A 53018-nucleotide genomic window follows, 5' to 3' on the forward strand; every position below is an offset into this window, starting at 1 on the left:
CCCGCCCACGGCACCCACCGCAGCCCCCGCGACCGCGCCACCGGTCGCGCCCGCCCCCGTGCCGACGGGGTGGGCACCGGGCTCGCCGGTGATCGGGTCCAGGTTCAGGTCGCCGCGGTCCGCGAGGTTCTTGGTCTGTGTCATGTCGAATTCCTTCAAGTGAAGATGTGGATGAACGACGGCCTTTGTCCGGCGCTGGCACCATGTTCATCTCCACCTGCTTCGACGCGGTCGGCGGGCCGCCCGGCCCGCTGTAGTCGATTCGCACGATCGGTGCGTGCGTCAGCGCCTCAACCCGGAATGTCGGGCTCGACCAGTTGGGCCAGCGCCACGAGCGACTCCTGCCAACCCAGGTAGCACATCTCGGTCGGGATCATGGCGGGAATGCCTTCCTGCACCACGGACATCTCGGTGCCGCACGACACCGGGGTCAGCGTCACGGTGGTCTTCATGGTGCCCGGAAGATGCGGGTCGTCGAAGCTCGCGTCGTAGGCGATGCGCTGGCCCGGCACCAGCTCCAGGTACTTCCCGCCGAACGCGTGGCCGTTGCCGGTGCCGAAGTTGGTGAACGACATGCGCCAGGCGCCCCCGACCACGGGCTCCATCGCATGGACCTTGCCGACGAAGCCGAAAGGCGGCAGCCAGCGCTCGAACGCACCGGGCTCGACGAATGCACGGTAGATCCGCTCCGGCGGCGCGCGCAGCACGCGGTGCAGGCGGACGGTGTTGGTGGTAGCCATGGTTGTTTCTCCTGAAGTGCAGAGGAAGACCCTCTATGGATACGTCGAACGAGCCTGCGGGGAATCGACATGATGCGATCTCGGGGGAAACCCGGGGGCAGGCGCTGCGCCCGGCTTGCGTCCCTTGGGCGTTCACCCCATCATCGGCTTCAAGATGCTCACCGTTGTCTTTCTCTGGGCCATTGCGGTCGCATGGCTCGTCTCGAATGGGCTGTATGCCGAAAAAAGATCCTTCCTACACCGCAGACAACGCACTGTGTGGAGCGCGGCATTCATCGGTGGCTGCGCGGGGTCGCTTGCCGGCCTGCTCGCAAGCAGGCTCTCGCTGCCCGGTGCCATCGTCGCATCGGTTGCCGCTTGCCTGATCGCCCGCGCGCTCCTGCCGCGGTGACGCAGCACGCACGGCTGACCAGCCCCGAGTCGGGCCGCCTGCCGAAGGCGACGTTACTACTTCGGCGTCAGCCGATACAACCCGCCCTCGCGGTCATCCTCGATCAACCACAGCGCGCCATCCGGCGCCTGCTCAACGGCGCGAACACGGAAGCCAACCGCCCAGTGCTCGGCCGGTGTCGCGGTCGCGCCATGCACCTCGATCCGGTGCAAGGCACGGCTGACGAGCCCGGTCGCGAACGCCGAGCCTTCCACTTCGGAAACATCGCGCCGCTGTAGAACATCAGGTTGCCGGGCGCGAGGACCGGCGTCCAGTAGATCACGGGCTTGGCGAGGTCGGGGCGCGTGTCGGGGCTTGCAATGGGCACGCCGTCGTAGTTCACCGCATAGGAGACGAGCGGCCAGCCGTAGTTCTTGCCCGGCTCGATCAGGTTGAGTTCGTCGCCGCCGCGCGGCCCGTGCTCGAGTTCCCACAGGCGACCATCGGGCGCGAACGCCAGGCCGTAGGGCGTGCGATGGCCCGAGGTCCATGTCTCGGACGGCGTCAGGTTCGGTCCGTCGAAAACATGGGTGCGCACCACCGGCGCGGTCTTGGCGGCCTCGGTATCTCTCGCCGGATCGATCACCGGCACCGACGGTGCGCCGGTCTTGCCCTCCATGGGGTTGCCGGGCGCGGGCTTGCCGTCCAGGGTCAATCGCAGGATCTTGCCGGCCGGCTGGTTCGGGTCCTGGGCGGGGGTGAAGCGCTGCCGGTCGCCGGCCGTGAGAAACAAGAACTTCTGGTCCGGCGAAAAGGCCACGGCGGCACCGACCTGGCCGCCCTTGCCCTTGATCGGGTCGTGCCAGATGACCTTCAGGTTCTCCAGCGAGGCGGTGTCGGTGCCGATCTTGAGCGTCGCGCGGGCAAGCGCCAGGGCCGAGGTGCCGCGCTCCTGTCCGGGCTCCGAGTAGGTCAGGTAGATCGCGCCATCGCTCGCATAGGACGGCGCCAGGTAGACGCCGAGCAGGCCGTTCTGGCTTTCGTAGAACACCGGCGGCACGCCGGCGACTTCGAGCTTCTGCCCCGTCTGAGTCGCAAGGAAGAGCTTGCCGATCTTCTCGGTGATCAGCATGCGCCCGTCCGGCAGGAAGGCCATGCGCCATGGCAGATTGAACTGCGCGACCTTCGTGAGCTTGAACGGGGGCGACGCGGTGGCGGGCAACGCTCCTGCATTGATCTGGGCAACCACGGGCGCTGCGCCCAGGAGCAACCAGGGAATGAATCCGAACTTCGGGAATTGCATGCTTCGCTCGCAAGTTACTGGTGCGAAGAGTATCCGGTGCGCGTGAAAGCCGTACCGGCACCGGGTCTTCGACGCGACGAACGCCGAGCCTCGCCTCGGCGTGCTCACCCTGTCGCCGGAAGAAGCGGCCACGCAGCGATTTTCTCGATGCCAAATTGACGCGAGCATCGAATCTTGCGATGCTCGCCGCCGTGATCAGCGAGCTCAAAACATTCATCACGGTCTGCAAGCACGGCACCTTCGCCGCGGCCGGCGACCGCATCGGCCTCACCCAGTCCGCCGTCAGCAGCCAGATCAAGCGACTCGAAGAAACGCTCGGGTTCCAGCTGTTCGACCGCACCGGCCGCTCCGCCACGCTGAACGCGGCGGGCCAGGCGACCTTGCCGCGCGCCGAAGAAATCTGCGCGCTGTTCTCCAAGCTCGGCGAGCTTCCCGACGAACGCGCGACCAGCGGGCTGCTGCGCGTGGGCTCGATCGCCTCGGCACAGCCCACGCTGCTGGCGCGCGCCCTCGAAAGGCTGCGCGGCGCGTTTCCGCTGGTGCGCGTTCATGTCTCGCCGGGCGTGTCGATGCACCTGATGGACGACCTGGACGCCGGCAAGATCGATGCGGCGGTCATCATCCGCCCGCCCTTCGGCATGCCGCCCGACCTCACTTGGCAGGCGTTGCTGCACGAGCCTATGTGCTCGTCGCGCCCAGGGCGCTTCCCGCGACCCGAAACTGGCGCGCGCTGCTCCAGCAACAGCCGTTTCTGCGCTACGACAGGGCCTCGTTCGGCGGCCGGCTGGTCGAAGGGTTCCTGCGGCGCGAGGGGCTGGCGGTCAACGACGCCATCGAGCTGGACGAGATCTCGGGGCTGATCCACCTGGCCTCCAAGGGGCTGGGCGTTGCGCTCGTGCCGCTGGTCGAGGCGCACCTGCCCTTGCCCGACAGCGTTCGTGTCGTCCCGCTGGGCGAGCACACCTTCTACCGCGAGATCGGCCTGCTCCAGCGCAAGCCGCGCGCCAGCCCGCCGATCGTCGCTCACTTCGCGCAGCACCTGCGCGAGGCTGCCGAGGCGGTGCCCAGGAAGACCGGGCCCGCAGCGGCCTCCGGCAAGCCGCGGCGCCCCGTGCGTCAGCGCGCCTCGTAGGCCTCCAGCGGCTTGTCGGTCGGCGTGGCCCAGGCGGCCTTGGTCATCGCGTTCGCCTGCAGCCCCACCTTCGAGCCGCTGGGCGGAATCGGCTGCAGAAACCACTTGTCGTAGATGCGCGCAACGTCGCCGCTCCTTGCAAGCGCCAGCACGCTGTCGTCGACCAGCTTCTTGAACGCCGGGTCGCCCTTGCGCATCATGATCGCGATCGGCTCCACGGCGAGCACCTGGTCGAGCAGCCTGAACTTCTCGGGCTCCTTGCTCTTGGAGATCAGCGTCGCCAGGATCTGGCCGTCGGCCACGAAGCCTTCGGCGCGGCCCGTTTCCAGCAGCAGGAAGCCTTCGCTGTTGTCCTTGGCCAGCACGTCGGAGATGTCCGCGATGCCGTCGCGCTTGAGCTTGCGCAGCGCCGGCACCGATGTGCTGCCGGTGGTGGCCGCCACCGTCTTGCCGGCCAGTTGCGCGGGCGTCGCAATGCCCGAGCCCGTCTTCACGGCGATGCGGATGCCCTCGACATACAGCGTCGGCGCGAACGCCACGTCCTTCTGGCGCGCCGCGTTGTTGGTGGTGGTGCCGCACTCGATGTCCACGGTGCCGTTCTGCACCAGCGCAATGCGGTTCTGCGGCGTCACCAGCTGGTACTTCACGTCGAGCTTGTCGAGCTGCAGGTTCTTCTTGATGTCGCCGACGATGCGCTCGCAGATCTCGACATGAAAGCCCGTGTACTTTCCGGGGCCGAGCGTGAACGACATCGCGCCCGACGCATCGCGCACGCCCATGGTGACCGCGCCCGATTCCTTGATCTTGCCCAGCGTGTCCGGCTGCGCCGCGGCCGGGGTGCACACGGCCATCGCGGCCATGGCAGCCATCGCCGCAAGCGCGGCGGCGCTTGTGTTGCTCCTGTTCATGATGGCGCTTCCTCAGCGCGCGAACAGGGAGCTCAGGTCCGCGAAGGACTTCATCTCGATCGCATTGCCCGACGGGTCCAGGAAGAACATCGTCGCCTGCTCGCCGGGCTCGCCCTTGAAGCGGATGTAGGGCTCGATCACGAACTCGGTCTTGCGCGCCACGAGCTTGTCGGCCATGGCCTGCCATTGGTCCATGGGCACGATCGCGCCGAAGTGCCGCACGGGCACGTTGTGGCCGTCGACGGCACTGCTCTGGTGGTGGCCGCATTCATCGGGCGCCAGGTGCGCCACGATCTGGTGGCCGTAGAAATCGAAGTCGACCCACTCGGGCGCGCTGCGGCCCTCGGGGCAGCCCAGCAGTTCGCCGTAGAACGCGCGGGCCTCCGCGATGTCGCGGACCGGAAATGCGAGGTGGAAAGGAATGCGGGGGGTGGCGGTGCTCATGGGCGCTGTCCGTGGTTGGTGTGGGGATGCACGCAACTTTAAGCAGCACGTTTATCGATCGAAAGCGATATGTTTTTGATCTGAGCAACGAGATTTTCGATCAGTCGTTTTCGAACCGTCGAGCCTCCATCGCGCTCCGGCGGTACGCCTGCGGCTCGCGCGCCATGTAGTTGCCCGGCGTCACGCCGAAGCAGCGGCGGAACCAGCGCGAGAAATGCGCCTGGTCGGTGAAGCCGCATTGCGCCGCCACGTCGGCCTGTGAATGGCCTTCGCGCAGCAGTGCCTTGGCGCGGCCGATGCGAGCCAGCCGCGCATAGTGTGTCGGCGTCATGCCCACCGCAATGCGGAACAGCCGGTGAAAGTGCTCGCGCGACACGCCGAGCCGCAAGGCAAGCGCACCGGGGTCGATGCGACAGGCGTCTTCGGTTTCCAGCGCGGCGCACACGGCCTCGACCCGCGCGTCGCCCTTGCGCGCCCGATCGGCACCAGCTCGCGGCCGGTCTGTGCGCGCAGCAGCTGTTCGAGCAACTGCCGACCCGCGCGCCGTCTTCGCGGCGCGCGGCGGCGGCCAGCGCATGGGCCGTTGCCGCGTCTTGCCACACGCCGCGCAGCAGTTCGCCGCGCAGCCCCGGCGGCCATGCCAGGCGCGCCTCGACCCACGCGTGCGGCACGTACAGCATCACCATGCGAAAGCCATGCGCGCTCACGCCGGCCGTGTGCAGCATGAAGGGCGCCATCAGCACCAGGTCGCCGGCTTCGGCCACGCGCCGTTCGCCGGCGCAGGTGAACTCGCAGCGCCCCTCGAGGATGGCGCCCACGCTCCACTCGGCGTGCCAGTGCAGTTCGAAATGCGCCTTGGGGTCGACCGAGAACATGGCTTCGACTTGCGCGCCGCCCTCCATCGGCAGGCCGATGACATGCGACACGGGGGCGGGCGGCGGGTTCATCGCCCGAAGCGTAGCGCCATCGGCGTGCTCAGGCCTGCAGCGCACCGCGCACCGTGATGCCGGTCCAGCCCGCGGTGGCCGCCGTCGCCGCCACGGGTCCGAGCAAGGCGAGCTCTTCGACCGGGTGTTCATGAAAGCGCAGCGTGGCGCTGCCGCTCATCCAGCCCGACTCGACGCGATCGACGATATCGGCGCGCAGATAGCGCGGCTGTGCCCCCTCGCCCGGGCGCGTGAGGTCGGGCCAACCGACGGCGCCCACCGTCGGCGCCGACAGAAAGCCCAACCGACGCTCGGCCTTCTCGCCCGACAGCGTGACCGAGGCATCGACCAGCCGCCGCTCCTTCACGCTCAGGCTCGCGCCGAGCTTGCTGCCGGCGCTCATCGGCGCGGCCGCCGGGTGGATCAACGGCAGGCTGCGCGTGAGCCAGGTGCTGCCGATCTTCTTGGGCCAGCCCTGCAGCCAGCCGCGCAGCAGCGAGATGTCCTGGTCGACGTAGATCAGCGGACAGTAGAAACGCGCGCCGCCATCGCCCTGCTTCGCGGCGATCTCGAGCACGACGATGGTCTCGCGGTACTGCGCGTAGACGGGGTCGAGCAGTTCGTGCCCGTCGTCGCCGCACGACTGCCAGTCGGCGAAATGCACGCAGCCCCTGCCGGTGGCCGTGCCGAGCGCCGCGGGCACCAGCGCGGCGCCCAGGGCGCTGTCGAATTCGAAAGCGACGTTGACCAGCCAGCCGGCGTAGTGCCAGGGCGGCGCCTGCACGAGCGCGCTACGGCCGGAAGAAGTGAAGGGAGGCGTGAAAGAAGGTGGCATGGGATGCGTGCGTGCGAGTTCAAGACCGCCCCACGATAGGCCGCGCACACGGCCCCGTCTTGTACGCCAGTGATCCCGCGCCGCGCTGCTACATCACCGCCGCCAGCGTGTCCGTCAGCTGCTCGACCGTGTAGGGCTTGCGCAGCCACACCGTGCCCTGCATCGCCGTGGCCGGCTCGGCCTGCCCCGTCACGAAAATCACGGGCACGCGGTGGTCGCGCAGCAGCCGCTCGGCCAGGTCGCGGCCCGACAGCGCGGGCAGGCCGATGTCCACCATCACCACGTCGAACGCGCCGTCGAAGAAACGTGCGATGGCAGCTTCGGCGCTTTTGACGCCCGTGGCCCAGTGCCCCAGGGCTTCGAGCAGCTTCAGCGTGGTGGCGAGCGTGTCGGCGTCGTCCTCGACCAGGAGCACCCGGAGCTTTTGTTGTTGTGGTGTCGGCAGCGGTTCTGTTGTCATTGCGTTGCATTTTTCCAGACAAACCGCTGCTCTGCAGCACTCGGACACCCTTGGGCGCAGGGATCTACGACAGATGGCGGCATTGTCTGACTCGACGCCCGGTCTCGAACGAGACAATCACCGCCTCGGCCGAGACAAGCGACCATAAACACAAGCACCGACAAGCACCGAGCGCGCACGATGACCCGCATCTACCTGATAGAAGACAACCCCCTGATCGCCACCACCCTGACCGACGGGCTGCAAGAATTTTCCGAGTGCGCCGTGATCGGCACCGCCACCACCTCCGACGACGCGATCGACTGGTTCAGGGACAACCCCGAAGGCTGGGACGCCGCGGTCATCGACATCTTCCTGGCCGAAGGCAACGGGCTCACGGTGGCCAACTTCCTGAAGGCACGCAAGTCGCCCGCGCAGCGCACCGTGGTGCTCATGAACTATGCGACCTCCGAAGTGCGCGAAGGTGCGCTCTCGGCGGGCGTGGACGCGGTGTTCGACAAGTCGCTGCAGCTCGAGGCCTTCTACGACTTCTGCAAGACGCTGAATATTTCACCTCGGCGCTGAAGGGGACGGGGCCGGTGCGATACAACCGGTGCATGGCTACCCCGAATTCCACAGACTCCCCGATGCTCGACGCCGCCGCGCTGCGGCAACTCGCCAACACATCCGCCCCCGGCAACTCGCCCTGCGCCTGCCGCCTGCAGGACGCAGCCGCCTGGGAAAGCATCACCGAAGAACGCTGGCCCGACGCGCTCATGCAGCAGGTCGGCACGCTGCGCGACGCCGAACTGCACGAGCCGACCTTTGAAGAATGGCACCCCGCCGGCACGCGCTACGACTCGCCCGACGCGCCGATCTCGGCCGCGCACTTTCCGTTCAATCGCAGCGACGTGTACCGCTGCAGCGCCTGCTCGCTGCTGGTGCTGCGCTACACCGAGTTCGGCGGCTACTACATCGACCACCGCGTGCGGCGCGTCGATGCGGCGTTGATCGTCGGCTGACGACTCACTGCACTAGGCACCTGACCCGGCGCGGCACAATCGTCCGCGTGCATTTCCTCAGACATTGCCTGCCCGCCGTTCTCGCGCTGGGCTTCGCCGTCGCGGCGACCGCCGCGCGTGCCGCCGACCCGGTGCTGCTCGTCACCGCGCCCGCCGCGCTGCAGGCCGCCGAAAAATCCGGCGCCGGCTTCGCCCGCTGGTTCGATGCGGCCACGCCGACGCCCGATGACGGCATCGCCAGCAACGAGACACTGGCGCGCTCCGCCGCGTGGCGCGCCATCGCCGGCCCGCTGGGCGACAGCCTCGCAGGCATCCAACGCCGCGACAAGCAGGCCGCGTCGGCATCTCGCGCTACCCGCACCGCCTGTTCGACGCGCGCTGGCTCACCAGCCCCGATGCGTTCTTCGAGCTGGTCGGCGTGGCCAACCGCATGGACCGCCGGCCGTTCCAGGACGGCGCCTGCGGCGAGACGCGGCTCGTGTACCGGCTGGCCTACCGCACAGCGGCAATGCAGTCGCGCCTGCCGATGACCGTCAACGTCGAGCTGCGCGGCGACGCGCCCGACGCCAGCGGCAGTTGCGCGAATGCCGCCCGCCTCTGGCAGCCGCCGCAGACCGCGACGACCGACCAAGCACTCGGCCGCTGGCTGGTGTCGGCCGACGGCCCGCTGGCGCCGCAGCGCCTGCGGCACGCGCGCATCTCGCAGGTCACGACCAACCTGCAGAGTGTGCGATGGCCCTCGGCCGTACGGCCCGACCTGGGCGGCCATGCCGAATACATGCTGCGCGCCTTCCGCTGGAACGCGGGCACGAAGCGCTACGACGTGAAGCCGCTCGAGAACACCCCCGACGTCGCCAGGCTCAAGGCCAACGCACCGCTGCGCAAGGATCTGCAGCAGTGGCTGCAACAGCCCGACAACCTGCGCGCGCTCGACGAGGCCACGCTGCAGATTCCCGACCGGTTCCTCGCGACCGAGGCCGTGTCGGTGGCGCCGCGCGGCATCGAGCGGCTCGCGAACCGGCCGTTCGCGCAGGTGTTCGCACCGGGCGACTGGCAGGCCGTGCCCGGCAGCCGCACGCTGACGTCACCGCAGGCGATCTTGCGCCGCCTCGACGACCTGAGCTGCATGGGCTGCCACCAGAGCCGCGCGGTCGCGGGCTTCCATCTGCTGGGCGTGGACCGGCGCGGCGCATCGCGCACCTTCACCACGGGCAACGCGCTCGCGGTGCCGCATTCGCCGCACATGCAGGACGAACTGGCGCGGCGCTCGGCCTACGTGGGCGCGTCGCTGTCGACGCCCCGGCCCGATCCGTTCCGCCCGCTCGCGGAGCCGCTCGATCTGGACGCCGCTGCAACCACCGAACGCGCCACGGTCGGCGCGCGCTGCGAGCCCACGCGCATCACCGCGTCGGCCAACCCCTGGCAGGACCGCGCCGAGAAGCTGCCGCGCACGGCCTGCGAAGGCGCGGCCTCGGTGTGCGAGACCACCTCGGTGGGCTTCCCGGGCGGCATGTGCTCTGGCCCCTGCAACGCGAAGGACCCGAACGGCACCTGCGGCGGCATCGCCATCCTCAGCGACTTCAACCAGTGCCTGGCCGCGAAGAAGCCCTTCGGCGAATGCCTGAGCAAGCACACCCGGCCCGGCAACCTGCGCAGCTGCTCGGCGCAGCAGCCGTGCCGCGACGACTACATCTGCGCGCAGGCCGACGGCAAGCCCGAAGGGCATGGCGCGTGCATACCGCCGTACTTCCTGTTCCAGATGCGGGTCGACGGGCACTCTTGAGGCTCAGGCCAGGTAGCCGCCGTCGGCCGTCAGCGCGGCGCCGGTCACGAAACCCGCTTCGGGCCCCGCGAGGTACGCGACGAGGCTCGCGATCTCGTGGTCCTGCCCCGCACGATGGCCGCGCCGATGCCGCGCGATCCGCCGGTGACAAGGGCGACCTTGCCCGTGAGTGTTTTCGACATGGTGTGAACTTCCTTTTTATTGGATTGAATGATCCAGAATTGAGCCAAAAAAGCGCCCACGCAGGGCGCCGCTGTTTGCTGGCTAGCGCAGGCTTCGAAGGGCCATGCGTGCCACGCCGCGCAGCGCGTCGGCCGTGGCCCCGCCCCGCGCGGAAATCTTGAGCGCCGAGAGCGTGGCCGACAGGAACTGCGCCGCGGTGCGCACGTCGACGTCACGGCCGATTTCGCCCGCCGTTTTCGCCTCGGTGACGCGGCGCTCCAGCGTGGACAGCAGCGTGCGGGCGGCGGTGTCGGTCAGCAGCGAGACCTCGTCGTCGGAGCGGCCGAACTCGCAGACGGCCCCGATGCCCAGGCAAGCCGACTCCGCCGGGCTGCCGGCCTTGGAGGCCATGGCTTCGAGCATGGCCTCCAGCCCGCGCAACGGCGAAGGCGTGCTGTTGAGCACGCGGATGTGCTCCGCCACGTTGTCCGCGATGTAGTGCTGCAGCGCCGCCAGGTAGAGCCCGCGCTTGTCGCCGAAGGTGTCGTACATGCTCTGGCGGCTGATGCCCATGGCCTGCAGCAGCACCTCGGTCGACGTGCCGTCGTAGCCGAGGTCGGAGAACACGGGAATGGCGCCCTCCAGGGCGGTTTCGCGGTCGAATGCTTTGGGTCGTGCCATGGGGCGGAGTATAGAAATTCCGGATCGATCAGTCTTCAATGGCAACTGAAAGGCCCGCCCCGCCATGCGGCCATTGCAGCGCCCGCGCCGTCGCCCTGTCGATCACCCCGCCACCTGTAATCGCGTGAAATGGATCGGCCCGTGGATGGCTGACACAGTGCCCGGATTCGGCATGCCAGCGCAACGATTCAATGGTTCTTCAATCGGAGAAGAGGTCTATATGGGCATCGTATTTGCAGATGACTGGAACAACATTCGCGGGCTTCAGGCCAAGCACGGATACCACTATGGCGACGACTACAACACGCTGGGCGACTGCAGTTGGCAACAGATATACGCCATGCTGATCACCTGGGCCAAAAGAGAAATCGCCAACGACCACGCCAACGAACTGCATCGCCTGGCCACGGCCGTGCTGGACGACAAGTCCAATGTCACGGTTGAACTCGGATTCCACCAGCTACAGACTTTCGGTGCGCAGAAGTACTTCCACCTCACGGTAAGACACCCGGAAGACGGCGCGTTCCATATGTTCAGCCGGGCCGACATCTACATGGGCCAGGTTGCGCACATCGAAAAAACCATCGAGGGCGGCACCAAGGTTCGCGACTCTTACGAAAAAAGAATCTACCTGTACCCCCAACAGGCCTATACCCCCTTGGTTTGACCGCCGCCTGAAGACGCGCCTGAAGCGGCGCCTTCAAGCCTCTTCGTACCACCGGTCCTTCGCCAGCATCACGCGGTGGTGGCCGTGCCCCGACGGCATCATCGGGAAGCAGTTCTCCTGCCCCGCCACCTCGACGTTCAGAAAGAACGGCCCCTCGCTCGCCAGGCATTCGGCCAGCGCGTCTTCGAGTTCGGCCGGGTCGGTCACGCGGCGCGCGCCCCAGCCGAAGGCCTTGGCCAGCGCCACGAAGTCGGGCAACGCCTCGTTCCAGCTGTGGCTCAGGCGGTTGCCGTGGTTCAGCTCCTGCCACTGGCGCACCATGCCCATGTAGCCGTTGTTGCACAGCACCAGCTTCACCGGCACGCGGTGCTGCACCGCCGTCGACAGCTCCTGGATGTTCATGAGCACCGACGCATCGCCGCTCACGCACACGCTCAGCGCCTCGGGGTGGCCGATCTGCGCGCCGATGGCGGCCGGCAGGCCGTAGCCCATGGTCCCCGCGCCGCCCGAGGTGAGCCAGTGGCGCGGGCTGTCGAAGCGCAGGTACTGCGCGGCCCACATCTGGTGCTGGCCCACGTCGGTCGAGACGATGGCGTCGCGCCCGCTCGCACCGATGGCGCGCTGCAGCGAAGACATCAGCTGCTGCGGCAGGATCGAATCTTCGCGCGGCTCGAAGGCCAGGCAGTCTTCGGCGCGCCAGCGTTCGATGCGCGCCCACCACGGCGCAAGCCGCTCGGGCGCGAAGCTCTCGGGCAGCAATGCCAGCAGGCCTTCGAGGATCACCGCGCAGTCGCCCACCATCGGCACGTCGACGTGCACCACCTTGTTGATGCTGCCGGGGTCGATGTCGATGTGGATCTTGCGCGCATGCGGGCAGAACTCGTCGAGCTTGCCGGTCACGCGGTCGTCGAAGCGCGCGCCGATGCACACCACCAGGTCGGCCTCGTGCATGGCCAGGTTGGCCTCGAGCATGCCGTGCATGCCCAGCATGCCGATGAACTTGGGGTCGGACGCGGGGAACGCGCCCAGCCCCATCAGCGTGAGCGTGCAAGGCGCATGCAGGCGGTTCACCAGCTGCGTGAAAGCCTCGCAGGCCTCGGGCCCGGAGTTGATGAGCCCGCCGCCGCCGTAGATCACCGGCCGGCGCGCCGTCGAGAGCAGGTCGGCTGCGCGCTGCATCATGGCCTTGGGCGGCATCGCCGAGCGGCTGGTGCGCAGCGCGCGCAGCGGCGCGGGCTCGGGCGCGTGGCTCATGCGGTTGAGCTGGATGTCCTTCGGCACGTCGAGCAGCACCGGGCCGGGGCGGCCCGTGGTGGCGATTTCCAAGGCGCGGCGCACCAGCGAGGGCACGTCGTCGGCCGAGCGCACCTGGCGGTTCCACTTGGTCACCGAGCGCGACATGCCCAGCGCGTCGCTCTCCTGGAAGGCCTGCGTGCCGATCACCGCGGTGGCCACCTGCCCGCTGATGCACAGCACGGGCACCGAGTCGCTCATGGCGTCGAGCAGCCCGGTGATGGTGTTGCCCACGCCGGGGCCCGACGTGACCAGCACCACGCCCACGCGGCCGGTGCTGCGCGCATAGCCTTCGGCCGCGTGCACCGCCGCCTGCTCGTGCCGCACCAGCACGTGGCGCAGCCGGGGTTCGCCGTGCAGGGCGTCGTACAGCGGCAGCGCCGCGCCGCCGGGGTAGCCAAAAATGGTGTCGACACCGCACTCGACCAGCGTGTCGAGCAGGGCTTCGGCGCCGTTGCGGATACGGGGTGGCACTTCCGGGTGGAGTGACAGGGAGGGCGTGAGGGGTAGGTCGAGCAGTCGCATGCCGTCAATTCTTCCGGTTTGAGCGCAAAATATGCTTCTTTCTTTTGGCTCTTTGGACTCGATTCATGAAGATCAATCGGCAAATCATCGGCGACAACGAAGGATCTTTCGACAAGACCGATCTGGCGATCCTCCGTGTGCTGCTGCTGGACTCGCGCAAGACCCTGCAGGAGATCGGCAACGAGGTCGGCCTGTCGCCCACCAGCTGCTGGACGCGCATCAAGAAGCTCGAGGCCACGGGCGTGATCAAGCGCTACACCATCGACGTCGATCCGGGCAAGCTGGGCTATCACGACTCGGTGATCGTGCAGGTCACGCTCGAAAGCCACACCGACGAGACCCTCTACGACTTCGGCCGCGTGCTGGCCACCATTCCCGAGATCCAGGAGGCCTACCTGGTGTCGGGCGACTACGACTACTACATCCGTATCGCCGTGCGCGACACGCGCGACTACGAGCGCCTGCTGCGCGAAAAGCTCTACAAGATTCCCGGCATCCGGCACAGCAAATCGCACTTCGTGCTGCGGGTCTTGAAGGAAACCAGCGTGCCGCTGATCTGAGGGTGCGAACATCGCGGGGCACTGGAACTCCCCAAAGGATCTTCGGATGTTCGACTTCTTCAAGAAAAAACCCCCGGCCGCAGCGGAAGCGGGCCGCGCGGCCCCGCCGCTCCCCTCGCCGCTTGCCGGCCGCGACGGGCACCTGGGCGCCATCGAGGCGATCACGCTCGACGGCACCATGTACTTCTTCGGCTTCGACTTTCGCAGCGACCTCGTGCTGTCGCCCCTCATTGCCGACCCCGCGCTCATGGCCCGCTTCGCTAGCCGGCACATGACGCAGCGCGACGGCACGCACGACGAGGCCTACTGGCGCGAGCTCGTGGGCTATGCCGCCGAAGGCTCTGAGTTGTGCACCGAAGACGACGGCCGCGCCTTCGACAGCCAGGCGCTGGCCGCCACCATGGCCCGCCTGGCCCATGTGCGCCGCGAAGGCACGCCCGAGCCAGGCTTTACCGTCGAATACCACCTGCGCTACCTGCTGGGCGCGGCGGGCGGCTGGAGCGTGCCCGAAGAAGCCGGCGCCGAAGACTCCGACCTGTGGATCGCCCAGATCGCCGGCGACGAGCCGCTGGCCGGGAGCGCCACGCTGCAGGAAGTTGCCGCGCGGCTGCAGGCGCACCTGAACGCGCTGGTCGACGCCGCGCCCGGCAACTGGGCGACGCTGTTCGCAGTGCTGAAACGCTGAGGCCCGGCGTCAGAGCCGGATCAGCTCGACCCGCCGGTTCTTCGCCCGCCCCGCTTCGTTGTCGTTGGGCGCCACCGGCTCGGCCGCGCCGGCGCCGCGCGTGGTAAAGCGGCGCGGGTCCACCCCGGCCTTCACCAGCACCGCGATCACCGCCAGCGCGCGGCGCTTCGACAGGTCGTCGTTGTGCCTGGCTTCGCCTTGCGCGTCGGTGTGGCCCACCACCGACAGCTTGAGCGGCGGGTTGTTGCGCATGAGCTTCGTCATTTCGTCGAGCGTGGGCTGCGACTCGGGCTTGATGATGTCCTTGTCGAGGTCGAACAGGATGCCGTAGAGGTTGATGCGCCCCGTCTCGGCCAGGCTCTTCTGCATGGCCGAGGCGTCGACGAACACGATCTTGTTGTCTTCCATCGCCTTGGTCTCGACCACGCGCACGAAGGCGTGGTTGCCGACATCGGCGTTGTGCTCGGCCAGCGCGATGCTGGCGTACACCGTGCCCGTGGGCCCGGTCTTCTTCGCGAGCAGGTAGCGGCCGCTCACCGCGAAATAGTTGCGCGCGTAGTCGCCCCGGCTGCCCAGGCGCGGCCACTCGGGGTTGTCGAAGGCCAGCGCAAAGTCGTAGGGCGTGGTCGTGTCCACGCTGTTGGGGCGCGGCTTGTAGCAAGACGCGTTGGCCGTGCCGCAGGTGAACAGCAGCTCGAAGCCCTTGGCCTTGAGGCTGGACTCGTAGTTGCGCTGCACCTCGAGCAGCGAGCGCTCCTTGGGCAGCTTGTAGAGATAGAGCGTGACCTTGCCCTCGACCGGCAGCAGCTCGGGCTTGCCGCCGGCCCAGTTCTGGAACGGCTCCTTGATGAGGCCCACCTCGTCGTAGGCGGCGGCCTTGTAGCCGTCGAGCACGGCGCCCTCGTAGCGGCCGACCAGCGGGTGGTCCTTGCCGGGCTCGGCGGCGAATGCGCCGGTGGCCAGCGACAGCAGGGCCGCGCCGGCCAGGCGGAGGAATCGGGTGCTGAAGGCGGTCTGTGACATCGAAGGCATCGGCAAGAGCGGCGATGCGCTGCATGCTAGGGAACGCAGCCGCTGTTGTGCATTCGACGGATGGCCTATGCCGTGGCCGGACCGCCATTCGATCGGAACGGCACGGAATGCGACCGGCGCCGCACCGAACGAAAGCAGCCGCGAACCTAGACTGGGCGTATTCCAACCACCGGGCCCCCGACATGCTTGCAAGACGCCTTCTCCTGTTGCGGGCCTTCACCGCGCGGAGCGCACGTTGAACGAACGCATCGGCGCACAACCGGACGCCGTCTCTCTGGCGCGAGACATCCACGTCCGGCAAGGCGTGGGCGCCACCGCGCACGTCCTGCAAGGCAGCGGTCTTGAAATACTTCGCGCCCGTGTCGAGCAGCCCGCGCTGATACTCGTCGACAGAGGCATCAAGGCCGTGCGGGCGGAAAGAGGCGCCTCGGTTCGGGCGTTGCCGGGGCAGGCCATCGTCATCGGCGGCAACCAGACGGTCGACTTCACCAACTCGGTCCCCGACGGCACGCACTATGAGGCGCGCTGGCTGCTCTTCGACCTTGCGCTGCTCGACGACCCCCACTACCTCGGCAGGTCCGCGCAGGCCACGCCTGCCAGCCAGAACTCGGCGCCGGTGCGCCTGCTTTCGCAGGTGCAGCCGCACCTGGTCAACGCCTTCGAGAACGCCAGGCAGGCACTGGCTCCCCAGGCAGGCATCCCCGATTCCGTCGTGCGACAGCGCCTGCTCGAAGTGATGCACTGGCTGCTGGAAGCAGGTGTCGTCTTGCACAGCGCTCCCGTGATCCCGAGCGTGTCGATCAAGGTGCGCGCGCTGATTGCCGGGCGCCTGGAGTGCGCGTGGACGGCCGAGCGTGTCGCCGGCGAACTGGCGCTGTCCGAGGCCACGCTGCGCCGCCGGCTCGCGGCGGAGGGCGCTTCGCTGACGCAGTTGCTGACAGACGCACGGATGTCCGCCGCACTCACGCTGCTGCAGGCGACGGCGCAGCCCGTGTCCGACATTGCGCGCGCCGTGGGCTACGAATCGCCCTCCCGCTTCGCCGTGCGGTTCCGCCAGCGCTTCGGCTTTGCACCGACGGCGGTTCGGGGCCACGAGCGGCCATGAACACGCCGACTGAAAACTTCACCCACCCGAGAAACCCATGATCAAGATCCACCACCTCGGCCACGGCCAATCCGAACGCGTCGTCTGGCTCTGCGAAGAGCTGGGCCTTCCCTACGAGCTTCGGCACTACACGCGCGACGCCGTCACCAGGCTCTCGCCGCCCGAACTCAAGGCGCGGCACCCGCTGGGCGCGGCGCCGCTGATCGAAGACGGCGACCTGCTGCTGGCCGAGTCGGCCGCCATCGTCGAATACATCATCGTGAAACACGGTGGTGGCCGGTTCAGCCCGGGCCCGGGCACGCGGACTACGCGGCCTTTCTCTACTGGTTCCACTTTGCCAATGGCAACCTGCAACCGGGAATGGGGCGCCTCATGCTGATCAACAGCGCGAAGCTGCCGGCGGACCATCCGGTGCGGGTGTCGGTGCAGGGCCGACTCGACCGCTTGCTGGCGCTCGTGGAGGCACGGCTGGGCGAGGTCCCCTACCTCGCGGGCCACGAGTTCACGGCGGCCGACATCATGAGCGTGTTCCCGCTCACCACGATGCGGCTGTTCCAGCCGGTCGACCTTGCGCCATATCCGAACATCCGCGCTTACTTGCAGCGCATCGGCGAGCGGCCCGCGTACCGCAGCGCAATGGCCAAGGGCGACCCGGACCTGACGCCGATGCTGAGCTGATCACCTCACGTCAGCGCATCAACGCATCAACGCATCAACGCATCAACGCATCAGCGTGTTCGACCGCAGCGTCTCGTCCAGCAGCTTGCGCGCCGTCTCGATGCCCGCCACCGGCAGCAGCTTGGGGTCGAGCAGGCCGACCTGCACCAGCACGCTGGCCTGGTCCCAGTAGATGTGCTCGTGGTAGAGCTTGTTGCCGCGGAACTTGATGACCGCCAGCAGCGGCACTTCCACGCGCTTGCCGGTGGGCGCCACGCCGGGCAGCATCCACGGAATTTCGGTGGTGTGCGTGAAGCTGAACAGCAGCTCGTCGACCACCTGCGTGGCGCCGATGGTGCGCGAGATCGACGTGAGTGCCGTATCGGGCGGGTTGCTGTTGACGAAGTGGTTCGTATAGAAGGCGTGCAGGTCCTTGTAGCCCACGCCGCCGGTCATGGTCGGGATGTGGTTGACGTAGGGCTCGGCCACCATGGTGCCCATGGTGTCGTTCACGTCGCGCGTGCCGAACTCGTATTCGCAGTGCTTGTCCCACAGCGCCGAGAGGTCGTAGTTCGGGCCGATGGCGTCCTTCAGCGTGGCGATGCTGCGCTCGTGCGCCATCAGCGCCGACGGCTTGTGGAAGTGCTCGCCGCCCGCGCGGGCAAAGGCGTGGTCCATGCCGGGGTACACATGGATCGACACGCCGGGCCGGCCCCGCAGCGTGGCCACGATGCGGTCGCGCGCCTCGGGCGGGCAGAACTTGTCGAGCTCGGCGACGTGCAGGGTCAGCGGGCACTTGATGTGGTCGGCCTCGTCCAGCGCGGCGTCGATGCCCACGCCGTAGTAGCCCACCACCGCGTCGGCATCGGTGCGGCAGGCGCTGAGGTACGCGAGCTTGCCGCCCAGGCAGAAGCCGAGCACGCCGACTTTCTTGTCGGCAACGTCGGTACGCGCGCGCAATGCGTCGATGGCGGTCTGCATGTCCTGCATGCCCTTGGCTTCGTCGAAGCCGCCGTACAGCGCGAAGGCGCGTTGCCAGTCGGCCTCGCTGTAGCCCAGCTCCACGTTCGGCTCCTGGCGCCAGAACAGGTCGGGCACCAGCACCACGTAGCCTTCTTCGGCGTAGTAGTCGGCCACCTCGCGCATGGTGTGGTTGATGCCGAAGATTTCCTGGGCAATGACAAGGCCCGGGCCGCTGCCCGCTTCGGGCAATGCCAGGTAGCCGCGGAAGCTGCCGCTGCCGTCGGCCGCCTGCATCTGGATGTACTGGCCCGAAGCCTGGGGATTTTTCTGCATGTGGGTTCTCCGTTCTATTGCAAACATTCCGGGTGCCGCGTCGTCACCTGGTAGTAGCCCGAGTGAAAGACCAGCGGCTCGCCCTCGAAGCGGTCGTAGCGCTCGACTTCGCCGATGAAGATGAGGTGATCGCCCCCGTCATACTGCCTGACATTGCGGCAGACGAAGCGCGCGATGACGTCGTTGAGCAACGGCACGCCCGCCGTGCCCTCGCAGCAGTCGACGCCGCCGAACTTGTCGGCCTGCGGCGTCGAGAACTGGCGCGACAGATGGTGCTGGTGCGCCGCCAGCACGTTGATGGCGAAATGGCTCGCGCCGGTGAAGTCCGCCACGCTCGGCGCGTTGCGCGCCAGGCTCCACAGCACCAGCGGCGGATCGAGCGACACCGACGAGAAGGAATTGGCCGTCATGCCCACGCGGCGCCCGTCGATGGCGCGCGTGGTGATCACGGTCACGCCGGTGCTGAACTGGCCCAGCGCCTTGCGGAAGTCGCGTCGGTCGAAGCGGTCGACCGCGGCCTCGCGCGCCCTGGCTTCGAGAAAACGATCGGTCTCCGCCGCATCGAACCACCAGGGCGCGAAGGCGCGCGGATCGTCGAAGCCGTTGACCACGGTGCTCGCGACCGAGGGCATGTGCGTCGCGCTTTGCAGCAGCTTGTGCAGGTGCGGCCTGGGCGGCGCGAGCAGGCTGTGGGTCCAGTCGGTGGCCCAGCGCGCATAGCCTTCCCAGTAGCGGTCGAAGGTCTGCTGCATCCACGCCGCGTCGAAGGGCGCATCGCCGTTTTCGAGAATGCGCTTGAGGTAGATGTCGGCGGACTTGGCCGCGTTGTTCGAGCCCTGCCCCGTGATCGGGTCGTTGAGCACCACCACGTCGGCCAGGCCCAGCACCTTGCGGCCCGAGGGCAGCGTGGCCACCGGCTTGCGTACCGTGGGCGCGAAGCTGCCGACCAGCACGCCGTTGTCGTCGGTCAGCTCGATGTCCTGGCAGCGCTCGGCCTCCCATGGCAGGAACGTCTCGAGGATCCGCTTGCTGCGCGCCAGGTGTTCCCGCGGCGTGGTCACGTCGGCCCAGCAATCCATCGGCCCGCCGGGCACGCCTTCGAACACCATGATCTCGCACGGCCCGGAGGTCGTGAGCGCGGGGAACACGAAGTACTCGCCCACGCCCGGAATCAGGTTGAAGCACACGGCCGGGAACGGCGCGCGCGACTTCATGCCCTTCACGTAGGTCAGCGCCAGCACGCGCTGCGGTGCGTCGAACGGCGAGCGCTCGTCGTCGCGCGCGAAGAGCTTCGAGATCTCGCCCTTGCCGCTGGCCACCACCACGAGGTCGTGCGTGCGCGCGCAGGCTTCCAGCGCGTCGAGCCCCACGTCCTGCAGCACGAGCCGGCCGCCGCGCCGCTCGAAGGCGTCCATCCAGCCGGGGATCTTCAGGCGCTGGTCGACCGACTGCGCCGCGCCGTCGAGCCTGGCGCTCCATTCGATGGCCTTGCCGCCCTCGGGGTTGCGCACCGTCATGCCGATGCCTTCCACGCGCGGGCATTCGCGGGCCCAGAAGTCGAGCCCGAGTTCGCGCTCGGTCTGCAGCGCGGTCTCGAACATGCACTGGCTCGACATCACCGGCCCCTCGAAGATCTCCAGCGCGCCGCGGTTCGAGAACACCGTGACTTCATGCCCGGCCGCCTGCAGGCCCAGCGCAAGCTGCATGCCGGACTGCCCGGCGCCGACGATGGCGACGCTTCTCGTCATGGCTTCAGGCAGCCACGGCCGCGGCGGCGCAGGTGTCGATGTAGCGGTCGGCCTCCACCGGGTCCGCGAACCAGGGGAAGAAGGTGCGCGGATCGTCGAAGCCGTTGGCAAAGGCGCTGGCCAGCGTCGGCATCGCGCCCGCGCTGCCGAGCAGCTTGAGCACGTGGGGCGGCGGCGGCGTGAGCAGCATGTTGGTCCACTGCGTGACCCACTGCGAATAGCCGAACCAGTAGCGGTCGAAGGTCTGCTGCATCCACGAGGCATCGGCCACGCCGTCGCCGCGCGCAAGGATGCTCTTCAGGTACACGTCGGCGCACTTGGCCGCGTTGTTCGAGCCCTGGCCGGTGATCGGGTCGTTGAGCACCACCACGTCGGCCAGGCCCAGCACCTTGCGCCCCGAGGGCAGCGTGGCGATCGGCTTGCGCACCGTGGGCGCGAAGCGGCCCGCAAGAATGCCGTTGTCGTCGGTCAGCTCGATGTCCTTGCAGCGCTCGGCCTCCCAGGGCGTGAAGGTGTCCAGGATCCACTTGCTGCGCGCCAGGTGCTCCTGCGGCGTCTTCACGTCGGCCCAGCAGTCCATCGGCCCGCCCGGAATGCCTTCGAACACCATGATCTCGCACGGGCCCGTGGTCGTGAGCGCGGGGAACACGAAGTACTCGCCCACGCCGGGAATCAGGTTGAAGCACACGGCCGAGAACGGCTCGCGCGGCTTCATGCCCTTCACGTAGGTCAGCGCCAGCGCGCGCTGCGGCTTGTCGAAGGTCGACTTGTGGGCGTCGCGCTCGAAGAGCTTCGAGATTTCGCCCTTGCCGCTGGCCACCAGCGTGAGGTCGTGGGTCTGCGTGCAGGTCTCCAGCTCGTCGATGCCCGCGTCCTTGAAGACCAGCTCGCCACCCTTCTTCTGGAACTCGGCCATCCACGCGGGAATCTTCACGCGCTGGTCGACCGACTGCGCGCTCGAGTGCAGCCGCGCCGCCCAGTCGATGGCCCTGGCGCCCTTCTGCTCGGGGTGCGGCACGGCCAGGCCGATGCCGTCGACCGTGGGGCATTCCCTGGCCCACTGGTCCAGCCCCAGGTCGCGTTCGATCTGCAGCGAGGTGTTGAACATGCATTGGCTGGACATCACCTTGCCGTGGCGGATGTCGTCGCCCGTGCGGTTGCTGAACATGGTGACCTCGTAGCCCGCGCCCAGCAGGCCGAGCCCCAGTTGCAGGCCCGACTGGCCCGCGCCGACGATGGCGATTCGCTTCATGAGTTGGCTCCTTGCTTTCTTAGTCCATCAGTTTGGGAATGGCCGGCACGGCCTGCTCGGGGCCCATGGCCGCGTAGCCGCCGTCCACCGCGTAGTCGGCGCCGGTCACGAAGCTCGCGTGGTCCGAGCACAGGAACAGCACCACCTGCGCCACCTCGTCCGGGTCGCCCACGCGCCCCAGCAGGTGGAACGGCGCGGCCACGCGGTCGGTCTTGGCGCGGTCGCCGTTGCTCAGTCGGTCCATCACGGCCGACCACGTCCAGCCCGGCGACACGCTGTTCACGCGGATGCGGTCGCCCGCCAGGTCCATCGCCATGTTGCGGGTGAGCTGCGCCATCGCGGCCTTGCTCACCGGGTAGAGCCAGCGCCCCGTCTGCGCCACGCGCGAGAGATGCTCGTGAAATTGACCACCGCGCCGCCGCCCGCCGCCACCATGTGCGGGTGCACGGCCTGCAGCATGGCCACGGCGCTGGCAACGTTCACGTTGAACGAGGTGAGCCATTCGGCGCGCGGCGACTTGAAGCCGTCGTCCACGTAGGAGCACGCCAGGTTCACCAGAAAGTGCACGCCGCCGTGCCGCTCGGCGGCCCGCGCCACGCACGCCGCCACCTGGGCGTCGTCGGTGATGTCGGTCTGCACGAAGAGCGCGCCCGCGCCCAGCGAATCCGCCAGCGCCTGGCCGTTGGCGGCGTCGATGTCGGCGACCACCACTTTCACCCCGGCCGCGTGCAGCGCGCGCACCACGCCGGCCCCTATCAACGTGGCACCGCCGGTGACGATGGCGCTCTTGCCTTCGAGTCCCTTGAACATGACGCTTGCTCTCCTTCCTTGGTGGATCGGTTCGACCAGACCGGGCTGGCCTGTGGGGTCGTACGTTAGGAGGTGAAGAGGCGCAGGCGCATCCCGCAAGCGCAGTCGCTGTCCCTGGCGCGCATGTTTTTGGGCCGAGGGGCGATCCGAATTGTGGGCGGGGACGGTTTTTGCTACGGTCATCCGGCCCCCCATGGAAACCGCCGCCATCACCCCACGGCTGCCTCTGCAGCGCTACCGACTGTTCGAAAGCCACGACATGGACGAGGCGCGCGAAAGCGTGGCCCGCGTGTTCTGCCCGCACGGCCTGACCATGCTGCGCCCGCGCACCGAACTCGACGCCTGCCACCACAGCGCCCGCCTGGACCGGAACGTGAGCCTCAATTACGTGCAGTACGGGCCCGGCGTGCAGATCGACCCGGGCTACCTGCAAGACTTCTTCCTGCTGCAGATTCCGCTGCGCGGCGGCGCCGACATCCGCTGCGGCGCGCAGCAGGTCGAGGCCACGCCCAGCCTGGCCTCGCTGCCCTCGCCCACCGAGCCGCTGTCGATGCGCTGGGCCGACGACAGCCCGCACCTGATCGTGCGGCTGGCCCGCCCGGCACTGCTGTCGCGGCTGGAAGCATTGCTGCAGGCGCCGCTGCGGCAGGCGCTGGTGTTCGACCTGGGCGTGCCGCTGGACAACCCCGCGCTGGCGCCGCTGGTGCACTTCATCGACTACCTGCGGCTCACGCTCGACGCCGGCAATGCGCTGCAGGCCGGCAATCGCCTGGCCGAGCATGCCGAGGAATACCTGATGTCGAGCCTGCTGATGTCGGCGCGGCACAACCACTCGGCCGCGCTGGCCGGCGATGCCCAGCGCGGCTTGGTGCCGCGCGTGGTGCGCAAGGCGCAGGAGTTCATGGCCGCGCACGCCGAGCAACCCGTGTCGCTGGCGGACGTGTGCCGCGAGGTCGGCTGCAGCGCGCGCGCGTTGCAGCTGGCATTTCGCCAGCACGCGGGCCAGGGGCCGATGGAATTCCTGCGGGAACTGCGGCTCGACAGGGTGCGGGCCGACCTGCAGGCGTGCGCGCAAGGCGATGCCGGTGGCGTGCGCGAGGCGGCGGAAAAATACGGTTTTCTGCACCTGGGCCACTTCGCGGCGCAATACCGCGCGCGCTTCGGCGAAAGGCCCTCCGAGACGCTGGCGCGTGGGTCGCGCGCTGGCTGAGTCACGTTATGATTGAGAATGGTTCTTATCCCGTGCGGGCCAGAACAAGATAACGCCCACCCCGCACAGCGAGAAGAACGTTCGCGGCGACCACCCGGCGCCGCTGTTCGGCAAGAGCCACGAGGCCGGCACAGCCGGTGCTCCGCCTGTTGTTTTGAACCATGACATGACGACTGCTTCGACCCTTTCCCGCTCCCATGTGGCCTGGCGCATTGCCGCGGGCATGCTCGGCGGCTACGCCTTCACCTGGGGCTTCATCGCCCTGGCCATCGGCCTGCTGTTCGCAGCCCGCATGGAGTTCCACGACGCCGAGGCGCTGGGCTACATCGTCGGCTTCATCGTTTTCCTGGTCGCGTTCCTGTGGGCCTTCGCGGCGCGCAGCCTGGCGCGTGTGTGGCTGGTGCTGGCCGGCGGCGGTGCGCTCATGACAGGCGCTGCCTGGCTGGTGCAGCGCGCGCTGCTTTGACGGGCGCACCGCGCACAAGGAGACCTTCGTCCGTGTTCCAGAATTTCCGCCTTTCGATGGCATGGCTGCACACGTGGTTCGGCCTCGTGATGGGCTTCGTGCTGATGGCCGTCTTCTTCTTCGGCTCGCTGTCGGTGTTCGACCGCGAGATCGACCGCTGGGCCATTCCCGCGACGCGCTTCGCGCCGCAGCCCATGCCCTCGTTCGACAAGATGCTGTTGCCCGTGTTCCAGGACATGAAGCCCAGCGCGCTGAGCATCGAGCAGGCCCGCAGCCGCGTGAACGGCCCCATGGCCGACAGCTTTCCGGTGGTCAAGAGCTGGGGCGCGTACACCACGCACCGCGACCCGGTGCTGAGCCTGTTCGCCAGCTATGAACTGCCCAACGCCAAGGACCCCGAGGACAGCGTCTTCGGTGACCGCACCATCGACCCGCGCACCGGCAAGTCGCTGCCCGACGACCACCTGAAGATCGGCAGCCAGTTCTTCTACCCGCTGCACTACAGCCTGCACCTGGAATGGAAGAACCTGGGCTACTTCATCGTCGGCTTCGCGGCGCTCGTGATGCTGGTGGCGCTGGTCAGCGGCGTGGTGATGCACCGCAAGATCTTTCGCGAGCTCTTCACCTTCCGACCGCGCAAGCACACGCAGCGCAGCACGCTCGACCTGCACAACCTGACCGGCGTGGTGGCCCTGCCCTTTCACTTCATCTTCGCGTTCTCGGGGCTGGTGATCTTCGGCAGCATCTACTTTCCGCTGACCGACACGCAGCTCAAGCCGCTGCACGACCTGCACGAAAAGCACGAGGCGCTGGAAACCGGCCTGCCGCACGACCGCGCGGGCACGCCCGGCACGCTGGCCTCGGTCGACGCCATGGTGGCCGAGGCGCGCCGCCGCTGGGCCGCCAAGGACATGGCCGGCGACGTCGGCTTTCTCAGCGTGCAGCACGTGGGCGACGCCAACAGCTACGTGAGCGTGTACCGCGCGGGCACCGACCGCATCGCGCTGACCGGCGAAGGCATCCACTTCAAGGCCTCGACCGGCGAGGTGCTGCGCGAAGACCCGCCGCTCACGCCCGTGGCCAGCGTCAACACCTTCCTCACCGGCCTGCACCTGCAGCACTTTCGCCACTGGCTGCTGCGGTGGCTGTACGTGCTGGGCGGGCTGTCGGGCTGCGCGTGCATTGCCACCGGTTTCATCTTCTTCGTGGAAAAGCGCAAGCGCCAGCACGCCAGGCAGGAACGCGGCGGCGCACGCTGGTCGATGCGTTCGCGGTGACCACCGTGACGGGCATGCTCGTGGCCACGCTCGCGATGCTGATCGGCAACCGCCTGCTGCCCGACGATTTGCCGGCGCGCGGCGACTGGGAAAAGTACATCTTCTGCGGCGCATGGCTGATCGCGTTCGCGCACGCCATCTGGCGCACCGCGCCGGTGGCCGAAGCGCGCATGGCGCCGGCCTGGGCGGAGCAGTGCTGGGCCGTCGCCGTGATGGCCGTGGCCGCGGTGCTGCTGAACTGGGTGACCACGGGGGACCACCTGCTGCGCACGATCGGCGCGGGCTACTGGCCCGTGGCGGGTGTCGACCTGTTCATGCTCGCGAGCGCGGCGGTCGCGGTGGTGGCTGCGCGCAAGCTCGCTCGCGGTGCCGGCGCCGGCGTGGCCCCTGCCGTGGCCGCGCCGCGCGCGCCGTCCGCTGTCGTCGAGGAGAGCGCCCGTGCCTGACGCCCTTCTCCTGCTGCTGGCCGTGGCCGCCAACATCGCCGGCCTGGGCTGGCTGGCGCTGGCCATGGACGTCATTGGGAACAGGCGTTCGGTGCGGTGCCGGCGCCGCGCGGCACCGTCGTGCTGCTGCGCGTGCTGGGCGTGTCGGGGCTGGTGGTGTCGCTGCTGCTGTGCCTGGCGGTCGATCACGCGTCGATGGCCGCGCTGGTGTGGTTCATGACGCTGGCCGGCGCTGCACTGACCATCGCGTTCACAGCCGCCTGGAAGGCGCATTGGCTGAGCCTGCTGGTGGCCTGGGTGCGGCCGGCGCCGGCGCGGTAGCCGGCCTGCATGCGGCGGGCGCCGGGTCGATCAACCCTGCCCCGCGCCTTCGGCCACGTGCCAGGGCGCGGCGCAATCCCGGTGCACATGACGCTGCTTCGTGGGCGTGAAAGGCGTGTCGAGCGTGCCCAGCGAGAACGAGATCCAGCCGGCCGCCTCGCCATGCGTGCTGTGCCAGGTCAACGGTGAGCCGCACAGGGAACAGAACGTTCGCGTGACGCCGGGCGACGATTCGCGGCTGCGCACCGCCTCGGCGCCGGCCACCACCGCGAAGTCGCCCACCGGCACGCTCGCGTAAGTGCCAAACGCCGCGCCGTGCGCCTTGCGGCACATGCCGCAGTGGCAATGGGAAACCGCCCTGGCCCTTGAGCGCGCTTCGTACTTGACGACGCCGCACAGGCAACTGCCGACAAGAAGCGGGCTCGATTCGGTGTTCATGCGCGTGTGCCTCAGTCCGTTGCGCAGGCTTCGCGCGCTCCCAGGGCCTTGCGCGCGATGCGCCCGAAGGCCTTGTCGTTCCAGACGAAGCGCTCTTCGTAGCAGCGGTCGCCGTCATGGTCTTCCCACTTCGCGACGACGAGGCGGCTGTCAGGCCGGTAGCTCAGGTTCATTTTTGCGAATCCTCCGGGTTCATTGTTCTGCGGAATCGCGAAAGTCTAAGCGCGAAGACAACGCCTACAGGCTCCCGGCGATGCGTTCGCGCAGCCACCGGTGGCCCGGGTCGCGGTGCTTGCGCTCGTGCCAGAGCATCGCCATTTCGTAGCCCGGCACTTCGAGCGGCGCCTCGATGATGCGCAGCCCCGCTGCGCCGCGCGCCAGCCGCTCGGGCAGCATCGCGACCATGTCGGTGCCGGCCAGGGCCGACATCATGAAAAGAAAGTGCGGCACCGACAGCACCACGCGCCGCGTGAGGCCCTGCCGTGCCAGCGCCTCGTCGGTCGGCCCGGCAAAACCGCCGCCGCCCAGCGACACCACCACGTGCTCCAGCGCGCAGAACTGCGCGAGCGTCGGGCGCCGCTTCAGGCGCGGATGGCCGGCCCGCCCGGCCAGCACATAGCGCTCATGGAACAGCACCCGGTGGTGCAGGCCGGGCGCCGCGCCCACGCTGGTGTGAAAGAACAGGTCGACCTCCGAGTTCTCCAGCTGCCGCGCCATGCGCGACGGCACCGCCTCCACCACCGCCAGCCGCGTGTGCGGCGCCTCGGCACGCAGCCTGGCCAGCGCCGGCAGCAGGATGGCCGACTCGGCGTAGTCGGCCGCGGCCACGCGCCAGGTGGTCGTCGCCTCGGCCGGATCGAACGGCCTGGTGGGTGCCACCGCGCGGCCCAGCGCCTGCAGGGCCTCGCGCAAGGGCTCGCGCAATTCGTCGGCCCGCGCCGTGGGCCGCATGCCGCGCTGCGCGGGCAGCAACAGCGGGTCGTTGAAGGCTTCGCGCAGCTTCGCGAGCTGCACGCTCACCGAGGGCTGCGACAGGTTCAGCCGCTCGGCGGCGCGTGTCACGTTGCGCTCGGCCAGCAGGGTGTCCAGCGTGACGAGCAGGTTCAGGTCGAGGCGGTTGAAATTGTTCATAGCAATTCCTGGAATTCAGACTATTCATTTCCAATATATCGCCTCGCTGCCTAAGCTCGGGTCTTCCTCATTCGAACCCGTGTGAAACCGTGAACATCCTGCTGGTCCTTGCCCATCCCGAACCCGCCTCGCTCAACGGCGCGCTCCATCGCTTCATGGCCGAACACCTGCGGGCCGCGGGGCATTCCGTGCAGACGTCCGACCTGTACGCCATGCGCTGGAAGCCCGCGCTCGACGCCGACGACTTTCCCGCCCGCGACAGTGCCGCGCGCTTCGACCCCGTGCGCGATTCGCTGCACGCCTTCCAGGGCGGCACGCAGACCGCGGACATCGCCGCCGAGCAGCGGAAGCTGCTGTGGGCCGACGCGGTGATCCTGCAGTTTCCGCTGTGGTGGTACTCGATGCCCGCCATCCTCAAGGGCTGGATCGAGCGCATCTACGCCTACGGTTTTGCCTACGGCGTGGGCGAGCATTCGGACACCCGCTGGGGCGACCGCTTCGGCCAGGGCGTGATGGCCGGCAAGCGCGCGATGGTGGTCACCACGACCGGCGGCTGGGCCTCGCACTACGCGCCGCGCGGCATCAACGGGCCGATCGACGACCTGCTGTTTCCCATTCACCACGGCGTCCTCTACTACCCCGGCTTCGACGTGCTGCCGCCGTATGTGGTGCATCGCACCGACAAGGTCGACCAGGCTGCCTATGCCCGCATCGAGGAAGAGCTGGGCCGGCGGCTCGACACGCTGTGGACCACCGACCCGATTCCGTTTCGCCCGCAGAACGCCGGGGACTACGAGATTCCCGCGCTCACCCTGCGCGCACACATCGCGCCGGGCGAGACGGGTTTTGCGGTGCATTCCACCGCAAAGCCCGCGCGGCTCGACTAGGGCAGCACCGGGTTGGCGGTCGCGTTGGCAATCGCCGCATCGGCGTCGACGCGCAGCATGAAGCGCCTGGCCACAAGGTCGTTGGCGGCGGCCGTCACGGCGGCCACGTAGCCGGCCTGGTCGGTGTAGCGCTCCTGCAGCGACAGGCGCGGATCGGCCCCGCGCAGCGCGGGCGTCTTCGCAAACGCAAAGTACGAACCGAACAGCCCCGCCTGGTCGATGCGCCCCGGCTGGTTCGTGGTGTTCCAGCCCGTGTTGGTGCCCACGGGCACGGCCACGTCGATGCTGCGGATGCCCGCGATGTCGTTGCCGTCGGCGTCGACCTGCGGCACCAGGATCGCGTAGTCGCGGCCCAGGTAGGCGGGCGGCACCTGCGTGGCGATGCCGCTCTCGTCCTGCGGCCGGTAGTTCGGGCCCCAGTCGAGCAGCGAGTAGCCGTTGACCAGCCCCGTGTAGCTCGCGCCCGGAATGGCCGGGAACCGCACCTGCGCCGGGCGCACCAGCGTGGCGTCGGCGATCCTGGGCACCTGGTTGTCGGGCGGCGTGGTGCCGTTGACGACCCAGTCCTCCAGGTTCTGGTAGAGCGCGCGCACGACCGGGATCACGCCCGTGTTGCCGTTGGTGGCATAGAGCGCGCCCGCGCTCGTGCCCGGCAGCGACGCCAGGCCCAGCAGGTGGTGCGAGCTGGCGTAGTAGTAGATGCGCGCGTTGCCGGGCTGCACGAGGTCGGCCGTGCCCCAGGCGTCGGTCAGCAGCGGCGAGCCCTGCAGCGTCCAGAACTCGGTGCCGCTGAAGCCGATGAACAGCTTGGGGCAGGTGCCGCCCGCCTCGCAGCGCGACAGGATGCCGCCGCGCCGCTGCGCCACGTCGTCCACGTAGTCCTTCGACAGGCCGCGCGTGCCGGCCTGGCCGAAGGCCGTGTGGTCGGTGCGCACGCCGCCGCCGCCACCGGGAATGGAAAAGCGCATGTTGATGTTGGTCTGCCGCGCCGCGATCTGCGCGAACACGCCGTCGAACACCTTCTGCCCCGCGCGGTCCTCGTTGAAGCCCAGGTGCACGAAGGTCTTCATGAAGTTGCCGCACTGCGAGACGCCCGAGGCAATGGTGTTGCGGATCGCCGCCGCCACGGGGTTGGCCGTGCCCGCGGCATCGGCGCTGTCGCGGTGGAAGAACGTGATCATGTCGCGCAACGCGGCAAGCCCCAGGCCCATCACCTTCGGGTCTTTCGCGATGTAGACCAGCTCGTAGATGTAGGCCGGGTCCCAGGCGTTCTTCAGGCACACGCTGGTCTCGTCGGGCGTGCCGGGGAACGGCGTGGCCGCGCCGCACTTCGCGAACTTCCAGTCGCTGGCGGGAACAAGCTGGCGCGCGTCGCCTTCGTTGATGCGGCGCGTGAGCACGTAGCCGGGCTTGGTGTTGTCCAGGCTCGCGGTCGCATAGGCCTGCATGGCCGCGTTGAATGGGCCACCGGGCAGCGGCAGCGAATCGTTCGTGGCCACGGTCGGCAGCAACTCGGCGCGGTAGGTGCCGGTGATGCTGCTGCCGTCGGCGTTCTTCGCCACCGGCACCTTGAGCGTGAGCTTGCCCGGCGCCGCCGGCACGTCGCCCTGCCATGCGGCCGTGAGGAACACATAGCCGCGCGACGCGAAGTACGGGTCGAGGTTGACGATGTTGCCGCGGTTCGGCGCGTCGTAGCGCAGCACGCCGCTGGCCTTGCGCATGTCCTTCGGCTTGAACAGCACGAAGTCCGAGCTGTACTCGACCTTGCCGTTGGCGTTGAGCGGCGCCAGCTGCAGGTCCTGGATGATGGCGTTGCGCGCGTCCTTCGGGTCGACCTCGCCCGTGAAGGTGCCGCTGACCTTTTCGTAGGCGCCCACGCTGCCGAAGGTACCGGGCACGTCTTCGGTCGCGGTGATGGCGAGCTTGAACTTGGGCGCGGCGGCTGTCACGGGCGGTGGTGTCGGCGTGGTGGTGGGCGGTGGCAGCAGCAAGCCGCCGCCTCCCCCGCCGCTGCCGCCGCATGCACTCAGAAAAAGGGCGGCCGAAGCCACCGTGGCAGCCCAGAGGCTCCAGCGTTTCATGGTTTTGTCTCCTGTTGTGTGTCTTGTGCTGTCGCGGCGCCGATCCCCGCTACGGCGCGCGGGCTACTCGGCCTCGATGCCGGCGGCCTTGACGATGCGGCCCCACTTCTGCGACTCGGCCGTCTGGAACTTCGCCAGCTCCTCGGGCGACGAGGTGAAGACCTCGGTGCCGGTAGGTTCGTAGAACGCGGTCTTCGCGGCCTCGCTCCTGGCGGCCTTCACGAGCAGTTCGTTCAGGCGCTTGACCACGGCGGGCGGCGTCCTGGCGGGCGCATAGGCCGCGAACCAGTAGCCCATTTCGTAGCCCTTCACGCCGGCTTCGGCAATGGTGGGTACGTCGGGCGCGAGCGGCGAACGCGCGGCGCTCGAAATGCCCAGCGCGCGCAGCTTGCCGGCCTTGACCTGCGGCAGGCCGGTGGCCGTGTCGGTGATCATCATGTTGATCTGGCTGCCCAGCAGGTCGGTGACGGCCAGCGTGTTGCTCTTGTAGGGCACGTGCAGCAGCTTGATGTCGGCCATCTGCTGCAGCAACTCGCCCGCCATGCGGCTGGACGAGCTGCCGCTGCCGAAGCTGTACTTGCCCGGCTCCTTCCTGGCCAGCACAATGAACTCGGCCACGCTCTTCGCGGGGAACGACGGGTTCACCACCATGATCTGGCCGCCCTTGCCGAGCGCGGTGACGGGCGCGAAGTCTTTCACCGGGTCGTAGGGCAGCTTCTTGAACAGGTGCTCGTTGGCCGCGTGCGTGGTGTTGGTGGTGATGAGCACCGTGTAGCCGTCGGCGGGCGCCTTGGCCACCGCTTGCGAGGCGATGAAGCCGCTGGCGCCGGCCTTGTTGTCGATGATGACGGCCTGCTTGGTTTCGGCCGCGATCTGGTTGCCGAGCGCGCGCGCGATCTGGTCGGTGGCGGTGCCCGCCGCGAACGGCACGACGAAGGTGATGGCCTTCTCGGGGAAGGCCTGTGCATGGCCCAGCAGCGGCGCGAGGGCCAGCGCGGTGGTCAGCACGGTGAGGGGAAATCGCTTCATTGTTTTGTCTCCGGATGGAATGGGTGAGTAAAAAAGAAAAAGAGCAGCAGCCGCTACGGCCCGGCCAGCAAGGGCTCGAGCGCGCGCGGCACGCGAATGGGCATGTCGAGCAGCAGGAAGGACAGCGCCTTGCCGTGTGCATCGAGGTTCAGCGCGTCGTTGACGCCGCCGTCGAGCACCGCGTCGAGCACGAAGTTCATGGCGTGCAGCTTCGGCAGCACGAAGCGCTGCACCTGCGACGGCGCGCGGTGGCGAAACTGCGCGGCCACGCGCTCGGGCGTGAGCTGTTCGAGCAGCAAGGGAAACAGGTCGGCATGCCAGGCGATCACGCTGATGTTGGAGCGGTCGCCCTTGTCGCCGGTGCGGCCGTGGGCCGCGCGGTACAGGGGCACGTCGACGGTGTCTTCAACGGCGTTGTTGTTCATGCCAGGTCCTCCGCGGCCAGCAGTTCGAAACGCACCGGCACCGCTTCGCGCGGCAGCAGGCACGACAGCGTGTTCAGGCGCGGCGTGAGCGCGGTGCGCACACCGCCGCCGCCGGCCGGGCCGCAGGTGTAGAGCGCCATCACTTCGCGCCCGAGCCGTTCGGCCTGCGCGCGGTCGGCATGCGTGGCCGCGACGCGCAGGCGCACGTCGCGCAGGCCGGTGTCGGGCGTGTCGGCCAGCGCGCGGCCCGCGTCGTCGCCGAGGATGCTCAGCGCGCCGATCAGGTCGACGCGCAGCGCCAGGCCCCCGAGGCGCTTCTTCAGCACGTCGGCCGCGAGCCGTGCCCGGCCTTCGGCGCGAGGACCCGCGTAGGAGATTTCGCCTTCGGCCAACCAGCCGCCTTCATGGCAGACGTTGACCTTGTAGCTGCCCGGCCGCGCGTGGCCGCGCACGCCGGAAAGCGCGACGCGGCTCTCGCCCGGCAGCGCGCGCACTTCGGCGTCGGCGATGTCGGCCACCACGTCGGGCGTCAGGTAGGCCGCAGGGTCGTGCACTTCGTAGAGCAGTTGCTCCTTCACCGTGGCCTCGGTCACGAGCCCGCCCGTGCGCTCGGCCTTGCCGATGACGCAGCCGCCGTCGGCGTCGATCTCGGCGATGGGAAAGCCCACGGATTCGAGCCCCGGCACGTCCTTGTACCCAGGGTCGGCGAAGTAGCCGCCGCAGACCTGCGCGCCGCATTCGAGCAGATGGCCGGCCATGGTGGCGCGGCCCAGCCGGTCCCAGTCGTCGGCGCGCCAGCCGAAGTGCGACATGGCAGGCCCCACCGTCAGCGACGGATCGGCCACGCGGCCGCACACCACGATCTGCGCGCCCGCGTCGAGCGCGGCGGCAATGGGTTCGGCGCCGATGTAGGCGTTGGCGCTGACCACGCGCAGCCCTTCCATCTGCGCGCCGAGCGCTTCGCCCAGCAACGCACGGTGCCCGGGCCCCGACAGGTCGTCGCCCTCCACCACCGCGATGCGCGGCGCGCTCGCGCCCAGTTCGCGCGCCATGCGGGCGATGTGCCGGGCGGCGGCGCGCGGGTTGGCCGCGCCGAAGTTGCTCACGATGCGGATGCCGTGCGCCAGGCAGCGCGCCAGCACGGGGCGCAGCATGTCGTCCAGCAGCGGCTCGTAGCCCGCGTCGGGGTCGTTGCGGCGGCGCAGTTGCGCCAGCGCCAGCGTGCGCTCGGCCAGCGTCTCGAAGATCAGGAACGCGCGCTGCCCCTGGGGCCCGGCGGCGAGCCGCGCGATCAGCGTGTCGACCACGGGGCCGGCGGCGTCGGTGCGGTCACCCGAGAAGCCGGCCGCGCAGCCGATCAGCAGCCTGGGCGGTTCAACAATGGAGTTCATTGCCGTGCACTGTAGGCAGCCGTCCATCATCCGTAAAATCGAAAATCCGGATCGATTGATCGGCTTTTCAAATAACAAGGCTGAGAGACATGAGAAAGACGCCCGACCTCTCCACGCGGCAGCTGCGCGCCTTTCTCGCGCTGGCCGAGCACCGCAACTTCACGCGCGCGGCGCAGACCAGCCACCTGTCGCAGCCCGCCTTCAGCGCGCTGATCCGCACGCTCGAGGACGCGGTGGGCACGCGCCTGTTCGACCGCGACACGCGCAGCGTGCAGCTCACGCCCGAAGGCCGGCTGTTCGAAGGCTCGGCGCGCCGCCTGCTCGACGACATGGGCAGCGCGATGGGCGACCTGGCCGACCACGTGGAGCGCCGCAAGGGCCGCGTGCGCGTGGCCGCCCTGCCCTCGCTCGCGGCCGGCTGGCTGCCGGCCGTGTTCGCGGAGTTCATGCAGGCCTGGCCGGGCATTCGCGTCGACCTGGACGACGCGCTGTCCGACGCCTGCATCGCGCTCGTGCGCAGCGGCCAGGCCGACTTCGCGCTGGCGGCTTCGGGCGCGGAGGCGGCGGCGGGCACCGACCTGCGCGCGCGCAAGCTCTGCAGCGACCGCTTTCACCTCGTGTGCCGCGCCGACCATCCGCTGGCCAGCGAGCCGCGCCTGACCGTCAAGAAGATCGCGCCCTACCCCTTCATCCAGATGGCGCGCAACAGCAGCGTACGGCAGGCACTCGACGTGGCGCTGCATCCGCAGCGGCTGAACGCGGTGTTCGAGGTGGAGCACCTGGCCACCGTCATGGGGCTGGTCGAGGCGGGGCTGGGCATCAGCGTGGTGCCCGCGCTCACGCTGTTCCATTTCCAGCGCGAGACGCTGGTGACGCGGCCTCTTCCGCTGCCGGCGCTCACGCGCACGCTGTACCTGGTGCAGCGGCGTGAAGGCAGCCTGTCGGTGGCGGCGCAGACGCTGTATGACCTGATCGTTGCGCGGCTGGGGGCGCTGCGGCTGGACTGAAGCTGTCTACGGCGCTTGCAGTGCGTACACGTACTGGTCGTGCAGGACGTCGCCGATCTTCTCGGCCTTGCTCAGTTGCCCCACGCGCTCGAAGCCGAGGCGCTCGGCGAGCTTCCGGCTGCGCTCGTTGCCCGTGGCGCACTTGATGATGCTGCGGCGGACCACGCCGGCGCCCGCAAAGGCACGCACCAGCGCGGCAACCGCCAGGGTCGCCACGCCTTGTCCACGCGCGGCGCTGCCGAGCCAGTAGCCGATTTCGCCTTCCTTCCGGTCGTGGTCGATGGCGTTGAACGACACCACGCCCAGGATCTCCCCGCCACGCCAGACGCCGTAGACCGCGTTCTTTCCATTGCCGAAGGCGGTTTCGCAGGCGGCGCAGAACGCGGCCGTGTCGGCCTGCGCGTGGATGAACCGGGGCCAGTGCAGCGTGGACAGCAGGCCGTCCTTGTTGGTGACGATCAGCTGGTGCAGCAGCGGTGCGTCATGCACGACGAGCCGCCGCAGCCATAGCGCTTCGGACGCGTCGAAGGCGTCGGGAAAGTCGGTCATGGAAATCCTCCCTTTTTGTATCGAATCACTATATCGCCCTGCCCCACGACGACCAGTTGAGACAAGCCACCGCGCCAACGGCTCGCCACAATGGTCGCCCACGACGACCTCACGGAAGCCACCCCGATGGCGAATGCGCATGCAGCATGAAGAACAGATCGCGTTGATCCGGCGCGCGCTCGCGCTGATCGAGACCGGCGGCAGCGAACGCGGCGAGCCCGCCGTGAGCCCCGTGTCGCGCTACCTCGACCCGGCGCGCCATGAACGCGAGGTGGAACGCATCTTTCGCCGCCATCCGCTGGCGCTGTGCCCGTCGGCGTCGCTCGCGAACCCCGGCGATTCGTTCGCCATCGACGTGGCGGGCCTGCCGCTGCTGTTCGTGCGCGGACAGGACGGGCAGCTCAACGGCTTCGTCAACGCCTGCCGCCACCGTGGCGCACGGCTCAAGCCGCCGGGCGCATCGAACCAGCGCGCGCTGGTCTGCCCGTACCACAGCTGGACCTATGCACTCGACGGCACGCTGCGCGGGCGCCCTTCGGCACAAGACTTTCCGCATGCGCCGGCATCGTCATGCAAACTGGCCCGCGTGCCGGTGGCGGAAGCGCTGGGCCTGGTCTGGGCCGTTCCGCGCGCGGTGGCCGAGGGCGAAAGCGCCGCGCTCGACATCGACGGCTGGCTCGGCCGCTTCGGCGGCGACCTGCGCGGCTGGGGCTACGACGGCTGGGTGCCGGTTCACCAGCGCGCCTTCGACAACGCGGCCAACTGGAAGATCCCTTTCGAGGCGAACCTGGAGACCTATCACTTCCAGTACGCGCACCGCGACAGCATTGCGCCGCTGTTCTACGACAACCTGCTGATGGCCGACCACGACCGCCGGCACCACCGCCTCTTCCTGCCCAAGCGCAGCATCGAAAGCCTGCGCGGCATGCCCGTGCACGACTGGCGGGTGGGGCCGCACTCGAACATCATTTACTTCTTTTTCCCGGCAACCTTCGTCCTGCATGAAGGCGACCACGCCAATGCGTTCACCGTGCTGCCCGAATCGCCGGGCCGCTCGCGCGTGATCGCGAGCACGCTGATTCCCGAACTGCCGACAACGGAGAAATCGGCGAACTACTGGCGCAAGAACGTCGAGTCGTTCTGGGGCGCGCTCGACGAAGACTTTGCGCTCGGCGTGTCGGCACAGTCCACGCTCGCGAGCGGCGCGCAGCAGTCGCTGTACTTCGGCGCGACCGAGTGGTGCTCGGCCAAGTTCCACGCGGACGTGGAAGCAGCGCTGGGCGACTGATCAGGCCGGCTCGGCCTCCGTGTCCACGCTCGCGGCACCGGACGCCTTCTTAGCTGCCTCTGCCGCCGCTTCTTCCGCCGCCTCGGCGATCGCTGCCTGCGCCGTCGGGTTCGGCGTGGGCTCACCGATCTTGCGCAGCGTGTTGCGGTCGGTGTGGCTGAAGGGCTCGGCCTTGCCGCGCACGTCCAGCAGCGTTTCGATTTCGTACGACCAGCTGCCGTCGTCGTGGATCGACACCGCGATGCTGTAGCGCAGCGTCTTGAACGCATGCTCCAGGAACGGGTTGGCGAGGATGCCGTTGGTCTCGCCGCCGCGCACGGCCTCGAGCCTGAAGCTGCGGTCGTCGGGCTTGGCGCGGCCCGTGGCCATGCAGGTCAGCCCGCGCGGAATCGACAGCGTCTGGATCAGCGCGCCCGTGGCGGGCTCCCACAGCCAGTAGCCGACCTGGTCGTGAAAGGTCTCCACGTCATTGGGCTTGACGATGCGCAGGTGGTAGCGCAGCCCGTAGAAAATCTGCGGCCCGTTGGTCTGCGCATCGATGGGCTGGAACTCCGCATGCTCGATGAAGGCTTCGGCCTCGGGGCCGTCTTCCTTCGGGCTCACGTCGTGGCCCGCCGTGCCGACCCACAGGCCCGCCAGGCCCGTGAGCGGGCCCAGGTTGGCGAGCGTGTACGGGTCGGGCTCGGGTTCGGTGTAGATGTCGCTGGGGAACTGTTCCATTTTTTCTTCCTGAAATTTTTCTGGCGTGGGAGTGTCACTTACTGATCGAGGCGGATGCGACCTTGGCAATGATCGCACCCCATTTGCGGGCTTCGCTGTCGATGAAGGCCCGAAATTCTTCCGGCGAGCCGCCGCCCGGCACCAACCCCTGGTTGGCCAGCAGCTCGCGCACAGCGGGCTCCTGCAGCACGGCGTTGACGTCGGCGTTGATGCGCTGCACCACCTCGGGCGGCGTGCCGCTGCCGGTGAAGAAACCGTTCCACGCGAGCGACTCGAAGCCGGGATAGCCCGACTCGGCCACGGTCGGCAGGTCTTTCATGAGCTCGGAGCGCCTGGCGCTGGTCACGGCAATGAGCTTCACGCGGTGGCCCTGGATGAGCGGCAGCAGCGCGGGTGCCACCGTGAACAGCGCCTGCGTGTCGCCCGCCGCGAGCGACAGGCCCGCGGGCGGCGAGCCCGAGTACGGCACGTGCACCGCCTCGATGTGCGCCACGCTGCGAAACAGCTCCATCGTGAGGTGCGACGAGCTGCCCGCGCCCACCGACGCGTAGCTGAACCTGTCGCCGCGCTTCTTCGCCCATTCGATGAACTCGGGCAGCGTGTTCGCGGGGTTGTCCGCCTGCACCGCCAGCACGTTGGGCTGCGAGGTGGTGAGCACCACGGGCACCAGGTCCTGCGCGGGCACATACGGCATGCGCGCGTACATGTAGGGCGCGAAGGCGATGGGACCGTTGAAGCCGATGCCCAGCGTATAGCCGTCGTGCGGCGCTTGGCCACGGTGTCCATGCCGATGAGGCCGCCCGCGCCGGCCTTGGTCTCTATCACCACGGGCTGCTTCCAGATCACGCGCAGGCGGTCGGCCAGCGTGCGCGCGATCACGTCGAGCGAGCTGCCGGCCGGTGCCGGCACGATCACGCGCACGGGCTTCGACGGCCAGGCCTGCGCCCATGCGCCCGCGGTCAGCACGCTGGCAAGCAGAAGAAAGGTGGCGAGCTGGGTTGTCTTCTTCACTTCGGTCTTTCAATGGCTCGGTGCACGGCGGCAAGAAGTTATCACCGATTTCGCCGGCTTCGGGCATGCCCTGCACGCCGAGGCCGTTTCCCCGATGATGCGGCGATGACCTCTTTCACCGAGTTTTCAGCGCGGCGCCGCCTTGTGGTTGCCACTGCCGCGCTGCTGCCCTTTGCCGGCGCCGGCGGCCTCGCGCAAGCCCGGGCGGCCAACGCCACCAGCCTGCCGCCCAAAGCCATGACAGCCCTGCGGGCGGCCGTCGACGGCCCGCAGCGCACCCCCGCCTACCGCACCCGCGACGGCGCGCGGCACCCGCTCGAAACGCTGGCCTTCTTCGGCATCCGCCCCGATGCGGCGGTGATCGAGATCGCGCCCGGCGGCGGCTGGTACACCGAGATCCTCGCGCCCTACCTGCACGACCACGGCCGGCTCTACGCGGCCCACGAGCCGGCCGGCGGCTCGCCCGGCCAGCAGCGTGCGCGCGCCGCCTTCCGCGACAAGCTGGCGCGCGAGCCCAAGGTGTACGGTCGCGTGGTGCTCGGCACGCTGCCCACCACGGCCTTCACCGACATCCGCCCGCCCGGCGGCGCCGACGCGGTGCTGACCTTCCGCAACATCCACAACTGGATCGAGGACGGCCACTTCGATGAAAGCCTGCGCGCCTTCTACGCGGTGCTCAAGCCCGGCGGCGTGCTCGGCGTGGAAGAACACCGCGCGCCGCCCGGCACCAACCTGGCGCGCGTGATCGCGAGCGGCTATGTGCCGCAAGACTTCGTGATCGAACGCGCGAAGGCGGCCGGCTTCGAGTTCGCAGGCAGCAGCGAGGTCAACGCCAACCCGCGCGACACCAAGGACCATGCGAACGGCGTGTGGTCGCTGCCGCCCACGCTGCGCGGCGGCGAGGTCGACCGGGCGAAGTACCTGGCCATCGGCGAGTCGGACCGGATGACGCTGCGCTTCGTCAAGCCGCGGCGCGCGCGCAGCGGCTAGGCCCGCGCGCGCGCCGCCTGCTGCGCCGCGTCGATCCGCGCGTGGTTCGCCTCGGCCCAGCGGTCCACCGCCATCAGCGTCCGGCTGAGCGACAGCCCCAGCGGGCTGAGCCGGTACTCGACATGCGGCGGCACCGTTCGCAGGTCTTCGCGCAGCACCAGCCCGTTCTGCTCCAGCTCGCGCAGGGTCTGCGTGAGCATCTTCTGCGAGATGCCGCCGACCTTGCGCAGCAGTTCGTTGTTGCGCCGCGGCTTGCCGCGCAGCAACGGAACGATCAGCAGCGCCCACTTGTTGGCAACGAGTTCGAGCACGCGACGCGACGGGCAGCCGGCGTTCCACACGTCGCCTGCTGCATCTGCCACAACCGAGCTCTTCTTCGACGGCATCTTTGAATTTCCCATGGTTACCAGAAGGTGCGTACTTGCCGAGCGGTGCCCAGGCCGGAATTATCGGGTTCCGCTTTCCCCCCGCACAGCATCGAAGGAGTTTTTCATGGGTTGGATATTTCTGTTGACGGCAGGCCTGGTCGAGATCGCCATGGCCGCCGCGCTCAAGCAGTCGCAGGACTGGACGCGGCCCGTGCCGTCGGTCGTCGGCGTGCTGACCGCGCTGCTCAGCATCTACCTGCTGGCGCGCGCGCTGCGCTACCTGCCGCTGGGCCCGGCCTACGCGATCTGGACCGGCATCGGCTCGGTGGGCGTGGTGCTGATGGGCGTGCTGCGCTTCGGTGAGTCGCTCTCTGCCCCACGGCTGGCGTGCATCACGCTGGTGATCGCCGGCACGGTGGGCCTGCGCCTCGTCAACGACTGATGCACACGCAACGCACACCCGCCGCCATGACCACCCGCATCCTGCACATCGAAGCCTCGCCGACCGGCGCGCGCTCGCGCTCCGCCGATACAGCGCGTCACTTTCTGCAACAACATCGTGCGCTGCACCCCGACGTCGAGATCCAGACGCTGCACCTCTGGGAACTCGAACTGCCCGCGTTCGACGCCGCGATGATCGACGCCAAGTTCGCCGTGCTGCGCGGCACCCATGCCACCGAGGAACAGCAGCGCCAGTGGCAGAGCGCGGTGCGCATCGCGCGCGCGTTCAACGCCGCCGACAAGTACGTCTTCAGCCTGCCGATGTGGAATTTCGGCATTCCATACAAGCTAAAGCACTACATCGATGTGGTGACGCTGCCCGGCGAAAACTGGCTCTGGTCGCCCCGGGAAGGCTATCGCGGCCTGCTTCGCGGCAAGCGCGCCATGCTCGTCTACTCGAGCGCGGGCGACTACCCGGCTGGCTTTCCCTCTCACGAGAAAGACTTCCAGAAACCGTACATGCGGACCTGGCTCGGCTTCCTGGGCATCGACGACGTGATGGAGGTTGCCGCCGCGCCGACACTCGCGACGCCCGAGGCCGTGAACGCCTCGCTGGCGCGGGCACGAAATGAAGCCGAAAGGCTTGCAGAGCGGTTCTGATGACTTTCGGGTGCTTTAACCACTTCGCGAATGGGCCGATTTTCGGGGGGCTTCAAACCGTCACGACATCGCGGCAAGATGCGCATCCGCCGATTCTTGCGTCACCTCGACCTGCTGAAGGAGCCAGCCCATGTTCGCCACGCCCGAACGCACCATCAAGACCCCCGGCCCCGACCACGCGATCACCATCACGCCGAACCCGTTGCGCGTGGTGGTGTCGGTCGACGGCCGCGTCATCGCCGACACGCGTGAAGCGCTGACGCTGCGCGAATCGCATTTCGGAACCGTGCACTACATCCCCCGCAAGGACGTGAAGATGTCCTTGCTCGAACGCACCTCGCACGCCACCTACTGCCCCTACAAGGGCGAGTGCAACTACTACAGCATTCCGGCCGCGGCGAACGCTCGGTGAATGCGGTGTGGACCTACGAGTCGCCCTACGACCCGGTCGCGCAGATCAAGGACCACGTGGCGTTCTACCCCGACCGCGTGGGACCGATCGAAGAACGCGTCGTGTAGCAGCAGGCGCCTCGCGGCGCATCACGTGGAGAATGGCTCGGCCAACCACTCTCCACGCCCATGAACCTTCGACTCGCACTCTACGAACTGGCCCGCGTCCACCGACTGTCGCCGCCGCGGATGCACGCGCTGTTCGCGCTCGCGGAACTCGATGCGCCGCCGCCCCACCTGCCGGAACGTTTCTGGCGCGTGGTGGCGCTGCTTGCCGCAGGGCTCGGCGGCTTTGGACTCGTGATGTGGGTGGCGGCCAACTGGGGCGCGCTGGGCCGCGCCGGACAGTTCGCCCTGCTGCAAGGCTGGGTGCTGCTGACGGCACTGGCCGCATGGCGCGTCGCCGCCCTGCGCACGCCCATGGGCCTGCTGTGCCTGCTGGGCACCGGCGCGCTGTTCGCCTACTACGGCCAGACCTACCAGACCGGGGCTGATGCGTGGCAGTTGTTCGCGCTGTGGGCCGCGCTCACGTTGCCGCTGTGCCTGGGCGTGCGCAGCGACGTGCTGTGGTTCCCGTGGGTGATGGTCACGTGCAGCGCGATCAGCCTCTGGGTCTATGCGCGCACCGGCCATCGCTGGCAGGCCGACGACAGCGACCTGCCGATTCATCTCGTGGGCTGGGGTCTGGGCGTGTTGCTGGTCGTGGCGTTGAGCCCGTGGACACAACGCTGGGTCGGGGCCACGCACTGGTCGCGCCGGCTGGCGCTGCTGGCCATGGCGGTGAGCGTGACGCTGGCCGCGCTGGCGGGCCTGTTCGTTCGCACCGAGATTGCGCCGCACTATGTGCTGGGCCTGCTGCTGATGGGCGTTGCGGTCGGCATGCTGATGCAGCGGCGCTGGTTCGACATCGTCGGCCTGAGCGCCGCCCTGCTGAGCGTCGACACCTTGCTGGTCGCCGGCCTGGTTCGCTTTTTGTTCGAAAGCGGCGGCTCCGAGACGGTAAGCCGCCTGCTGGTCGTCGGGTTCGTGGCCGCGGGGCTGCTGGCGGTTTCGGTGGCCTGGATCATGCGGCGCCAGAACGGCATGCCGGCCTCTTCGACGCAAGAAGGAGCATCGGCATGACCGCCCCGCGCCAACTCATGCAACGCGCAACGGACCAGGGCCTGTTGCCGCCCGATGCGCAATGGCCGCGCGACGACACCCGTCCCTGGCCGGTGCTGCTGCTGACCGCGCTGGGCGCATGGCTCGCGGTGCTGCCGCTGCTGGGCGCGGTGGGCCTGGCCTTCGGCGATGCGCTGCTGCGTGACGGTCCGGTCCTGTACGTCTTTGGGCTGGGCCTGCTGGCCTTTGGCGTGCTCATCCTGCGCCAACGCGGCCTGGCACTGTTTGTCGAACAGCTCTGCCTGCCCGCACTGGTGCTGGGCCTGTGCTGCCTGGGCTGGGCGCTGTTTCGCGACGCGCCGGCTGCCAACGCCGCGCTGGGCATGTGCGCCGCGAGCGTGCTGCTGGCCGCGCTCACGCCGCTGCACTGGCTGCGCACGCTGCTGGGCGTGATGCTCGGCGCATTCCTGACCGTCGCGGCCATGGCGTGGTCGAAGGCCGGGCTCTCGCTCTGGGACTTCCTGGGGTCGGGCCGTTTCCGCTGGACGTGGTGGCTCTATGCCCACATCGGGTTGGCCGTGTGGCTCGTGCTGCTCTACCTGCTGCCACGGCTGGCGGACGCGCGCGCCGGCAGCCTGCTCACGAGCCTGGCCGACGGCTGGTGCGTGCAGCTGCTGCTGACGCTGGTGCTGCTGTCAGGTGCCACCTTCATGCTGGGCGGCATGGTGCCGGGCAGCGAGATCGGGCGCGAACTCGGGCAGACCGACGGCAGGTTCGACCTGTTCGGCAGCACCCGCAACCTGGTGTCGGCGCTGTACGCGCTGGCTGCGGCGGCGCTGCTGGGCTATCGCTGGCCCGCGCTGAGGCAGGCGCCCCTGCTGGGCCTGGGCGTGGCACTGCTGCTGACGGTGCTGTGCGGCTTCGTGCCCAACCTGGGCGCGGCCTGCCTCGGCGCCGCCGCGCTGGCGGTGACACGGCGCTGGCGGCTCGCGGCCCTGGGTTGCGCGGCCGCGCTGTGGATCGTGGGGAGCTTCTACTACCTGCTCGCGTGGTCGCTGGCGGACAAGGCGCTGCTGCTGGTCTCGATCGGAGCCGCGCTGGGTGTGCTGGCGCGGCTGGCATTGCGCGCCAAATCTCCCGGGGATGCGGCAGCCAGCGCGCCGGCCGCCGGCGCTGGTGGAAAGACAGGCAGCTGGCGGGCATCGCACTGGCGGGCGTGGCCACGCTGGTGGTGGCGAACATCGCCATCGTCGAGAAGGAAAACGTCATTCGCGACGGCCGGCCCGTGTTCGTGCGGCTGGCGCCGGTCGACCCGCGCTCGCTGATGCAGGGCGACTACATGCAGCTGGACTTCGGGTTGCCCAACCGCTGGGGCTGGAACAACCACCACCGTGGCGACCAGCGGCCGACCGTGTTCGTGCGGCCCGATCCGGCACTGCCGCTCGCCCACACGCTGCACCCGACATCGGGCGAAGAAGTGCGACAGGCGAACGACCTCGAGGTGCCGCTGAGCGCCAAGGACGGCGGCTGGGTCTTCGTCACCGACGCGTGGTTCTTCAAGGAGGGCGACGCCGAGCGCTATGCGCAGGCGCGCTACGGCGAGTTCCGCATCCTGCCCAATGGCTCGGCCCTGCTGGTAGGCATGGCGGACGGGCAGCTGCGGCCGATCCGGTAGCGCTGGCTGGAGTTCGTCCCATTGCGCCTTGCTGGCCGTCCCGATTCGTGGCACAAGCTGACCTGCGACCTGAACCTAACGAGGTAAAACCCCACATGTGTGATCTGAACGACCAGGAAGAACTCAAGAAGTACACCCGCCGCGACATCGCGACGTGGGCCGTATCCGCCGGCCTGCTGACCGCGTTGCCCGGGGTGGCCAACGCCGTGGCGGTGGCCGAGCGCGAGGTGAGCATCGCCACGGCGGACGGCACCTGCGACGCTTACTTCGTCGCTCCCACGGCGGGCACGGCGCCCGGCGTGCTGATCTGGCCCGACATCTTCGGCCTTCGCCCAGCCTTCAGGCAAATGGGGCGGCGGCTGGCCGAATCGGGCTACAGCGTGCTGGTGGTGAACCCCTTCTACCGTCAGAAGAAAGCGCCCACCGCGGCCCAAGGCGGGCAGACGCCCATCGCCGAAGTGCTGCCGCTGATGCAGGCCCTGACGCCGGCCATGCACCTGAGCGACGGCAAGGCCTTCGTGACCTGGCTCGATGCCCAGTCAGAGGTCGACAAGGCGCGCAAGCTGGGGACCACCGGCTACTGCATGGGCGGGCCGATCGCGGTGCGCACCGCCACCGTGGCGCCCGGCCGCGTGGGCGCCGTCGGCACCTTCCACGGCGCCGCCATGGTGACCGCAGCACCCGACAGCCCCCATCGGCTGATGGCCCAGACCAAGGCACGCTACCTGGTTGCCGTGGCCGAGAACGACGACGCCAAGGATCCCCAAGCCAAGGTCGCGCTGCGCGCCGCGTTCGACAGCGCGAAGCTGCCGGCCGAGGTGGAGGTGTACCAGGCAGCCCACGGCTGGTGCCCGCCCGACACGCAGGTCTACGACGCCGCCCAGGCCGAGCGCGCCTGGACGCGCCTGCTGGCGACATTCAAGGAGGCTCTGGCGTAGCCAGAAACAGCTTTCGGGAACGGGAGCGGCGGGCACTGCGCAACAGAGACGGTGCGCTCGCTCGAGCCCGCCATCGATCGACGCTAAAAAGAAGCCGACCCCGCTTGCGCAGGGCCGGCTTCTTTTTCTTGAGAAAGCAGCTTCGCCACCCAGGCGAAGCAGGCGCTACCGATTACAGCGGCAACGCGTCGCCACGGGCGGCGGCACGGGCCGCTGCGCGCACGGTGGCACGGTCGAGGCCGCTGGCCAGCACCGGTGCCACGCGCGAGGTCACGCCTTCGGCGTAGGGGTTCTCGCTGTGCGCGGCGGCCACGGCCTCGGCGCGAACGGCGGCGCGGCTGGTGGTCGAGGCGATCAGTTGCACGGGGCCCGAGTTGGCGCCGTCGGCATAGGGGTTGGCGCTGTGCGCGGCCACCACGGCCTGGCCGGCGACATCGGCGCGGCTGTTGGCCGAGGTCAGTTGATGCACGCCGTCATAGGTTTCGGCGTGGGCACCACCGGCGGCGGCGAGCAGGGCAAGGGCAACGGCGGAGAGGAGCTTCGAGGCGGTCATTCTGGATTCCTTCAATTGGTTGGGTTTGTTTCACCTGGATCAGCTGAAGGGCCGGTCCATGGGATGAATTGTGCGTCGCCATCTAGGTAAAAACCCTAGGCAAAAGGAACCGCGGTGTTCATGCGAAGGAAACAATCGCACCGCGCGCACCCAACCCCTGCCCGCTCGCGCCCTCAGTCGAGCAACACGCCCGCCAGCACCGTGCTCACGATGGTCTCGAGCGCCTGCTCGTAGTGCACGGCCGTGAGCTTCTTCACCTGCAGCACCGCGTTCACGATGGGCTCGTAGTCGGCATAGAACTGGGTCGAGGCCCAGAGCATGAAGAGAAAGTGCCGCGCGTCGATCTTGCGGATCTTCCTGGCGGCCATCCAGGCTTCGAGCACCTCGATGCTGGCGGCCGTGCTCTGCGCAATGTGCGCCCGGTCGGCCGCCGACAGGAACGCGCCGCCGCGCACCACCTCGTTGGCGAACAGCCGCGCCTCGAGCGGGTTCTTGCGGCCCAGCTTGAGCTTGGCCTCGACATAGGCGCGCAGCGCAACGGCCGGCTCCGTGCCCGCGTCGAGGATGCGCAGCGCGCTGTCCCACTCCTCCAGCAGCGGCGCGAAGGTGGCGCTGTAGAGCTCCTCCTTGGTCGCGTAGTAGTAGTAGACGTTGGCCTTGGGCAGCTCCGCCACGGTCGCGATCTCCGCGATGCGCGCGCCGTCGAAGCCCTTGGCCGCGAACACCTCGCTGGCGGCCTTGAGGATCTTGCGCTTGTTGGCCGCCCTGATCTCTCTGTCGGCCGTGGTTTCCGGCGTCGAGGGTCGTGTTGTCTTGGTGTCGCGCATGGCTATGAGTCGCTTTTTGACCGGGAACAAATTCTAGAGGCGCATCCATCTATCAGCGGGAAAGCACCAGCAAAAAATTCTGACCAACTCGTCAATTTCTTGCTTAGAATTTCTTGACGAAATGGTCAGCTTTTAAAGTTTGAATGTAGCTCATGCCCCAAGCCCTGCGCACCGCACTGCAAGAAACACTGGCCGACTGGCAGCACGACCTGCCCCAGGCCTGGCGCGCCGCGCTCGGTGACGTGCGCCTGGACTTCGAAGGCGTCGACGCGGGCCTGCAACTCGAAGCGTGGGAGCCCGTGTTCCCTGCGCGCAAGGCACGCCGCCTGCCCGGCATGCCGGCCGGCGCGCACATGCTCAAGGCCTTCGACAGCGTGATGCCGTCCAAGGTGCGCTGCCTCGTGCTGGGGCAAGACCCGTATCCGTCGATCGACATCGCCACGGGCCGCGCCTTCGAGGTCGGCAACGTGGCCGAATGGCGCGAGCTCGACAAGATGTTCACCAAGAGCATCCGCGCCTGGGTGCAGATGCTGGCCGAGGCACGCACCGGCGACGCGAGCTACGGCGGCAGCTTCGCCAACTGGCCGCGCACGCTCGCGGCCATCGAATCGGGCGCGCTGCCCTTCGAGACGCCCGCCACGCTGAGCGACCGATGGATCGACAGCGGCGTGCTGCTGCTCAACACCTCCTTCACGCTGAGCCGTTTCCAGGTGGCGATCGATCCGCACCAGTCGCTCGGCCACCTCGTGCTGTGGAAACCGCTGATCCAGGCCGTGCTGGCGCACCTGCTGCAACGCGGCGAGCCGCTCGTGTGCATGGGCTTCGGCGCCTCGGCCGCGCAGGCCTTCGCAGCGGCGGGCATTGCCCAGGGCCGCAGCGGCAACGTCGCCTGCATCCTGCGCGAGCACCCCGCCTACGCGGACGCCGTGCTCGGCCTGCCCAACCCCTTTGCCCTGTGCAACGCGCATCTCGCCGAGATGGGCTGCGCCCCCACGAACTGGTGACCCCATGAACGACAAGAACGACTACGACTACATCATCGTGGGCGCGGGCTCCGCGGGCTGCGCCCTCGCCGCGCGCCTGAGCGCGCGCCCGGCCACGCGCGTGCTGCTGCTGGAGGCCGGCGGCAAGGACTCGAACCCGCTGTTTCGCCTGCCGATGCTGATGGGCAAGCTGTTCCAGTCGGGCATCTACAACTGGCACTTCCACACCGAGCCCGAGCCCAACCTCAACGGCCGCAAGATCTACTGGCCGCGCGGCAAGGTGCTGGGCGGCACGTCGACCATCAACGGCATGATCTACGTGCGCGGCGGCAAGCAGGACTACGACGGCTGGGCCGCCATGGGCAACCCCGGCTGGTCGTACAAGGACGTGCTGCCCGCCTTCAAGCGCTCCGAAGGCCACATCCAGCGCGACGGCGTGTTCCACAACGCCAAGGGCGAACTCACCGTGTGCCGCGCGCGCGGATGGAACGCGCTGCTCGACGTGTTCTGCGCGGCGGGCCAGCAGGCGGGCTACCCGCTCAACGACGACTTCAACGGCGCCAGCCAGCTCGGCTTCGGCCGCTACGACTTCACCATCAAGAACGGCAAGCGCTGGTCGACCTCGTTCGCGTTCCTGCGCCCCGCGCTCCAGCGCAGCAACCTCAAGGTCGTGACGCGCGCGCGCACCCACAAGGTGCTGGTCGAGCGGGCCCGGGCCGTGGGCGTGTCCTATGAAGTCGCCGGCCAGATGCACACCGTGCGCGCGCGCAAGGAAGTGATTCTTTGCGCCGGCGTGGTCGGCTCGCCGCACCTGCTGATGCTGTCGGGCATCGGCCCGAAGGACGAGCTGGACCAGCACGGCATTGCGGTGCTCAAGCCGCTGCCCGGCGTGGGCGGCAACCTGCAGGACCACGTCGACTGCGTCATGTCGTACGAGTGCAAGCAGCCCGTCACGCTCTACAAGGACCTGCGCTTCGACAAGATCGCGTTCTCGGTGGTGCAGGGCATGCTGTTCGGCGAAGGCATCACCACCACCTTTCCCTACGAGGCCGGCGCCTTCATCAAGACCTCGCCCGCGCTCGAGAATCCCGACGTGCAGCTGCACTTCATGCCCGCGCTCGAGAAGACGGCCAACCTGTATTTTCCCAACCCGTTCAAGAAAAGCACGGTCGAGGCCAAGCACGGCTTCACGCTGCGCGTGGGGCCGGTCAACCCGAACAGCAAGGGCCGCATCCGGCTGCGCTCGGGCCGCCCGACCGACGCGCCGATGATCCAGCCCAACTACCTGGACACCGAGTTCGACCGCAAGACCATGGTCGATGCGATTCGCGCCACGCGCCGCATCATCGACCAGCCCGCGTTCGACGCCTACCGTGGCAAGGAAATTGCACCGGGCCCCGACAAGCAGAGCGACGAAGACCTCGTCGCGTGGCTGCGCGCCACCGCCATGACCACCTTCCACCCCGTGGGCACCTGCAAGATGGGCCACGACGAGATGGCCGTGGTCGACCACCGGCTCAAGGTGCACGGCATTGCCGGCCTGCGCGTGGCCGACGCCTCGATCATGCCGGTCATCTCGAGCGGCAACACCAACGCCCCGGCCATCATGATCGGCGAGAAGTGCGCCGAATTCATCCTGGCCGGCGAATAGAACCCCAGGACAAGAAGGAGCACTCCATGATCATCGAACACCGCCTCTACACCTTCCGCCCCGGCACCATCGACCAGTGGCGCGAGAAGTACGAACGCGAGGGCCTGCCCGTGCAAAAGCGCCACCTCAACCGGTTCGTGGGCCTGTACATCTCCGAGATCGGCCGGCTCCACACCTCGGTGCTGATCTGGGCCTACGACAGCCTGGCCGACCGCGAGGCGCGCCGCGCCGCCATGTACGCCGACCCCGAGTGGCAGTCGTTCATCAAGAGCGTGTGGGCGCTGGACGCGATCCAGAGCCAGGACGTGATGATCATGAATCCCGTCCCCAGCTCGCCCACGCCCTGAGCGTTTTTTCGTCCGCAACTTCGTCCGCCCGTTCTTCAACCCGAGAGATATCCGCATGACAAGCAACGCATCTTCCCGCCCCGCCGCGCCCCGCCGCCAGATCCTCAAGGCCGCGGCCGGCCTTGGCGGCGTGGCCATGGCCAGTGCCCTCTATCCGCTGATCGCGAATGCCAAGGGCGGGCTGATCGCGCTGGTGCACACGCAAGCCGCGGGCGACGCCAGCGCGGTCGACGCGATGATTGCGCGGCTCAAGCAGCTGGGCAAGGAAACGGGCATGCAGACGCGCGCCATCTACGCCAAGGACCCCTCGACCTACGAGACCATCTTCCGCACGCTGGGCGACGCGGGCGCGGCCATCATCGTGTCGACCTTCAACGAGGTGACCGAGCCCTTCAAGGCGCTCGCGCCCAAGTACCCGAAGACGCAGTGGCTGCAGCTGTTCGGCGACGAGATGAAGCCCGCCATTCCCAACGTGACCACCGTGTCCTACGACTACTACCTGGGCACCTACCTGGCCGGCATCTTCGCGGGCCGCATGTCGACCACGGGCAAGATCGGCTTCATCGGCGGCATGTCGATCCCGCCGTTGAACGCCGACTACAACGCCTTCAAGGCCGGCGTGCTGTCGGTGCGCAAGGACGCCGCCGTCACGGTCGCGTTCGCCGGTTCGTTCCAGGACCCGGTGAAGGGCCGCGAGATCGCCACGCAGATGTTCAACGGCGGCATCGACTTCATCCAGACCGACGCCGCCGCCACCGACGCGGGCATCATCGCCGCCGCCAACGACAAGCCGGGCCGCCTGCTGAGCTGCCTGGACCCCGCGCAGTACCCGCAGGGGCCCAAGACGCTGATCTCCATCGTCAGCCTGCACTTCGGCAAGTCGCTGTACGACGAGGCCAACAAGATCCTCAAGAACGGCAAGGGCGGCACGCACCTGAGCACCGGCCTGGGCACCGGCGTGGTGGGCCTGGAGCTGTCGCCGCTGTTCCAGAAGGAAGGCGACAAGGCCGTGGCCGCCAAGGCCGAAAAAGTGATGACCGAGATCCGCACCGCGCAGGCGGCCATCCTCGGCGGCACGCTGAAGGTGCCGTTCAACACCGTTCTCTGAACCCCGCCACCGCAGCATGAACAGCAGTTCCCCGAATGGCGCGGCCGCGCCCGCGCGCCCCGCGCTGGTGCTCGACGGCGTCACCGTGCAATACGACACCGTGAAGGCGCTGTCGGACGTGTCCATCGCTTTCGAGGAAGGGCGGATTCATGCGGTGGTCGGACAGAACGGCGCGGGCAAGACCACCTTCGCCCGCGTCTGCTCCGGCCTGGTGAAGCCCACGCACGGCCGCGTGCGCATCGGCGACCACGAGATCCGCACCGGCCACGTCAACGCCGCGCGCGCGGCGGCGTGGAGCTGGTGCACCAGAGCTTCGCGCTGCCCGCGTCGTTCACCGTGGCGCAGGCCATGGAGTTCGGCGCCACGCGGCACAGCGGCCTTTTCACATCGCGCCAGCTCGAGAAGCGCTGGCAGGCGCACCTCGACGGGCTGGGCCTTTCGGTGAGCCCGCGCGAGGTGATCCGCAACCTGCCGATCGAGACGCAGCAGGGCATCGAGATCGCACGGGCGCTGGTCACCGACGCGCGCGTGCTGATCCTGGACGAGCCGACGGCCGTGCTCGCGCCGGCCGGCGTGGAGACGCTGTTCGAGCGCATCCGCATCCTGAAGAAGCGCGGCGTGACCGTCGTGCTCATCCTCCACAAGATCCGCGAAATGATGGCCATTGCCGACACCGTGAGCGTGCTGCGCCGCGGCGAACATGTCACCGGCCCTGTGCCGTGCGCGTCGATCAGCGCGGCCGAACTGAGCCAATGGATCATGGGCGACGCGAAGGTGCCGCAGGCGGCCGCCGCGCCGGCCGATGCACCCGCGCGCCCTGCAGCCGACACCCTCGCTGCCCCCACCGTCCTGCGCATGCGCCATCTCTCGACCCAGCCCGACGCCGAAGGCGCGGCGCTCAACGACGTGAGCCTGGACATCCGCGCGGGCGAGATCATCGGCATCGCGGGCGTCGAGGGCAACGGCCAGCGCACGCTGGTGCGCGCCATCGCCGCGCTGGCCGGCACGGCAGCCGGCACGCTGGAGCTCGGCGGCAAGGACATGACGCACAGCGACCTCGCCACGCGGCGCGCGGCCGGGCTTCGCATCATTCCGTTCGAGCGCAACGTCGAAGGCCTCTCGCTGAACAGCAGCCTGTGGGAGAACTGGGCCATGGGCCGCCTGCTGCAAGGCGGCCTGCTCTCGTTCGTGCGCCCGAAGAAGATCCAGGCCGAATGCGACACCGCCCTCACGCAGTGGGACGTGCGCTACGCCACCAGCAGCCAGCCCGCGGGCTCGCTCTCGGGCGGCAACGCGCAAAAGGTGATCTTCGCGCGCGAGGTCGACGACAGCGCGCGCCTCATCATCGCCGCGCAGCCCACGCGCGGCCTGGACATCGGCGCCACCGCCTATGTGTGGAAGGCGCTGCGGCGGGCGCGCGACCGGGGTGCGGCCATCATCCTCATCTCGTCGGACCTCGACGAGCTCTTCGACATCAGCGACCGCGTGCTGGTCATGCTGCGCGGCCAGGTGGTCGGCGAATACGGCGCGCCCTACGACCTGCGCCAGGTCGGCCAGGCCATGGTGGGAGCGCACGCATGATGGCCTCACGCATGCTGCCCGTGCTGCGGGTGCTGGTCTTCGTGTGCTTTGCGCTGCTGCTGTGCGCGCTCGCGTTCATGGGCGCCGGGCTCGACGTGGGCGAGCTGTTCACCGGCATCCTCGACGGTGCGTTCCTGCGCGACGGCGCCTTGCACCAGGGGCTGCGCTGGGCGATGCCGCTCTTCATCACCGCGACCGGCGTGGCCATCGCGTTTCGCGCGGGTTTCTTCAACATCGGCGCGCAGGGGCAGTTCTACGTCGGCTCCATCTTCGCGGCGTTCATGGCCGAGTGGCTCGCGGGCGGTCCGGCGTGGCTGGTCATTGCCTGCTGCCTGCTCGCGGGCATGGTCGGCGGCGCGCTGTGGGCCATGTGGCCCGGCCTGCTGCGACTGCGCTCGGGCACCGACGAGGTCATCACCACGCTGATGGGCAACTTCCTGGCGGGGCTGCTGCTGGTGTACGTGACCTCCGGCCCGCTGAAAGACCCGACGGGCTCGGGCCAGCAGGCGTCGAGCCGGCCCATTGCCGACGCGTACCGCATCTCCGATTCGCTGGGCGTGTCGCCGCTCATCGTGGCGATCACGCTGCTGGTGTTCGCGCTGTCGTGGCTGCTGGCCAACCGCACGGCGCTGGGCATCGTCGCCAACCTCGCGGGGCGCAACCCGACCATGGTGTCGTGGCAAGGCGCGCGGGTCGGGCGCATCGGGCTGTTCAGCTTCCTGGTGAGCGGCGCGCTCGCGGGGCTGGCCGGCGGCATCGAGCTGCTCGGACCCAACGGCCGGCTGGCCAGCGGCTTCCTGCCCGCGCACGGCTTCACGGCCATCCTGATCGCGCTGGTGGCGCAGCTCACCATCGTCGGCACGGCCGTGTCCGCCCTCTTCTTCGGCGCACTGGCGTCGGCCGCGCTGTACCTGCCGGTGATGGCCGGCATGCCCGCGGCGGCGATCGAGGTCATCAACGCCACCATCGCCCTTTTCATCACGTCCCGCGCCCGGTGGCTCGACAAGCTCCTGGCCCGCAGAAAGCCCGCATGACAGACACGCTCGTCTCCATCCTGATCTCGGGCACGCCGCTGATCTACGTCACGCTGGCGGGCGTGCTGGCGCAGCGCGCGGGCATCTGGAACCTGGGCCTCGAGGGGCTGATGATCATCGGCAGCTGCGCGCTCATCGTGGGCATCGTGCAGACGGGTTCGTTCGTGCAGGCCATGCTGATCGCGGCGGCGCTGTGCGTGGCCGCGTCGGTGCTGCTGTGGTACGTGGTCGAGCAGCTCAAGGCCAACCCGATCATCGC

General features: G+C 68.6%; 56 protein-coding genes and 9 pseudogenes (1 of these 65 running past the window's edge). 35 read left to right on the forward strand and 30 right to left on the reverse strand.

The genetic code is table 11. The features are described from left to right. Nucleotides 1-290: 290 nt before the first annotated feature. The gene (locus BMG07_RS12385; RefSeq protein WP_198084820.1) at nt 291-740 is read right to left on the reverse strand and encodes an SRPBCC family protein; all 450 of its coding nucleotides are present in this window, start codon (nt 738-740) and stop codon (nt 291-293) included. 154 nt (nt 741-894) lie between these two features. On the opposite strand from BMG07_RS12385, the gene BMG07_RS12390 reads away from it, so the two are divergent. After that, nucleotides 895-1131 carry a hypothetical protein gene (locus BMG07_RS12390; RefSeq protein WP_269758890.1) on the forward strand — a complete coding sequence of 79 codons (237 nt, stop codon included), beginning with the start codon at nt 895-897 and terminating at the stop codon, nt 1129-1131. A gap of 56 nt (nt 1132-1187) precedes the next feature. Here the strand turns inward: BMG07_RS12390 and BMG07_RS12395 are convergent. Then, nucleotides 1188-2581: pseudogene (locus tag BMG07_RS12395) on the reverse strand (PQQ-dependent sugar dehydrogenase). A 23-nt stretch (nt 2582-2604) separates the two neighbouring features. Here BMG07_RS12395 and BMG07_RS12400 point away from each other — a divergent pair. After that, nucleotides 2605-3545, forward strand: a pseudogene (locus tag BMG07_RS12400) (LysR family transcriptional regulator). Here the strand turns inward: BMG07_RS12400 and BMG07_RS12405 are convergent. The 6 genes and pseudogenes from BMG07_RS12405 to BMG07_RS12430 form a co-directional block, all read right to left on the reverse strand. Beyond that, complete coding sequence (locus BMG07_RS12405; RefSeq protein WP_198084822.1) at nt 3530-4453, reverse strand: transporter substrate-binding domain-containing protein; 924 nt, start codon at nt 4451-4453, stop codon at nt 3530-3532. The pseudogene BMG07_RS12400 and the gene BMG07_RS12405 sit on opposite strands and share 16 nt — an antisense overlap. A gap of 12 nt (nt 4454-4465) precedes the next feature. Then, nucleotides 4466-4897, reverse strand: a complete 432-nt coding sequence (locus tag BMG07_RS12410) for a VOC family protein (RefSeq protein ID WP_198084823.1) — start codon at nt 4895-4897, stop codon at nt 4466-4468. Nucleotides 4898-4997: 100 nt separating this feature from the next. Beyond that, nucleotides 4998-5474, reverse strand: a complete 477-nt coding sequence (locus BMG07_RS12415; protein ID WP_198084824.1) for a helix-turn-helix transcriptional regulator — start codon at nt 5472-5474, stop codon at nt 4998-5000. Between the two features lie 40 nt (nt 5475-5514). Beyond that, a pseudogene (locus tag BMG07_RS44830) lies at nt 5515-5976 on the reverse strand (AraC family ligand binding domain-containing protein); the annotation flags it as partial. Beyond that, complete coding sequence (locus BMG07_RS12425; RefSeq protein WP_198084825.1) at nt 5873-6658, reverse strand: acetoacetate decarboxylase family protein; 786 nt, start codon at nt 6656-6658, stop codon at nt 5873-5875. The gene BMG07_RS12425 and the pseudogene BMG07_RS44830, both read right to left, overlap by 104 nt. A gap of 88 nt (nt 6659-6746) precedes the next feature. Further along, nucleotides 6747-7118: a response regulator gene (locus BMG07_RS12430; RefSeq protein WP_198084826.1), complete on the reverse strand. Its 372-nt coding sequence runs from the start codon at nt 7116-7118 to the stop codon at nt 6747-6749. Nucleotides 7119-7298: 180 nt separating this feature from the next. On the opposite strand from BMG07_RS12430, the gene BMG07_RS12435 reads away from it, so the two are divergent. From BMG07_RS12435 to BMG07_RS12445, 3 genes are all read left to right on the forward strand, one after another. Then, on the forward strand, nt 7299-7682 hold the full coding sequence (locus BMG07_RS12435; RefSeq protein ID WP_198084827.1) for a response regulator: 384 nt from the start codon (nt 7299-7301) through the stop codon (nt 7680-7682). 62 nt (nt 7683-7744) lie between these two features. Beyond that, a complete protein-coding gene (locus BMG07_RS12440; protein WP_269758892.1) occupies nt 7745-8119 on the forward strand; it encodes a hypothetical protein in 375 nt (124 codons plus the stop codon). Nucleotides 8120-8387: 268 nt separating this feature from the next. Next, a complete protein-coding gene (locus tag BMG07_RS12445) occupies nt 8388-9902 on the forward strand; it encodes a hypothetical protein (protein WP_269758893.1) in 1515 nt (504 codons plus the stop codon). Between the two features lie 3 nt (nt 9903-9905). On the opposite strand, the pseudogene BMG07_RS12450 reads toward BMG07_RS12445, so the two are convergent. Together BMG07_RS12450 and BMG07_RS12455 are read right to left on the reverse strand one after the other, a co-directional pair. Beyond that, nucleotides 9906-10016 (reverse strand): annotated as a pseudogene (locus tag BMG07_RS12450) (SDR family oxidoreductase); the annotation flags it as partial. A 150-nt stretch (nt 10017-10166) separates the two neighbouring features. Beyond that, nucleotides 10167-10745 (reverse strand): TetR/AcrR family transcriptional regulator, encoded by a 579-nt coding sequence (locus BMG07_RS12455; RefSeq protein ID WP_198084829.1) that lies wholly within the window; start codon nt 10743-10745, stop codon nt 10167-10169. A 64-nt stretch (nt 10746-10809) separates the two neighbouring features. Between BMG07_RS12455 and BMG07_RS12460 the strand changes: the two genes are divergently transcribed. After that, complete coding sequence (locus tag BMG07_RS12460) at nt 10810-11412, forward strand: hypothetical protein (protein ID WP_198084830.1); 603 nt, start codon at nt 10810-10812, stop codon at nt 11410-11412. Nucleotides 11413-11445: 33 nt separating this feature from the next. Here BMG07_RS12460 and ilvB read toward each other — a convergent pair whose 3' ends face one another. Further along, nucleotides 11446-13230, reverse strand: a complete 1785-nt coding sequence (gene ilvB, locus BMG07_RS12465; RefSeq protein WP_198084831.1) for a biosynthetic-type acetolactate synthase large subunit — start codon at nt 13228-13230, stop codon at nt 11446-11448. 65 nt (nt 13231-13295) lie between these two features. Between ilvB and BMG07_RS12470 the strand changes: the two genes are divergently transcribed. After that, nucleotides 13296-13790, forward strand: a complete 495-nt coding sequence (locus BMG07_RS12470; protein ID WP_198084832.1) for an Lrp/AsnC family transcriptional regulator — start codon at nt 13296-13298, stop codon at nt 13788-13790. Between the two features lie 46 nt (nt 13791-13836). Continuing rightward, nucleotides 13837-14475, forward strand: a complete 639-nt coding sequence (locus BMG07_RS12475; RefSeq protein WP_198084833.1) for a hypothetical protein — start codon at nt 13837-13839, stop codon at nt 14473-14475. Between the two features lie 9 nt (nt 14476-14484). On the opposite strand, the gene BMG07_RS12480 is transcribed toward BMG07_RS12475, so the two are convergent. Continuing rightward, complete coding sequence (locus BMG07_RS12480) at nt 14485-15498, reverse strand: OmpA family protein (RefSeq protein ID WP_198084834.1); 1014 nt, start codon at nt 15496-15498, stop codon at nt 14485-14487. Here BMG07_RS12480 and BMG07_RS12485 point away from each other — a divergent pair. The 3 genes from BMG07_RS12485 to BMG07_RS41975 are packed head-to-tail and all read left to right on the forward strand — an operon-like array spanning nt 15476 to nt 17290. Next, nucleotides 15476-16612: a helix-turn-helix transcriptional regulator gene (locus BMG07_RS12485; protein WP_307866942.1), complete on the forward strand. Its 1137-nt coding sequence runs from the start codon at nt 15476-15478 to the stop codon at nt 16610-16612. The genes BMG07_RS12480 and BMG07_RS12485 overlap by 23 nt on opposite strands. Before the next feature lie 37 nt (nt 16613-16649). Further along, a complete protein-coding gene (locus tag BMG07_RS41970) occupies nt 16650-16991 on the forward strand; it encodes a glutathione S-transferase N-terminal domain-containing protein (RefSeq protein WP_269758894.1) in 342 nt (113 codons plus the stop codon). Further along, nucleotides 16985-17290 (forward strand): glutathione binding-like protein, encoded by a 306-nt coding sequence (locus tag BMG07_RS41975; RefSeq protein ID WP_269758895.1) that lies wholly within the window; start codon nt 16985-16987, stop codon nt 17288-17290. The genes BMG07_RS41970 and BMG07_RS41975 overlap by 7 nt, the downstream gene beginning before the upstream one ends. 42 nt (nt 17291-17332) lie before the next feature. On the opposite strand, the gene BMG07_RS12495 is transcribed toward BMG07_RS41975, so the two are convergent. From BMG07_RS12495 to BMG07_RS12510, 5 genes and pseudogenes are all read right to left on the reverse strand, one after another. Continuing rightward, nucleotides 17333-18565 carry a dienelactone hydrolase family protein gene (locus BMG07_RS12495; RefSeq protein WP_198084836.1) on the reverse strand — a complete coding sequence of 411 codons (1233 nt, stop codon included), beginning with the start codon at nt 18563-18565 and terminating at the stop codon, nt 17333-17335. Nucleotides 18566-18579: 14 nt separating this feature from the next. Further along, nucleotides 18580-19041: a flavin reductase family protein gene (locus BMG07_RS41980; RefSeq protein WP_269758902.1), complete on the reverse strand. Its 462-nt coding sequence runs from the start codon at nt 19039-19041 to the stop codon at nt 18580-18582. 33 nt (nt 19042-19074) lie between these two features. Then, nucleotides 19075-20313: pseudogene (locus BMG07_RS44060) on the reverse strand (styrene monooxygenase/indole monooxygenase family protein); the annotation flags it as partial. Nucleotides 20314-20317: 4 nt separating this feature from the next. Beyond that, entirely contained in the window at nt 20318-21565 is a 1248-nt protein-coding gene (locus BMG07_RS12505; RefSeq protein WP_198084838.1) for a styrene monooxygenase/indole monooxygenase family protein, read from the reverse strand. Between the two features lie 19 nt (nt 21566-21584). Beyond that, nucleotides 21585-22375, reverse strand: a pseudogene (locus BMG07_RS12510) (SDR family oxidoreductase). 193 nt (nt 22376-22568) lie between these two features. On the opposite strand from BMG07_RS12510, the gene BMG07_RS12515 reads away from it, so the two are divergent. From BMG07_RS12515 to BMG07_RS12530, 4 genes and pseudogenes are all read left to right on the forward strand, one after another. After that, nucleotides 22569-23585: an AraC family transcriptional regulator gene (locus BMG07_RS12515; protein ID WP_198084839.1), complete on the forward strand. Its 1017-nt coding sequence runs from the start codon at nt 22569-22571 to the stop codon at nt 23583-23585. A 166-nt stretch (nt 23586-23751) separates the two neighbouring features. Continuing rightward, nucleotides 23752-24051 carry an iron uptake protein gene (locus tag BMG07_RS12520; RefSeq protein WP_198084840.1) on the forward strand — a complete coding sequence of 100 codons (300 nt, stop codon included), beginning with the start codon at nt 23752-23754 and terminating at the stop codon, nt 24049-24051. Nucleotides 24052-24083: 32 nt separating this feature from the next. Next, nucleotides 24084-25774 (forward strand): annotated as a pseudogene (locus BMG07_RS12525) (PepSY-associated TM helix domain-containing protein). 96 nt (nt 25775-25870) lie between these two features. Then, nucleotides 25871-26095 (forward strand): DUF3325 family protein, encoded by a 225-nt coding sequence (locus tag BMG07_RS12530; RefSeq protein ID WP_307866943.1) that lies wholly within the window; start codon nt 25871-25873, stop codon nt 26093-26095. Nucleotides 26096-26125: 30 nt separating this feature from the next. On the opposite strand, the gene BMG07_RS12535 is transcribed toward BMG07_RS12530, so the two are convergent. From BMG07_RS12535 to BMG07_RS12545, 3 genes are all read right to left on the reverse strand, one after another. Next, entirely contained in the window at nt 26126-26533 is a 408-nt protein-coding gene (locus tag BMG07_RS12535) for a GFA family protein (RefSeq protein ID WP_198084841.1), read from the reverse strand. Between the two features lie 11 nt (nt 26534-26544). Further along, on the reverse strand, nt 26545-26706 hold the full coding sequence (locus BMG07_RS12540) for a hypothetical protein (RefSeq protein WP_198084842.1): 162 nt from the start codon (nt 26704-26706) through the stop codon (nt 26545-26547). A 64-nt stretch (nt 26707-26770) separates the two neighbouring features. After that, the gene (locus tag BMG07_RS12545) at nt 26771-27664 is read right to left on the reverse strand and encodes a LysR family transcriptional regulator (protein WP_198084843.1); all 894 of its coding nucleotides are present in this window, start codon (nt 27662-27664) and stop codon (nt 26771-26773) included. An 89-nt stretch (nt 27665-27753) separates the two neighbouring features. Between BMG07_RS12545 and BMG07_RS12550 the strand changes: the two genes are divergently transcribed. Further along, nucleotides 27754-28551: an NAD(P)H-dependent oxidoreductase gene (locus tag BMG07_RS12550; RefSeq protein ID WP_198084844.1), complete on the forward strand. Its 798-nt coding sequence runs from the start codon at nt 27754-27756 to the stop codon at nt 28549-28551. Here BMG07_RS12550 and BMG07_RS12555 read toward each other — a convergent pair. The 4 genes from BMG07_RS12555 to BMG07_RS12570 all read right to left on the reverse strand — a co-directional run bounded on the left by BMG07_RS12555 (nt 28548) and on the right by BMG07_RS12570 (nt 33477). Further along, entirely contained in the window at nt 28548-30632 is a 2085-nt protein-coding gene (locus BMG07_RS12555) for an alpha/beta hydrolase domain-containing protein (RefSeq protein WP_198084845.1), read from the reverse strand. The two genes, BMG07_RS12550 and BMG07_RS12555, sit on opposite strands and share 4 nt — an antisense overlap. A 63-nt stretch (nt 30633-30695) precedes the next feature. Next, nucleotides 30696-31661: a tripartite tricarboxylate transporter substrate binding protein gene (locus BMG07_RS12560; protein WP_198084846.1), complete on the reverse strand. Its 966-nt coding sequence runs from the start codon at nt 31659-31661 to the stop codon at nt 30696-30698. Between the two features lie 53 nt (nt 31662-31714). Next, nucleotides 31715-32086, reverse strand: a complete 372-nt coding sequence (locus BMG07_RS12565; RefSeq protein ID WP_198084847.1) for a hypothetical protein — start codon at nt 32084-32086, stop codon at nt 31715-31717. After that, entirely contained in the window at nt 32083-33477 is a 1395-nt protein-coding gene (locus tag BMG07_RS12570; RefSeq protein ID WP_198084848.1) for an acyclic terpene utilization AtuA family protein, read from the reverse strand. Before BMG07_RS12570 ends, BMG07_RS12565 begins: the two co-directional genes overlap by 4 nt. A gap of 89 nt (nt 33478-33566) precedes the next feature. Between BMG07_RS12570 and BMG07_RS12575 the strand changes: the two genes are divergently transcribed. Further along, nucleotides 33567-34484, forward strand: a complete 918-nt coding sequence (locus BMG07_RS12575; RefSeq protein ID WP_198084849.1) for a LysR family transcriptional regulator — start codon at nt 33567-33569, stop codon at nt 34482-34484. Nucleotides 34485-34490: 6 nt separating this feature from the next. Here BMG07_RS12575 and BMG07_RS12580 read toward each other — a convergent pair whose 3' ends face one another. Continuing rightward, a complete protein-coding gene (locus BMG07_RS12580; protein WP_198084850.1) occupies nt 34491-35033 on the reverse strand; it encodes a GNAT family N-acetyltransferase in 543 nt (180 codons plus the stop codon). A gap of 139 nt (nt 35034-35172) precedes the next feature. Between BMG07_RS12580 and BMG07_RS12585 the strand changes: the two genes are divergently transcribed. Then, nucleotides 35173-36321, forward strand: coding sequence for an aromatic ring-hydroxylating dioxygenase subunit alpha (locus BMG07_RS12585; RefSeq protein ID WP_198084851.1), 1149 nt, complete (start codon nt 35173-35175; stop codon nt 36319-36321). Here BMG07_RS12585 and BMG07_RS12590 read toward each other — a convergent pair whose 3' ends face one another. Further along, the gene (locus BMG07_RS12590) at nt 36322-37041 is read right to left on the reverse strand and encodes an FABP family protein (protein ID WP_198084852.1); all 720 of its coding nucleotides are present in this window, start codon (nt 37039-37041) and stop codon (nt 36322-36324) included. A 34-nt stretch (nt 37042-37075) separates the two neighbouring features. Then, nucleotides 37076-37882, reverse strand: coding sequence for a tripartite tricarboxylate transporter substrate binding protein (locus BMG07_RS12595; RefSeq protein WP_269758904.1), 807 nt, complete (start codon nt 37880-37882; stop codon nt 37076-37078). On the opposite strand from BMG07_RS12595, the gene BMG07_RS41990 reads away from it, so the two are divergent. Next, a complete protein-coding gene (locus BMG07_RS41990; RefSeq protein WP_269758908.1) occupies nt 37811-38161 on the forward strand; it encodes a hypothetical protein in 351 nt (116 codons plus the stop codon). The two genes, BMG07_RS12595 and BMG07_RS41990, sit on opposite strands and share 72 nt — an antisense overlap. Further along, the gene (locus BMG07_RS12600; RefSeq protein WP_198084853.1) at nt 38158-39042 is read left to right on the forward strand and encodes a class I SAM-dependent methyltransferase; all 885 of its coding nucleotides are present in this window, start codon (nt 38158-38160) and stop codon (nt 39040-39042) included. The genes BMG07_RS41990 and BMG07_RS12600 overlap by 4 nt, the downstream gene beginning before the upstream one ends. Here BMG07_RS12600 and BMG07_RS12605 read toward each other — a convergent pair. After that, entirely contained in the window at nt 39039-39443 is a 405-nt protein-coding gene (locus BMG07_RS12605; protein ID WP_198084854.1) for a helix-turn-helix domain-containing protein, read from the reverse strand. The genes BMG07_RS12600 and BMG07_RS12605 overlap by 4 nt on opposite strands. 91 nt (nt 39444-39534) lie before the next feature. Between BMG07_RS12605 and BMG07_RS12610 the strand changes: the two genes are divergently transcribed. From BMG07_RS12610 to BMG07_RS12640, 7 genes and pseudogenes are all read left to right on the forward strand, one after another. Then, nucleotides 39535-39852 (forward strand): multidrug efflux SMR transporter, encoded by a 318-nt coding sequence (locus tag BMG07_RS12610; RefSeq protein WP_198084855.1) that lies wholly within the window; start codon nt 39535-39537, stop codon nt 39850-39852. 26 nt (nt 39853-39878) lie between these two features. Then, nucleotides 39879-40511, forward strand: coding sequence for an FMN-dependent NADH-azoreductase (locus BMG07_RS12615; RefSeq protein WP_198084856.1), 633 nt, complete (start codon nt 39879-39881; stop codon nt 40509-40511). Between the two features lie 130 nt (nt 40512-40641). Then, nucleotides 40642-41030 (forward strand): annotated as a pseudogene (locus tag BMG07_RS12620) (DUF427 domain-containing protein). A 60-nt stretch (nt 41031-41090) separates the two neighbouring features. Next, nucleotides 41091-42083 (forward strand): DUF2157 domain-containing protein, encoded by a 993-nt coding sequence (locus BMG07_RS12625; RefSeq protein ID WP_198084857.1) that lies wholly within the window; start codon nt 41091-41093, stop codon nt 42081-42083. Then, a complete protein-coding gene (locus BMG07_RS12630) occupies nt 42080-43387 on the forward strand; it encodes a DUF4401 domain-containing protein (RefSeq protein ID WP_198084858.1) in 1308 nt (435 codons plus the stop codon). Before BMG07_RS12625 ends, BMG07_RS12630 begins: the two co-directional genes overlap by 4 nt. Beyond that, on the forward strand, nt 43279-43737 hold the full coding sequence (locus BMG07_RS12635) for a GDYXXLXY domain-containing protein (RefSeq protein ID WP_198084859.1): 459 nt from the start codon (nt 43279-43281) through the stop codon (nt 43735-43737). Before BMG07_RS12630 ends, BMG07_RS12635 begins: the two co-directional genes overlap by 109 nt. 95 nt (nt 43738-43832) lie before the next feature. Then, on the forward strand, nt 43833-44675 hold the full coding sequence (locus BMG07_RS12640) for a dienelactone hydrolase family protein (RefSeq protein ID WP_198084860.1): 843 nt from the start codon (nt 43833-43835) through the stop codon (nt 44673-44675). A 172-nt stretch (nt 44676-44847) separates the two neighbouring features. Here BMG07_RS12640 and BMG07_RS12645 read toward each other — a convergent pair whose 3' ends face one another. Both BMG07_RS12645 and BMG07_RS12650 read right to left on the reverse strand, forming a co-directional pair. Further along, nucleotides 44848-45228, reverse strand: coding sequence for a helicase SNF2 (locus BMG07_RS12645; RefSeq protein WP_198084861.1), 381 nt, complete (start codon nt 45226-45228; stop codon nt 44848-44850). Nucleotides 45229-45401: 173 nt separating this feature from the next. Then, on the reverse strand, nt 45402-46055 hold the full coding sequence (locus BMG07_RS12650) for a TetR/AcrR family transcriptional regulator (protein WP_198084862.1): 654 nt from the start codon (nt 46053-46055) through the stop codon (nt 45402-45404). Nucleotides 46056-46207: 152 nt separating this feature from the next. On the opposite strand from BMG07_RS12650, the gene BMG07_RS12655 reads away from it, so the two are divergent. The 8 genes and pseudogenes from BMG07_RS12655 to BMG07_RS12685 form a co-directional block, all read left to right on the forward strand. Continuing rightward, entirely contained in the window at nt 46208-47059 is an 852-nt protein-coding gene (locus tag BMG07_RS12655) for a hypothetical protein (RefSeq protein WP_198084863.1), read from the forward strand. 4 nt (nt 47060-47063) lie between these two features. Further along, nucleotides 47064-48689, forward strand: a complete 1626-nt coding sequence (locus tag BMG07_RS12660; protein WP_198084864.1) for a GMC family oxidoreductase — start codon at nt 47064-47066, stop codon at nt 48687-48689. A gap of 26 nt (nt 48690-48715) precedes the next feature. After that, nucleotides 48716-49036 carry an NIPSNAP family protein gene (locus BMG07_RS12665; RefSeq protein WP_198084865.1) on the forward strand — a complete coding sequence of 107 codons (321 nt, stop codon included), beginning with the start codon at nt 48716-48718 and terminating at the stop codon, nt 49034-49036. A gap of 55 nt (nt 49037-49091) precedes the next feature. Continuing rightward, nucleotides 49092-50144: a BMP family ABC transporter substrate-binding protein gene (locus BMG07_RS12670; RefSeq protein WP_198084866.1), complete on the forward strand. Its 1053-nt coding sequence runs from the start codon at nt 49092-49094 to the stop codon at nt 50142-50144. Between the two features lie 16 nt (nt 50145-50160). After that, nucleotides 50161-50639: pseudogene (locus BMG07_RS44835) on the forward strand (ATP-binding cassette domain-containing protein); the annotation flags it as partial. Between the two features lie 360 nt (nt 50640-50999). After that, a complete protein-coding gene (locus BMG07_RS44840; RefSeq protein WP_374221271.1) occupies nt 51000-51725 on the forward strand; it encodes an ATP-binding cassette domain-containing protein in 726 nt (241 codons plus the stop codon). Further along, complete coding sequence (locus BMG07_RS12680) at nt 51722-52759, forward strand: ABC transporter permease (protein ID WP_198084868.1); 1038 nt, start codon at nt 51722-51724, stop codon at nt 52757-52759. The genes BMG07_RS44840 and BMG07_RS12680 overlap by 4 nt, the downstream gene beginning before the upstream one ends. Further along, nucleotides 52756-53018 carry the start of an ABC transporter permease gene (locus BMG07_RS12685; protein WP_198084869.1) on the forward strand. 640 nt of this gene lie beyond the right edge of the window, so the window shows 263 of its 903 coding nt (coding positions 1-263); its start codon is at nt 52756-52758; the stop codon falls past the right edge of the window. The genes BMG07_RS12680 and BMG07_RS12685 overlap by 4 nt, the downstream gene beginning before the upstream one ends.

This window comes from Variovorax sp. E3 (assembly GCF_016082275.1).
Lineage (GTDB): Bacteria > Pseudomonadota > Gammaproteobacteria > Burkholderiales > Burkholderiaceae_C > Variovorax.

What these genes read in the sequence shown, in the direction of transcription:
- BMG07_RS12625 (WP_198084857.1), top strand. Translation starts at nt 41,091, where the DNA reads ATGAACCTTCGACTCGCACTCTACGAACTGGCCCGCGTCCACCGACTG.
- BMG07_RS12495 (WP_198084836.1), bottom strand. Translation starts at nt 18,565, where the DNA reads ATGCAGAAAAATCCCCAGGCTTCGGGCCAGTACATCCAGATGCAGGCG.
- BMG07_RS12505 (WP_198084838.1), bottom strand. Translation starts at nt 21,565, where the DNA reads ATGAAGCGAATCGCCATCGTCGGCGCGGGCCAGTCGGGCCTGCAACTG.
- BMG07_RS12640 (WP_198084860.1), top strand. Translation starts at nt 43,833, where the DNA reads ATGTGTGATCTGAACGACCAGGAAGAACTCAAGAAGTACACCCGCCGC.
- BMG07_RS12590 (WP_198084852.1), bottom strand. Translation starts at nt 37,041, where the DNA reads ATGGAACAGTTCCCCAGCGACATCTACACCGAACCCGAGCCCGACCCG.
- BMG07_RS12605 (WP_198084854.1), bottom strand. Translation starts at nt 39,443, where the DNA reads ATGGGAAATTCAAAGATGCCGTCGAAGAAGAGCTCGGTTGTGGCAGAT.
- BMG07_RS12540 (WP_198084842.1), bottom strand. Translation starts at nt 26,706, where the DNA reads ATGAACCTGAGCTACCGGCCTGACAGCCGCCTCGTCGTCGCGAAGTGG.
- BMG07_RS12520 (WP_198084840.1), top strand. Translation starts at nt 23,752, where the DNA reads ATGACGACTGCTTCGACCCTTTCCCGCTCCCATGTGGCCTGGCGCATT.
- BMG07_RS12385 (WP_198084820.1), bottom strand. Translation starts at nt 740, where the DNA reads ATGGCTACCACCAACACCGTCCGCCTGCACCGCGTGCTGCGCGCGCCG.
- BMG07_RS41975 (WP_269758895.1), top strand. Translation starts at nt 16,985, where the DNA reads ATGCTGATCAACAGCGCGAAGCTGCCGGCGGACCATCCGGTGCGGGTG.
- BMG07_RS12570 (WP_198084848.1), bottom strand. Translation starts at nt 33,477, where the DNA reads ATGAACTCCATTGTTGAACCGCCCAGGCTGCTGATCGGCTGCGCGGCC.
- BMG07_RS12655 (WP_198084863.1), top strand. Translation starts at nt 46,208, where the DNA reads ATGCCCCAAGCCCTGCGCACCGCACTGCAAGAAACACTGGCCGACTGG.
- BMG07_RS12580 (WP_198084850.1), bottom strand. Translation starts at nt 35,033, where the DNA reads ATGACCGACTTTCCCGACGCCTTCGACGCGTCCGAAGCGCTATGGCTG.
- BMG07_RS12680 (WP_198084868.1), top strand. Translation starts at nt 51,722, where the DNA reads ATGATGGCCTCACGCATGCTGCCCGTGCTGCGGGTGCTGGTCTTCGTG.
- BMG07_RS12660 (WP_198084864.1), top strand. Translation starts at nt 47,064, where the DNA reads ATGAACGACAAGAACGACTACGACTACATCATCGTGGGCGCGGGCTCC.
- BMG07_RS12560 (WP_198084846.1), bottom strand. Translation starts at nt 31,661, where the DNA reads ATGAAGCGATTTCCCCTCACCGTGCTGACCACCGCGCTGGCCCTCGCG.
- BMG07_RS12430 (WP_198084826.1), bottom strand. Translation starts at nt 7,118, where the DNA reads ATGACAACAGAACCGCTGCCGACACCACAACAACAAAAGCTCCGGGTG.
- BMG07_RS12615 (WP_198084856.1), top strand. Translation starts at nt 39,879, where the DNA reads ATGACCACCCGCATCCTGCACATCGAAGCCTCGCCGACCGGCGCGCGC.
- BMG07_RS12455 (WP_198084829.1), bottom strand. Translation starts at nt 10,745, where the DNA reads ATGGCACGACCCAAAGCATTCGACCGCGAAACCGCCCTGGAGGGCGCC.
- BMG07_RS12575 (WP_198084849.1), top strand. Translation starts at nt 33,567, where the DNA reads ATGAGAAAGACGCCCGACCTCTCCACGCGGCAGCTGCGCGCCTTTCTC.
- BMG07_RS12480 (WP_198084834.1), bottom strand. Translation starts at nt 15,498, where the DNA reads ATGTCACAGACCGCCTTCAGCACCCGATTCCTCCGCCTGGCCGGCGCG.
- BMG07_RS12460 (WP_198084830.1), top strand. Translation starts at nt 10,810, where the DNA reads ATGCGGCCATTGCAGCGCCCGCGCCGTCGCCCTGTCGATCACCCCGCC.
- BMG07_RS12585 (WP_198084851.1), top strand. Translation starts at nt 35,173, where the DNA reads ATGCAGCATGAAGAACAGATCGCGTTGATCCGGCGCGCGCTCGCGCTG.
- BMG07_RS12440 (WP_269758892.1), top strand. Translation starts at nt 7,745, where the DNA reads ATGCTCGACGCCGCCGCGCTGCGGCAACTCGCCAACACATCCGCCCCC.
- BMG07_RS44840 (WP_374221271.1), top strand. Translation starts at nt 51,000, where the DNA reads ATGCGCCATCTCTCGACCCAGCCCGACGCCGAAGGCGCGGCGCTCAAC.
- BMG07_RS12435 (WP_198084827.1), top strand. Translation starts at nt 7,299, where the DNA reads ATGACCCGCATCTACCTGATAGAAGACAACCCCCTGATCGCCACCACC.
- BMG07_RS12610 (WP_198084855.1), top strand. Translation starts at nt 39,535, where the DNA reads ATGGGTTGGATATTTCTGTTGACGGCAGGCCTGGTCGAGATCGCCATG.
- BMG07_RS12665 (WP_198084865.1), top strand. Translation starts at nt 48,716, where the DNA reads ATGATCATCGAACACCGCCTCTACACCTTCCGCCCCGGCACCATCGAC.
- BMG07_RS12535 (WP_198084841.1), bottom strand. Translation starts at nt 26,533, where the DNA reads ATGAACACCGAATCGAGCCCGCTTCTTGTCGGCAGTTGCCTGTGCGGC.
- BMG07_RS12515 (WP_198084839.1), top strand. Translation starts at nt 22,569, where the DNA reads ATGGAAACCGCCGCCATCACCCCACGGCTGCCTCTGCAGCGCTACCGA.
- BMG07_RS12645 (WP_198084861.1), bottom strand. Translation starts at nt 45,228, where the DNA reads ATGACCGCCTCGAAGCTCCTCTCCGCCGTTGCCCTTGCCCTGCTCGCC.
- BMG07_RS12630 (WP_198084858.1), top strand. Translation starts at nt 42,080, where the DNA reads ATGACCGCCCCGCGCCAACTCATGCAACGCGCAACGGACCAGGGCCTG.
- BMG07_RS12475 (WP_198084833.1), top strand. Translation starts at nt 13,837, where the DNA reads ATGTTCGACTTCTTCAAGAAAAAACCCCCGGCCGCAGCGGAAGCGGGC.
- BMG07_RS12670 (WP_198084866.1), top strand. Translation starts at nt 49,092, where the DNA reads ATGACAAGCAACGCATCTTCCCGCCCCGCCGCGCCCCGCCGCCAGATC.
- BMG07_RS12390 (WP_269758890.1), top strand. Translation starts at nt 895, where the DNA reads ATGCTCACCGTTGTCTTTCTCTGGGCCATTGCGGTCGCATGGCTCGTC.
- BMG07_RS12415 (WP_198084824.1), bottom strand. Translation starts at nt 5,474, where the DNA reads ATGCGCTGGCCGCCGCCGCGCGCCGCGAAGACGGCGCGCGGGTCGGCA.
- BMG07_RS12565 (WP_198084847.1), bottom strand. Translation starts at nt 32,086, where the DNA reads ATGAACAACAACGCCGTTGAAGACACCGTCGACGTGCCCCTGTACCGC.
- BMG07_RS12555 (WP_198084845.1), bottom strand. Translation starts at nt 30,632, where the DNA reads ATGAAACGCTGGAGCCTCTGGGCTGCCACGGTGGCTTCGGCCGCCCTT.
- BMG07_RS12600 (WP_198084853.1), top strand. Translation starts at nt 38,158, where the DNA reads ATGACCTCTTTCACCGAGTTTTCAGCGCGGCGCCGCCTTGTGGTTGCC.
- BMG07_RS12470 (WP_198084832.1), top strand. Translation starts at nt 13,296, where the DNA reads ATGAAGATCAATCGGCAAATCATCGGCGACAACGAAGGATCTTTCGAC.
- BMG07_RS12405 (WP_198084822.1), bottom strand. Translation starts at nt 4,453, where the DNA reads ATGAACAGGAGCAACACAAGCGCCGCCGCGCTTGCGGCGATGGCTGCC.
- BMG07_RS41970 (WP_269758894.1), top strand. Translation starts at nt 16,650, where the DNA reads ATGATCAAGATCCACCACCTCGGCCACGGCCAATCCGAACGCGTCGTC.
- BMG07_RS12545 (WP_198084843.1), bottom strand. Translation starts at nt 27,664, where the DNA reads ATGAACAATTTCAACCGCCTCGACCTGAACCTGCTCGTCACGCTGGAC.
- BMG07_RS12425 (WP_198084825.1), bottom strand. Translation starts at nt 6,658, where the DNA reads ATGCCACCTTCTTTCACGCCTCCCTTCACTTCTTCCGGCCGTAGCGCG.
- BMG07_RS12410 (WP_198084823.1), bottom strand. Translation starts at nt 4,897, where the DNA reads ATGAGCACCGCCACCCCCCGCATTCCTTTCCACCTCGCATTTCCGGTC.
- BMG07_RS12650 (WP_198084862.1), bottom strand. Translation starts at nt 46,055, where the DNA reads ATGCGCGACACCAAGACAACACGACCCTCGACGCCGGAAACCACGGCC.
- ilvB (WP_198084831.1), bottom strand. Translation starts at nt 13,230, where the DNA reads ATGCGACTGCTCGACCTACCCCTCACGCCCTCCCTGTCACTCCACCCG.